The 57,671-nt window shown below is 44.1% G+C and carries 50 protein-coding genes (1 of these 50 cut by a window edge); 20 read left to right on the top strand and 30 right to left on the bottom strand.

Going from position 1 to position 57,671, the window contains the following annotated elements; all coding sequences use genetic code 11:
* Window positions 1-6 precede the first annotated feature (6 nt).
* Window positions 7-252 (bottom strand): hypothetical protein, encoded by a 246-nt coding sequence (locus tag IQ457_RS01940; RefSeq protein WP_191691046.1) that lies wholly within the window; start codon window positions 250-252, stop codon window positions 7-9.
* Between the two features lies 1 nt (window position 253).
* Window positions 254-1,210, bottom strand: coding sequence for a 4-hydroxy-3-methylbut-2-enyl diphosphate reductase (gene ispH, locus IQ457_RS01935; protein ID WP_068403830.1), 957 nt, complete (start codon window positions 1,208-1,210; stop codon window positions 254-256).
* Between the two features lie 454 nt (window positions 1,211-1,664).
* On the opposite strand from ispH, the gene IQ457_RS01930 reads away from it, so the two are divergent.
* The 3 genes from IQ457_RS01930 (at window position 1,665) to rpoZ (ending at window position 3,574) form a co-directional block, all read left to right on the top strand.
* Window positions 1,665-2,416, top strand: a protein-coding gene (locus IQ457_RS01930) for an IS5 family transposase (RefSeq protein ID WP_200661853.1) whose coding sequence is annotated in 2 segments (ribosomal slippage) — window positions 1,665-1,878 and window positions 1,878-2,416 — 753 coding nt in all. Because the reading frame shifts where the segments join, the coding sequence is not laid out codon by codon here.
* 68 nt (window positions 2,417-2,484) lie between these two features.
* On the top strand, window positions 2,485-3,111 hold the full coding sequence (gene gmk, locus IQ457_RS01925; protein ID WP_068403828.1) for a guanylate kinase: 627 nt from the start codon (window positions 2,485-2,487) through the stop codon (window positions 3,109-3,111).
* 202 nt (window positions 3,112-3,313) lie between these two features.
* Window positions 3,314-3,574, top strand: coding sequence for a DNA-directed RNA polymerase subunit omega (rpoZ, locus tag IQ457_RS01920; protein WP_068403827.1), 261 nt, complete (start codon window positions 3,314-3,316; stop codon window positions 3,572-3,574).
* A 51-nt stretch (window positions 3,575-3,625) separates the two neighbouring features.
* Here the strand turns inward: rpoZ and IQ457_RS01915 are convergent, their stop codons facing one another.
* Window positions 3,626-3,793, bottom strand: coding sequence for a hypothetical protein (locus IQ457_RS01915; RefSeq protein ID WP_200661852.1), 168 nt, complete (start codon window positions 3,791-3,793; stop codon window positions 3,626-3,628).
* Between the two features lie 230 nt (window positions 3,794-4,023).
* Here IQ457_RS01915 and IQ457_RS01910 point away from each other — a divergent pair, with 230 nt between their 5' ends.
* The 4 genes from IQ457_RS01910 to IQ457_RS01895 all read left to right on the top strand — a co-directional run bounded on the left by IQ457_RS01910 (window position 4,024) and on the right by IQ457_RS01895 (window position 10,601).
* On the top strand, window positions 4,024-6,213 hold the full coding sequence (locus tag IQ457_RS01910; protein ID WP_200661851.1) for a RelA/SpoT family protein: 2,190 nt from the start codon (window positions 4,024-4,026) through the stop codon (window positions 6,211-6,213).
* Between the two features lie 119 nt (window positions 6,214-6,332).
* Window positions 6,333-6,713, top strand: a complete 381-nt coding sequence (locus IQ457_RS01905) for a RidA family protein (RefSeq protein WP_200661850.1) — start codon at window positions 6,333-6,335, stop codon at window positions 6,711-6,713.
* 140 nt (window positions 6,714-6,853) lie between these two features.
* Window positions 6,854-9,160 (top strand): primosomal protein N', encoded by a 2,307-nt coding sequence (locus IQ457_RS01900; protein ID WP_200661849.1) that lies wholly within the window; start codon window positions 6,854-6,856, stop codon window positions 9,158-9,160.
* A gap of 235 nt (window positions 9,161-9,395) precedes the next feature.
* Window positions 9,396-10,601, top strand: a complete 1,206-nt coding sequence (locus IQ457_RS01895) for a cation diffusion facilitator family transporter (RefSeq protein ID WP_200661848.1) — start codon at window positions 9,396-9,398, stop codon at window positions 10,599-10,601.
* Between the two features lie 64 nt (window positions 10,602-10,665).
* Here IQ457_RS01895 and IQ457_RS01890 read toward each other — a convergent pair whose 3' ends face one another.
* A complete protein-coding gene (locus tag IQ457_RS01890; RefSeq protein ID WP_200661847.1) occupies window positions 10,666-10,980 on the bottom strand; it encodes a hypothetical protein in 315 nt (104 codons plus the stop codon).
* A gap of 179 nt (window positions 10,981-11,159) precedes the next feature.
* Here IQ457_RS01890 and IQ457_RS01885 point away from each other — a divergent pair, with 179 nt between their 5' ends.
* Window positions 11,160-11,864, top strand: a complete 705-nt coding sequence (locus IQ457_RS01885) for a hypothetical protein (protein ID WP_191691030.1) — start codon at window positions 11,160-11,162, stop codon at window positions 11,862-11,864.
* A 75-nt stretch (window positions 11,865-11,939) separates the two neighbouring features.
* Complete coding sequence (locus IQ457_RS01880) at window positions 11,940-13,826, top strand: monovalent cation:proton antiporter-2 (CPA2) family protein (protein ID WP_200661846.1); 1,887 nt, start codon at window positions 11,940-11,942, stop codon at window positions 13,824-13,826.
* Window positions 13,827-13,850: 24 nt separating this feature from the next.
* On the opposite strand, the gene IQ457_RS01875 is transcribed toward IQ457_RS01880, so the two are convergent.
* The gene (locus IQ457_RS01875; protein ID WP_200661845.1) at window positions 13,851-14,780 is read right to left on the bottom strand and encodes a DUF2628 domain-containing protein; all 930 of its coding nucleotides are present in this window, start codon (window positions 14,778-14,780) and stop codon (window positions 13,851-13,853) included.
* A 389-nt stretch (window positions 14,781-15,169) separates the two neighbouring features.
* Here IQ457_RS01875 and trmB point away from each other — a divergent pair, with 389 nt between their 5' ends.
* From trmB to IQ457_RS01860, 3 genes are all read left to right on the top strand, one after another.
* On the top strand, window positions 15,170-15,985 hold the full coding sequence (gene trmB, locus IQ457_RS01870; RefSeq protein ID WP_200661896.1) for a tRNA (guanosine(46)-N7)-methyltransferase TrmB: 816 nt from the start codon (window positions 15,170-15,172) through the stop codon (window positions 15,983-15,985).
* Window positions 15,986-17,076: 1,091 nt separating this feature from the next.
* The gene (recA, locus tag IQ457_RS01865) at window positions 17,077-18,135 is read left to right on the top strand and encodes a recombinase RecA (protein WP_200661844.1); all 1,059 of its coding nucleotides are present in this window, start codon (window positions 17,077-17,079) and stop codon (window positions 18,133-18,135) included.
* Between the two features lie 40 nt (window positions 18,136-18,175).
* A complete protein-coding gene (locus IQ457_RS01860) occupies window positions 18,176-19,246 on the top strand; it encodes a regulatory protein RecX (RefSeq protein ID WP_200661843.1) in 1,071 nt (356 codons plus the stop codon).
* A 49-nt stretch (window positions 19,247-19,295) separates the two neighbouring features.
* Here IQ457_RS01860 and IQ457_RS01855 read toward each other — a convergent pair whose 3' ends face one another.
* The 7 genes from IQ457_RS01855 to IQ457_RS01825 all read right to left on the bottom strand — a co-directional run bounded on the left by IQ457_RS01855 (window position 19,296) and on the right by IQ457_RS01825 (window position 27,158).
* On the bottom strand, window positions 19,296-20,753 hold the full coding sequence (locus tag IQ457_RS01855; RefSeq protein ID WP_200661842.1) for an anion permease: 1,458 nt from the start codon (window positions 20,751-20,753) through the stop codon (window positions 19,296-19,298).
* A gap of 326 nt (window positions 20,754-21,079) precedes the next feature.
* On the bottom strand, window positions 21,080-21,808 hold the full coding sequence (locus tag IQ457_RS01850) for a YidB family protein (protein WP_102077480.1): 729 nt from the start codon (window positions 21,806-21,808) through the stop codon (window positions 21,080-21,082).
* A gap of 294 nt (window positions 21,809-22,102) precedes the next feature.
* Window positions 22,103-22,561, bottom strand: coding sequence for a hypothetical protein (locus IQ457_RS01845; RefSeq protein WP_200661841.1), 459 nt, complete (start codon window positions 22,559-22,561; stop codon window positions 22,103-22,105).
* An 82-nt stretch (window positions 22,562-22,643) separates the two neighbouring features.
* The gene (locus IQ457_RS01840) at window positions 22,644-22,919 is read right to left on the bottom strand and encodes an FAD assembly factor SdhE (RefSeq protein WP_200661840.1); all 276 of its coding nucleotides are present in this window, start codon (window positions 22,917-22,919) and stop codon (window positions 22,644-22,646) included.
* A 171-nt stretch (window positions 22,920-23,090) separates the two neighbouring features.
* Window positions 23,091-23,987: a dihydropteroate synthase gene (gene folP / locus IQ457_RS01835; protein ID WP_200661839.1), complete on the bottom strand. Its 897-nt coding sequence runs from the start codon at window positions 23,985-23,987 to the stop codon at window positions 23,091-23,093.
* 192 nt (window positions 23,988-24,179) lie between these two features.
* Complete coding sequence (gene ftsH, locus IQ457_RS01830; RefSeq protein ID WP_068403805.1) at window positions 24,180-26,075, bottom strand: ATP-dependent zinc metalloprotease FtsH; 1,896 nt, start codon at window positions 26,073-26,075, stop codon at window positions 24,180-24,182.
* A 450-nt stretch (window positions 26,076-26,525) separates the two neighbouring features.
* Window positions 26,526-27,158: an RlmE family RNA methyltransferase gene (locus IQ457_RS01825; RefSeq protein ID WP_144296661.1), complete on the bottom strand. Its 633-nt coding sequence runs from the start codon at window positions 27,156-27,158 to the stop codon at window positions 26,526-26,528.
* A 422-nt stretch (window positions 27,159-27,580) separates the two neighbouring features.
* Between IQ457_RS01825 and IQ457_RS01820 the strand changes: the two genes are divergently transcribed.
* Together IQ457_RS01820 and IQ457_RS01815 are read left to right on the top strand one after the other, a co-directional pair.
* The gene (locus IQ457_RS01820) at window positions 27,581-27,892 is read left to right on the top strand and encodes a YhbY family RNA-binding protein (protein ID WP_200661838.1); all 312 of its coding nucleotides are present in this window, start codon (window positions 27,581-27,583) and stop codon (window positions 27,890-27,892) included.
* Window positions 27,893-28,050: 158 nt separating this feature from the next.
* Window positions 28,051-28,878, top strand: a complete 828-nt coding sequence (locus IQ457_RS01815) for a hypothetical protein (protein WP_200661837.1) — start codon at window positions 28,051-28,053, stop codon at window positions 28,876-28,878.
* 140 nt (window positions 28,879-29,018) lie between these two features.
* Here IQ457_RS01815 and IQ457_RS01810 read toward each other — a convergent pair whose 3' ends face one another.
* Window positions 29,019-29,744: a CHAP domain-containing protein gene (locus IQ457_RS01810; RefSeq protein WP_200661836.1), complete on the bottom strand. Its 726-nt coding sequence runs from the start codon at window positions 29,742-29,744 to the stop codon at window positions 29,019-29,021.
* A 164-nt stretch (window positions 29,745-29,908) separates the two neighbouring features.
* On the opposite strand from IQ457_RS01810, the gene IQ457_RS01805 reads away from it, so the two are divergent.
* Window positions 29,909-30,424: a hypothetical protein gene (locus tag IQ457_RS01805; protein WP_200661835.1), complete on the top strand. Its 516-nt coding sequence runs from the start codon at window positions 29,909-29,911 to the stop codon at window positions 30,422-30,424.
* A gap of 299 nt (window positions 30,425-30,723) precedes the next feature.
* Here IQ457_RS01805 and lpxC read toward each other — a convergent pair whose 3' ends face one another.
* The 12 genes from lpxC to IQ457_RS01745 all read right to left on the bottom strand — a co-directional run bounded on the left by lpxC (window position 30,724) and on the right by IQ457_RS01745 (window position 46,425).
* Window positions 30,724-31,641 carry a UDP-3-O-acyl-N-acetylglucosamine deacetylase gene (lpxC, locus tag IQ457_RS01800; protein WP_068403793.1) on the bottom strand — a complete coding sequence of 306 codons (918 nt, stop codon included), beginning with the start codon at window positions 31,639-31,641 and terminating at the stop codon, window positions 30,724-30,726.
* 294 nt (window positions 31,642-31,935) lie between these two features.
* Entirely contained in the window at window positions 31,936-33,132 is a 1,197-nt protein-coding gene (ftsZ, locus tag IQ457_RS01795; RefSeq protein ID WP_068403791.1) for a cell division protein FtsZ, read from the bottom strand.
* Between the two features lie 241 nt (window positions 33,133-33,373).
* Window positions 33,374-34,666, bottom strand: a complete 1,293-nt coding sequence (gene ftsA, locus IQ457_RS01790; protein WP_197488851.1) for a cell division protein FtsA — start codon at window positions 34,664-34,666, stop codon at window positions 33,374-33,376.
* A 195-nt stretch (window positions 34,667-34,861) separates the two neighbouring features.
* Window positions 34,862-35,659 (bottom strand): cell division protein FtsQ/DivIB, encoded by a 798-nt coding sequence (locus tag IQ457_RS01785; RefSeq protein ID WP_200661834.1) that lies wholly within the window; start codon window positions 35,657-35,659, stop codon window positions 34,862-34,864.
* A gap of 455 nt (window positions 35,660-36,114) precedes the next feature.
* Complete coding sequence (locus IQ457_RS01780) at window positions 36,115-37,242, bottom strand: D-alanine--D-alanine ligase (protein ID WP_242465316.1); 1,128 nt, start codon at window positions 37,240-37,242, stop codon at window positions 36,115-36,117.
* A gap of 11 nt (window positions 37,243-37,253) precedes the next feature.
* Window positions 37,254-38,711, bottom strand: a complete 1,458-nt coding sequence (gene murC, locus IQ457_RS01775; protein ID WP_200661833.1) for a UDP-N-acetylmuramate--L-alanine ligase — start codon at window positions 38,709-38,711, stop codon at window positions 37,254-37,256.
* A gap of 77 nt (window positions 38,712-38,788) precedes the next feature.
* Window positions 38,789-39,874, bottom strand: coding sequence for an undecaprenyldiphospho-muramoylpentapeptide beta-N-acetylglucosaminyltransferase (gene murG, locus IQ457_RS01770; protein WP_200661832.1), 1,086 nt, complete (start codon window positions 39,872-39,874; stop codon window positions 38,789-38,791).
* A 400-nt stretch (window positions 39,875-40,274) separates the two neighbouring features.
* The gene (gshB, locus tag IQ457_RS01765; protein WP_200661831.1) at window positions 40,275-41,246 is read right to left on the bottom strand and encodes a glutathione synthase; all 972 of its coding nucleotides are present in this window, start codon (window positions 41,244-41,246) and stop codon (window positions 40,275-40,277) included.
* Between the two features lie 134 nt (window positions 41,247-41,380).
* Window positions 41,381-42,088 carry an orotate phosphoribosyltransferase gene (gene pyrE / locus IQ457_RS01760; protein ID WP_200661830.1) on the bottom strand — a complete coding sequence of 236 codons (708 nt, stop codon included), beginning with the start codon at window positions 42,086-42,088 and terminating at the stop codon, window positions 41,381-41,383.
* A gap of 76 nt (window positions 42,089-42,164) precedes the next feature.
* Window positions 42,165-43,154: a hypothetical protein gene (locus IQ457_RS01755; protein ID WP_200661829.1), complete on the bottom strand. Its 990-nt coding sequence runs from the start codon at window positions 43,152-43,154 to the stop codon at window positions 42,165-42,167.
* Window positions 43,155-43,215: 61 nt separating this feature from the next.
* On the bottom strand, window positions 43,216-44,073 hold the full coding sequence (locus tag IQ457_RS01750) for an SDR family oxidoreductase (RefSeq protein ID WP_200661828.1): 858 nt from the start codon (window positions 44,071-44,073) through the stop codon (window positions 43,216-43,218).
* A gap of 81 nt (window positions 44,074-44,154) precedes the next feature.
* On the bottom strand, window positions 44,155-46,425 hold the full coding sequence (locus tag IQ457_RS01745; protein ID WP_207161660.1) for an Lnb N-terminal periplasmic domain-containing protein: 2,271 nt from the start codon (window positions 46,423-46,425) through the stop codon (window positions 44,155-44,157).
* A 208-nt stretch (window positions 46,426-46,633) separates the two neighbouring features.
* Between IQ457_RS01745 and ampD the strand changes: the two genes are divergently transcribed.
* The 3 genes from ampD to IQ457_RS01730 all read left to right on the top strand — a co-directional run bounded on the left by ampD (window position 46,634) and on the right by IQ457_RS01730 (window position 49,731).
* Window positions 46,634-47,248 (top strand): 1,6-anhydro-N-acetylmuramyl-L-alanine amidase AmpD, encoded by a 615-nt coding sequence (gene ampD, locus IQ457_RS01740; protein WP_191690996.1) that lies wholly within the window; start codon window positions 46,634-46,636, stop codon window positions 47,246-47,248.
* A gap of 141 nt (window positions 47,249-47,389) precedes the next feature.
* A complete protein-coding gene (gene murJ, locus IQ457_RS01735) occupies window positions 47,390-48,940 on the top strand; it encodes a murein biosynthesis integral membrane protein MurJ (protein ID WP_068403772.1) in 1,551 nt (516 codons plus the stop codon).
* A gap of 143 nt (window positions 48,941-49,083) precedes the next feature.
* Entirely contained in the window at window positions 49,084-49,731 is a 648-nt protein-coding gene (locus IQ457_RS01730) for a hypothetical protein (protein WP_200661827.1), read from the top strand.
* A gap of 84 nt (window positions 49,732-49,815) precedes the next feature.
* Here IQ457_RS01730 and IQ457_RS01725 read toward each other — a convergent pair whose 3' ends face one another.
* Entirely contained in the window at window positions 49,816-50,448 is a 633-nt protein-coding gene (locus IQ457_RS01725; RefSeq protein ID WP_200661826.1) for a GNAT family N-acetyltransferase, read from the bottom strand.
* 226 nt (window positions 50,449-50,674) lie between these two features.
* Between IQ457_RS01725 and ribF the strand changes: the two genes are divergently transcribed.
* Window positions 50,675-51,715, top strand: a complete 1,041-nt coding sequence (gene ribF, locus IQ457_RS01720; protein WP_200661825.1) for a riboflavin biosynthesis protein RibF — start codon at window positions 50,675-50,677, stop codon at window positions 51,713-51,715.
* Between the two features lie 106 nt (window positions 51,716-51,821).
* Here ribF and IQ457_RS01715 read toward each other — a convergent pair whose 3' ends face one another.
* The 4 genes from IQ457_RS01715 to IQ457_RS01700 all read right to left on the bottom strand — a co-directional run bounded on the left by IQ457_RS01715 (window position 51,822) and on the right by IQ457_RS01700 (window position 57,052).
* Window positions 51,822-52,061 carry a DUF2789 domain-containing protein gene (locus IQ457_RS01715; RefSeq protein WP_200661824.1) on the bottom strand — a complete coding sequence of 80 codons (240 nt, stop codon included), beginning with the start codon at window positions 52,059-52,061 and terminating at the stop codon, window positions 51,822-51,824.
* Between the two features lie 224 nt (window positions 52,062-52,285).
* Window positions 52,286-53,275: a malate dehydrogenase gene (locus IQ457_RS01710; RefSeq protein WP_200661823.1), complete on the bottom strand. Its 990-nt coding sequence runs from the start codon at window positions 53,273-53,275 to the stop codon at window positions 52,286-52,288.
* Between the two features lie 458 nt (window positions 53,276-53,733).
* Entirely contained in the window at window positions 53,734-54,432 is a 699-nt protein-coding gene (locus tag IQ457_RS01705) for a hypothetical protein (RefSeq protein WP_225211620.1), read from the bottom strand.
* A gap of 388 nt (window positions 54,433-54,820) precedes the next feature.
* A complete protein-coding gene (locus IQ457_RS01700; RefSeq protein WP_200661822.1) occupies window positions 54,821-57,052 on the bottom strand; it encodes a lytic transglycosylase domain-containing protein in 2,232 nt (743 codons plus the stop codon).
* A 418-nt stretch (window positions 57,053-57,470) separates the two neighbouring features.
* On the opposite strand from IQ457_RS01700, the gene miaB reads away from it, so the two are divergent.
* Window positions 57,471-57,671 carry the 5' end (the start) of a tRNA (N6-isopentenyl adenosine(37)-C2)-methylthiotransferase MiaB gene (gene miaB / locus IQ457_RS01695; protein ID WP_102077493.1) on the top strand. 1,308 nt of this gene lie beyond the right edge of the window, so 201 of the gene's 1,509 nt are visible here — the first part of the coding sequence; its start codon is at window positions 57,471-57,473; its stop codon lies off the right edge, out of view.

Genomic DNA, 57,671 nt, shown 5'->3' with positions numbered 1-57,671 from the left:
CAGCATTTACTTGGTAAGCTGTTGTTTCCTCATCATGAGCATGGTGCGACTTTTGGCCATTATAAATAGAAAAAACGCCATGACAGCGATAAGCGCGCCATATAAGACACTATAATCTTTCATAAATTGCGCAGTGTTCAGCACTAGCATGACAATCAGCACAACGATGGTAAACAGATTAATTTTTAACTGCTTATTAATCTCAGCAAGCGTCGCTTCTGCTAACACAAAGCCTTTTTTCTGCTTATTCATGCTATTTACCTACTTGCGTAACCGGAATGCGCAGCGCTTTTGGCAAGCTAAAGGTCACGTTTTCTTCGATACCTGACAGCTCACTTGGTAAATCTCCGCCCCAATCTTGCAATTGTTGTAGCACTTCTTGGATTAATATCTCAGGTGCAGACGCGCCAGCAGTAACGCCAACACTTTGAATGCCATCAAACCAGTTTCTATCCATCTCAGTAGCATTATCAATCAGATAGGCACGGCAATCCATACGCTCGGCGAGTTCACGCAAGCGATTAGAGTTTGACGAGTTTGGCGAACCAACCACCAATACCACTTCACAACGACCGGCTAAATCTTTGACCGCATCTTGGCGGTTTTGGGTGGCGTAGCAAATATCGTCTTTGCGCGGGCCTTGAATGCTGGGGAATTTTTCACGCAGCGCATCAATAACGCGCGCGGTATCATCCATCGAAAGAGTCGTTTGGGTTACAAAAGCCAAATGCTCAGCGTTTTGCACATTTAAAGCCTCAACATCGCTTTCATTTTCGACCAAATGAATTTGCCCGCCGTGGCGACGATTGAAACGCCCCATAGTGCCTTCAACTTCAGGATGACCTGCGTGACCAATCAATACCGCATCCATCCCGTCTTGGGCAAATCGAGCCACCTCGATATGTACCTTAGTGACCAGCGGACAAGTGGCGTCAAATACGGTCAAATCACGGCGCTCTGCTTCATCTTCGACCGCCTTTGAGACACCATGCGCCGAGAAAATCACAATCGAGCCATCTGGTACTTCGTGCAGCTCTTCGACAAAAACCGCGCCGCGATTGGCCAAATCTGAGACCACAAATTTGTTATGCACGACTTCATGACGCACATAAATGGGTGGCTCAAAACGTGTCAATGCTTCGTTCACTATCGCAATCGCGCGATCCACACCAGCACAAAATCCACGTGGATTGGCAAGATAAATTTGCATAAAAGGGCCTATCATTAGATAATTTATGGTTACAGCTCAACGTCAAACTGCTTAACCTCAAAACTTGGGATAACATCCATGCTCTACTTTAGCATAATTTGCTTTTATTGCCTTTGAAAATAACCCTGTTTCAAATGAACTGAGCATTAACGTTCATTGACACAGCGCCTTTTAATGCAAAAACAGACAATAAATAAGATTAAGTGCTAAAAAGCTTGCGCGAATTAAATAAAAGCGCGCCAAGCAGTTTATAATGACGTATCAATGAGAAATCAATACAACTCTATAGCGCCATACTTGATGGCGTTTTTTGTTTTTACCAGCTCAACACTTATTTGCGCCGTTTTTAGCTTTTTATTAGCGCACACTTTACTAGGGCATGTCTTCAATTGGATAAGCGATAAATAATAGTTACAATACCGCATCTATTGAGACGATGCGAGAAATACAAGTTATGGCAAGAACAGCACTAACAGATACGCTTTGGGATCAATTGCAATCAACAATGACACAGCATGGCTGCTATCACACTCAAAACAGTCGAGAGGTCATGGAAGCCATACTGTGGAAGCTGCGTACAGGTGCGCCTTGGCGTGACATACCTAAAGAATTGTGTTCTTGGAAAACAGCCTATAGTCGTTTCAACCGCTGGTCGAAAACGGGTTTATGGGAGAATTTTTTTTTAGCCTACGAAAAGAAGTTGATACGGAATGGGTATTCACAGACGGAAGCTATGTTCGCTGTCACCAGCATGCAAGTGGAGCTCGGCGTGGTGAAGATCGAGCAATTGGACAAAGCCGTGGCGGCGCAACTACAAAGATACACCTATCCTGTGATGCCGATGGATATCCGCTCCATTTTAAAATCACTGGGGGTGACGTCCACGACAGTCAAGTTGCAGGTGAATTGATTGACATGATTGGACAGGCAGATTACTTTATCGCTGATAAGGGCTATGACTCAGAGGCTATCAGAGATAAAGCTCGAAGCCATAATATGATACCTGTCATCCCTAAAAGGAAGAATGCCAAACAGCCTAATCCAGAATTTGATAGCTACTTGTACAAGCTGCGTCATCTTGTTGAAAATATGTTTGCAAGGCTTAAACACTTTCGTAGTATCGCTACTCGCTATGAGAAGTTAGCTCGTAATTTTAAGTCAATGCTCTATCTGGCGTGTACTATCGTTCATTGTAAGATGAATTGAAGACACGCCCTAGTACCTATTCCATTGTGGCACCTTACATTAGCAAACTATCCATTAGGAAAAACCGTATGACAGGTTCATTATTTATTATTACCGCCGCCTCAGGGACGGGCAAAACATCACTGGTCAAACAGCTACTGGCCACCACCAACGACTTGACCGTTAGCGTGTCGCACACCACGCGCGCGCCGCGTCCCGGTGAGATTGATGGTCAGCATTACCATTTTACCGACGTTGATAAATTTGTCACGGCTATCGGCGAAGGCAAGTTTTTAGAGCATGCCGAAGTGTTTGGCAATTATTATGGCACCTCAGAGCAAAGCGTGCGCGCGCAGCTGGAGGCAGGCGTCGATGTTATCCTTGAGATTGATTGGCAAGGCGCGCTACAAGTCAAAAAGATATTTACCGATGCGACGATGATTTTTATTTTGCCGCCAAGTTTAGCGACCTTACGTCAGCGCTTATCGACGCGTGCGCAGGATACCATGGAAGTCATCGAGCAGCGCTTGGCGGGCGCGGTCACGGAGATGGCGCAATATGTACATTTTGATTTTGTGGTGATTAATGACAATTTTGAAGTGGCGTTAACCGAGCTAAAAGCCATTATCGTCGCCGATAGACAAACCCTTAAACGCCAGCAGCAGCGCTATCATCGCACTATTGCCAATTTGCTAAATAGCCAAGTCGACGAATAAGCAAAGAAAACCTAGGGGAAAGAAAGCTTAAAAGTGAAAAATCTCGATTTTCGTATAACTAACAGCAGATATAAAAAGCAACTACGCGCCTAAGCAAAAAATGCTATAATGTCCAGCTATCCCCCTTTTATATTTTTGATATTATTTTTATTGAGTAACGGACAAGCGCCGTGACTGATAAAAACAACCGAGGTAGCTATTTATGGCACGAGTGACGATTGAAGATTGTTTGGATAATGTTGATAATCGCTTTGAGCTGATTTTGGTCGCCAGTAAGCGCGCCCGTCAATTGGCCAAAGGTATCGCTGAGCCGATGGTTGACGTCGATAACGACAAGCCTACGGTCTTGGCATTACGTGAAATTGCTGCTGGCAAAATCACCCGTGATATTTTAAATCAGCCAGAGCATAACTTTGCGACAAGCTCATTAGATTTGGCTTTGTCGGGCGATCATAGCTTTTAATACAGAGCTGTTTTTAGTAAAACCTAACTTTTAGCAATAAGCACGACCACTTTATTCTGTGCTGACATCGCGAAAAGATAAGAACCACAGCAGCGGCTGTGGTTTTTTGGTTATGAAACGACTGATAATACCAAACGCTTGCCAATTATTGCGACCACTTATAGCGAAAATCATACCACTTAGGTAGAATTTTTTATTTTCTGCCTGACTTACGCGCATAAGAGTTGACATTGAGAACGATTTACGATTAATTAGAGGGTGGTCTGCCCTCTTTTCGCTTTGTGCGTTTTAAGTTAGTATGCTTTGACCTAATAGCTTACTCTTTTGCATAACCGCCGCTTATTCATCCAGCTATCATTTACCCAACAGTCCTGAACCCATTAAAAGTCCGTAGCCGACGAACCGTCCTGAACTGATAAATAGGTATTGGAAAATAGGATTACCACCTTATGACTCAAACCTTGCCCAAACTCAGTCATCCTTTAGTGGATGATGCTCAATACAACCTGCTGCGCTCGGTAGGTTATCTCACTGCGGCTGAACGTAGTGATATTATTGATGCCTGTGAGTTCGGTGATATAGCGCATATCAAAGATAAGCGTAAATCAGGGGAGCCTTATATCACGCATCCGATTGCCGTCGCTGAAATATTGGCAGGCTTTCGCTTGGATCGCGATACCATTATTGCGGCCATCCTTCATGATACGGTAGAAGATACCGAGGTTACCGCTGAGGATATTGAGCAGCGTTACGGTAAAATAGTATCCAGACTGGTCGATGGCGTGACCAAATTAAAATCATCAACCCATAACAAGCAAGAAAACAAAGCCGCCACCTTTCATAAAATCTTGACCGCCACCCTTGCCGATCCGCGCGTCTTGATTATTAAACTGGCTGACCGCTTGCACAATATGTCGACGCTCGATGCGGTACGTCCCGAAAAACAGCGCACCACCGCGCAAGAAACCTTGGATTTTTATGTACCCTTTGCGCGCTTGATGGGTCTCAATGACATTGCCGATTATATCGAAGTGCTGTGTTATCGTAATCTTGATTCTGATATGTATAACAAGCTGTCTGATAAGCTGCTGCAACATGGACTTGGGCGTAATTTTCAAAGAGAAGCCATTCATCGCTACTTGAGCATTGTGCTAAACAATCTTGATCTGAATGGCATGGTCAAAGTTTTAGACAATCGCGTGGTTATCTTCCGGCAGTTTTTTCGTAATCGCGGTGAAATCAATGCGCTACTGCGCCATTATGCGTTTGAGATTGTGCTTGATAACATCGAAGCTTGTGACAAGCTCGCTTATTATCTGATTAAAAAATATCAGATTGATGACAGTCATATCGCCGATAACATTCGGCGTCCGCTGCCTGGTGGCAATCAGTCGTTGACCCTGATTTATGAGCGCGATAATGATTTTGTTAAAGTCACCATCTTAACCAAGCAAATGCAAAACGCGGCAAGGCTTGGCGTTATTGGTGCCGAACACGCCTCCGATGTTAGCCAGTCGGTTATTCAAGCATCACTGCGTAATATGAAAGACTTGGTTGACGAAGACACGTTAGATGCTGACAGTCCTGATTTTTCCGCAGCCGTTTCTACTATTAATGAGCTGATGGATTATTTACACTCGAGTAAAATCATCTGCTACAGCCCGCAAGGCCGCGCTTATGAGCTGCCACAAGGTGCCACAGCGCTAGACTTTGCTTACGCCGTCGGTCCTATGGTGGGCAATGTCGCGGTCGGTGCCAATGTCGATAATAAACATGCAAAACTCGGTACGGTACTTAAAAACGGGCAGTTGGTCGAGATTGAAGTCAGCAGTCATTCTGAGCCAAAAGCAGAATGGCTCGGCTTTGTGGTGACCAATAAAGCCCGCGTTGAGATTTTACGTTGGTTTAAAGACTTATCGCCCGCCGATAAACAGCATCATGGCAGACAAGCTCTAGACCGAGCCCTAAGAACCTATCAGAAAAGCCTCGATGATTTAACCGAAAGTGATTGGAAAAACTTAACTGAATGGCGCGGTCTGACAGAAAAAAACGCCCTGTTTGAGCAAATTAGCTCGGGCACGCTGCTGCCGCAACTGGTGGTGACGCGTTTGTTTAGCGATGAAGTCAGTGATATGCAATCGCAAGAAAGCGTTGATGATATGACCCAACCGCAGCAGTTGATTGTCAACGCTTCAGGCGTTGAGCTTGATTTTGCCAATTGTTGTCATCCGATTTATGGTGACCCTATCGTTGGCCATTTATCACGTCATGGTCTGGTTGTGCATCGCCATAAGTGTTTTTCGTTAGACGATATCCGTAAAGACAACCCTTATCAAGTTATCCAACTGCGCTGGCGCAATGATAAAGCCATTAAGCAAGGCGACTCATCCGGGGAACATAACAGCAAAATTCGCTTCCCTGCTTATCTCAAACTCTCAATCGCCCTAAGCGACGAGCAAATCAGTGAAGTGATTTATCATCTGCGCCAGTTAAATATCGGGGTCGAAAAGGTCGACGTGCGTAGCAGCGACACTATTATTCATATCGTCGTTCGTAGCCGTAACCATTTGGCACAAGGCATTCGCGAGTTGCGGTCGCTACTTGGCTTCCCCAATATTATTAGGCTTTATCAATTATAAAAGCCGTTAAAATACATGTTAAAATTCATCCCTTTTAAAACCATTCAATGTTGAACATTTATTATCGCCTGAAATTTTTGGCCAACTTTTTAACCAAAAAAACATCATAAGGAAATCATATGACCCGTCAAACCATTCAAACCGATAAAGCCCCAGCCGCCGTTGGTACCTATTCACAAGCGGTAAAAGTAGGCAATACTGTTTATATCTCCGGTCAACTGGGCTTTGACCCTGATACCATGGAGCTAAAAGAAGGCTTTGAAGCACAAGCCAAGCAAGTATTTGCAAACATCAAAGCCATCTGTGAGGCGGCCGGTGGCACCTTAAATGATGTGGTCAAATTCAATGTCTCTTTGACCGATTTAAATGACTTTGCGGCGCTAAACGACGTATTTGTCGCTAACTTAAGCGAGCCATATCCTGCCCGTGCAGCGGTGCAAGTCGCCGCGCTACCTAAAGGCGGCGTGGTTGAAATTGAATCTATCATGTATATTGAATAAGACGATTATTGAGCGTTACTGGTTTATAGTAAATAATAATAAGCTTAGCTTCATGCTAAGCTTATTTGTCTGTGCCTTTTTATATTGCTGTTGATGTTTTTACTCTCTATTCATTCGATAAAAGACTGCGAAGCCCAGCTATGTTGCTACAAGTTGCCCTACCCGTGCCCCTTTATCGGGTATTTGACTATCGCTTGCCAGCAGATACGCCGACGTTGCCAAACGGCGCTGCCATGGCTGCCATGCCGCTACCACCGATTGGTAGCCGTGTTGAGGTACCTTTTGGTCGTCAAACCTTAATCGGTATTGTCATTGCTCATATTGAGGAAGCGGCTAGCGACGTTCCCATCAACAAGCTCAAACCTATTAATAAATGCTTAGATGCTGAGCCCATTTTAGATGCTAGCATGCTAAAGCTCGCGCATTGGCTGGCGCGTTATTATCACTATCCACTCGGTGACGTGTTAGCGGTGATGTTGCCAACTCTCGTACGCCAAGGTAAGCCGTTAGATTTATTGACTACCCATTGGCGGATTTTACCGCACGTCACTGATACTGACTTTCATAGCAATGCCAAAAAACAAAAGCAGCAGTTTGAGATGCTTAAGTTACACGGCGAGCACGGCGCTAGTGAAGACGTACTATTATTAGAAGGTATGCAGCGGCCTTTCTTAAAGGCGCTAGAAGCCAAAGGGCTTATCGAGCGCTATATCGAAGCGAAATCTGCGCCTGCGCCCGTTACTTTAGCAAAAATGCCGCTTGAGCTAAATGAAGAGCAACAGCTTGCAGTCGATGGCATTATTGCTGCGCATGAAAATAAGCAATATACGGGGTTTTTATTAAATGGCATTACCGGTAGTGGTAAGACTGAAGTCTACTTGCAGGCGATGCAAGCGGTGTTGGAAGCGGGCAAACAAGTATTGATACTGGTACCAGAGATTGGACTGACGCCGCAAACACGCGCGCGCTTTGCCAGTCGCTTTGCCGCTCATATAGTCTTATTACATTCGGGTATGAACAATACTCACCGCCTGCAAGGTTGGCAAGACTGCCGCACTGGTCACGCGCAAATTATCATCGGTACACGCTCAGCGGTGCTGTATCCGTTTGCGAATTTGGGCTTAATTGTCGTCGATGAAGCGCATGATGGTTCTTATAAACAGCAAGATACGTTGCGCTATCATGCTGCTGACGTCGCGCTGTATCGCGGCCTGCAAGCCAATATTCCCGTCGTACTTGGTACTGCGACTCCTTCGCTTGAGCATCTAAAACTGGTCGATGATGGCAAGCTTATCGAATACCAACTGCAAACTCGCCCTGGTAACGCCAAACCTGCAACCATGCAGCTGATTGATGCACGCCAGCAAAGCACCCATCAACAGACGACAGACGAAGGCGCACGTTATGATACCGGACTAACCGATGCGCTGATTGGGGCGATACGGCAAACGCTAGAAGCGGGCGACCAAGTATTGATATTTTTAAATCGCCGCGGCTATGCGCCCGTTTTGCTATGCGAAGCGTGCGGTTGGCAAGCCGATTGCCCGCGCTGTGATGCGCATTTGACCGTGCATTATAATAGCCAATCGCAATCCAATTCCTATTCAAACAGCCCTTATTTAAAATGCCATCACTGTGATTGGCAAGCCTATATCCCAACGGTTTGCCCTGATTGTGGCAGTCAAAATTTGGACGCCAAAGGTATCGGAACGACGAGGCTAAGCGAAAATTTGCATGCAATTTTTGCCAATCCACAAACCAGCAAAGAGTTGTACCCCATTATCCAAATCGATCGCGATACTACTAGAGGTAAAGATAGCTGGGAGAATATTTATCAGCGTATCAATGAAGGCAAACCTGCCATCTTAGTCGGCACGCAAATGGTCGCCAAAGGTCATCATTTTCCCAACGTCACGCTTGTCTGCTTGCCTAATGCCGATCGCGGTTTTTTGTCCGCCGACTTTCGCTCGCCAGAGCATACCGCCCAGCTCATGATTCAAGTGGCAGGCCGTGCTGGTCGCGGGGACAAATCGGGGCGCGTGCTTATTCAAACGCTGCAACCCGATAATGCGCTGTTATTAAAATTGGTAAAAGACGGTTATTTGTCTTTTGCACGCGAGCTACTACAAGAACGTAAAATGATGGGCTTGCCGCCGCATAGTTATGCTGCCCTAATACGCTGCGAAGGTAAAACGTTAGCTGCCACCACGCAAGCGCTAAAAGATGCCGTTGGTATTCTTCCAAATGCTCATAATCTTGCTGTTCTCGGCCCTATCGATGCGCCGATGAGTAAAAAGAACAGTCGCTACCACGCGCAATTACTGCTATTAGGCAAAGACCGACAGCAATTACATAGGGTACTCAATCACTGGTGGCAACCTGTACTTGCTTTGCCAAGCGCCAAATATCTAAAACTGACCTTAGATATCGACCCTGTCGGCTGGTAAACGTTCAATCTTAAAACACACCTCGCCAGTTTTAATTATCTCTCTATATATTGCTGTCAATAAAGAACGCTAGCCAAAATTCGCCTTATATCGTTTACTGCCTAGATACAGCAAGCCTTTAGTAAATGTGCTAAATTCTCTATAACTGTCTGGTTATGGACAGCAATCCTAACTTTATAAGCAATCAAAGCTTTATAAACCCTCTATTTCACCTTTTATTATCCCGAGTATTGTTATGAATCAAGAGCGCCCGAAATCTAAGCAACATGACCATTCTTATCAGAATGCGGCGATTGATACCCATAAACATGCTCAAAATCATGCAGATAATAGTAATATTCAAGACAGGTATACCAAGGATAATCAACACCATCATGACCACGATGAGCATCTAGAAGAGACGGTTGCACCGCGCGACACCAAGGGTTATCAGCGCACTTTGCTGTTTAGCTTTATCATCATTACAGGCTATATGTTTGTCGAAGCCATTGGCGGCTGGCTCACGGGTAGTTTGGCGCTGCTGTCTGATGCTGGTCATATGCTCAGTGACGCGGTAGCGCTTGGCGCGACGTTAATGGCCTTTAAAATTGGTGAAAAAGCTGCCACCCATCAAAAAACCTTTGGCTATAAACGCTTTGAGATTTTGGTGGCGACGGTCAATGGTGCAACGCTGGTTATTATTGCCATCATGATTTTTTATGAGGCGATTAAACGCTTTAACTCGCCGCCTGAGATTGCGACCCAAGGGATGCTTATTGTTGCGACCATTGGTATGCTGGTCAATATTGTGGTCGCTTGGCTGATGCATCGCGGCAGTCGCGGCACTGATACGCATGAGCATGCACATAGTCATAGCCATGGCGACAATCATGTACAGCAAGATGGACAAGCTGAAGCTAAAGCACCAGTTAATTTAAATATGCAAAGTGCTTATTTGCACGTATTAAGTGACTTAATGGGTTCGGTTGCCGCTATCGTTGCCGCGCTTTTGATGATGAGCTTTGGCTGGGTTTGGGCAGATGCGGCAGCGTCAGTCATTGTGGCCATATTGATTTTATTTAGTGGTTATCGCGTGGTACGTGATTCGGTACATATCTTGATGGAAGGCACGCCAGAAGGAATCTCACTGGTAGAGGTCGAAGATAAACTACTTACCCATCCACAAGTCCAAAAAGTCCATGACCTACATGTTTGGAGTATCACCAGCGGTCTCAACGCCCTATCGTGTCACGTGGTCGTCGATGGTGAAATGAGTATTTATGAATCGAGTATCTTGATTGCCAGTTTAGAACAGAGTCTTCTTGAGCTTGATATTCACCATGCGACCATTCAGGTTGAAAGCTTAGCGCATCCGCAAACCAAAACCCATAGCGACGCCTTAGTCTGCGATATCTCCCAGCAGGCGACTAATAGCAATAGTCATATTGGTCACAACCATTAAGCATAAGACATTAAATATTAAATCATATAATTATCAATTAAAACGTCGCCCATCTGGGTTCTAGCTATAAGCGACGTTTTGTCAAATAGCGCTTTATTAAGTAATGGCAATAACGCAGCACAAAACAAATGAACCAAACTGCTGTTATGAGCCAAATACTCAGCCCCAGCCCCAACAGCGTCATGCGAATCCAAAAATCTAGCGCGCTGTCCATAAACTGTGGCAGATAAACCGGTCCCATATTTGACGCCAGTAGCAACCAAAATCCAAATACTAGCGCCAATCCTGCACCGGTAATTTTTAAAACCACTCTACTAATATTTTTTAATAAGCTCCGCCGATTATGATGATTTAGGAAGTATTTAGAGCCATTATCCATAAAAACAGCGCCTAAGAAAGAGAGTTAATTTTAAATAAGCTTATATCAGGCGGCTTTTTTCATTGTAATAGGATGTTAAAAATCATGGGAAATTTAACCGCGTCGCCATATTTTTTATCTAAATTCTGTATACTTAAAGCTGAAACGCCCAATTTGCCACTACTGGATTATTTTCTGCCATGTCGAGACGCTCAGCTCCTTTCGTTGCTCCAAGCTACATTGTTGACCCTATCTCAAGCGAGGGTAAAAAGCATGCCAAAGCATTGCTATCGACGCTGCAAGAAGATATTGCCAGCTTTCGAGATGAGCAGTTTCCGCCTGATATTTTGCGGCAAATTCGTGATATGCCGATTTATGAAGGCAATTTAGCCGAAGTCCAAGCTTATCAGCAGCGTTGGCATAGTCTGCTTGAGCGCGCGATGGCATTTTATCCGGCGGCCAATCTACCACCCGACTATTTGCCTTTGCCCGCCAGCCTTGAGATACCGCAGTTTATTTATCATGTGCAAAGGTTACATCTGACCAAGACCCGCGCCAAAGAATCCAAAAGTTTTGGCTCGGTCGGGGCGCTGACCGATAAATGTGGCGATTATAGTGCCGATGAAATCGCCCGTATGAGTGCCGTATTTGACAATGATGATGAGGCACGTTTGGTGGCGCATCGTGAATTTATTGATTTGCGCGCATATGTATTTTGCCGCAATACCAAGGGCGAGATGCTAGAGCCTGAGCGCGTACGCTTTTACCGCACGGGGCTTATCGTTCATGCCCTACCTGATTTTAAAATCGTCGACAGTCGTCAGACCCCGCGGAAACGCCGTAACGATGCTTATAGCAATCCGCTGGCAGACAATGGCGTATGGAAGATTTATCGTAAAAAATAAACGATGTTCAAAAATTTTGATTACTGATCTACACTGTTTTACTGCTTATTTTACCATTACCGCTAAGGATTCCAGATGCTCGCTGCCGCCGCCGGCTCACCAAACTTGATGTTACAAGCTACGATTTTCTTAGGGGCAGCGCTGCTGTTTGTACCACTCGGCAAGCGTTTCGGTATTGCGACGGTGTTAGGGTATCTGATTACTGGCTTGATATTAGGCCCCAGTGGTTTAGACGTTGCAGGCGACGCCGAGAGCTTATTGCACTTTTCTGAGTTCGGCGTGGTCATGCTGTTGTTTATCATTGGTCTTGAGTTGCAGCCTTCACGATTATGGGCGCTACGGCGTTCGATATTTGTCCTCGGGGGCTTACAAGTCGGTCTGACAGGCATGCTATTGATGTGGCTGTTACACCAGTTTTTTACCTTGCCGCTTGATACCGCTTTTATCGTTGGCTTTGGTTTAGCCTTGTCGTCGACTGCCTTTGTGCTACAAATCTTGACGGAAAAACAGCAGCTTTCTAGTACCCATGGCCGTGAAGCCTTTACCATTTTATTATTCCAAGATATCGCTGTTATCCCTTTGTTAGCCGTCATTCCATTTTTATCAGGGGTGCGCGAACAAAGCTACGATTTGATTTATTTTGTTAAAGTATTTGCCGTTTTTGCCGGACTTATCTTTGCTAGCCGTTATATCATTCGACCTTTCTTTAAATTTGTGGCATCTAGCGGTGCTTCAGAACTTTTAACCGCCGTCGCTTTATTTATCGTCATGGGCGTGTCTATTTTAATGGGGCAAATTGGCCTATCGATGGCATTGGGTGCGTTCTTGACTGGCGTATTGCTGGCGGATTCTGAGTATCGTCATGAGCTAGAAGCCAGTATCGAGCCGTTTAAAGGCTTGCTGTTAGGGCTGTTTTTTATGTCGGTCGGCATGCTCACCGATGTCAAACTCATCTTAGCAAAGCCTATTTTTATTATTGGCTGCGCTATGGCGTTGATGGTGATTAAATTTGCGGTGATTACCGCCATTGCAAAAGTATCGGGTAATCGCTGGCCGACCAGTATTCGTTTGGGAGTTACCCTCGCTCAAGGTGGTGAGTTTGCCTTTGTATTATTCAGTGTGGCAAGCGCGCAAAATGTATTGCGTCCTGAGCTTGGCAACACCCTAAACCTTATTGTTACCATCTCCATGGCGCTCACGCCACTGGCATTTTTACTCTTAGAAAAAATCGGTGAACCGCTCTTTGCCAAAAGAAAACCCAGCCGCGAGTACGATACCATTCCCGACGATGAGCATCAGGTGATTATTGCTGGTTTTGGTCGTGTCGGTCAGATTATCGGTCGCGTACTGCGCATGCACAACATCGAATTTACAGCGATTGAGCGCTCGGCAAATCGCGTTGATTTTGTGCGTAAATTTGGTAACCAAGTCTATTATGGCGATCCAAAAAACCCCGAGATTCTACGCGCCGCCGGTATCAAAAAAGCACGCGTTTTTATCCTTGCCATCGACGATGTAGAGCGCTCTATTACCACCGCTCAATATTTGCGTAAAAACTATCCTGATATGATTGTCTTAGCACGCGCCCGTGACCGCCAGCATTATTACCGTTTGCGTGAAGTCGGCGTCCGTCATATTTGGCGTGAGACCTATTTATCGTCTTTAGATATGTCGCGTGAATCATTACAGCTACTTGGTATCTCAGCAGAAAAAGCGCGCGAGACTGTCCAAACTTTCCGTAATTATGACGATGACTTGATCGAGCGCCAGCAAGCGATTTATGACGACGAAGCCAGTATGATTGAATCGGCACAATCAGCCATAGCGGAGCTTGAGAGCTTATTTGATGAAGATATCGATAAAGCCCGTAAAATGGATTTGACGGACTTTTATGACGCGCTAAAAAGCCAATCCATACCCGCCGATGAAAAAGACAATCTGACCGCTGACTCTAAAAACTAACGGCTATTATATTTTTATCGTTTATTAATCCTCGCTACAGTCTTTAGGCGCCTGCCTTTTATTTAGCGAGGTTGTACAGCGCCAATTATCGCTATCGCGCAGATGATAAAAAACCAGCGTCTGCTCATTTAAATAACGTAATGGAAATTTGACGTTTTGAATGGTAGCGATAACTGCACAATCGGTGTTTGTCACGCCAGCAGCTTTAGTATCAACCGCGATATTGACTTGCTGCGTGCCCATATCTAAAGGCAGCTTAAGCGGACACTGTCCTGTTTGCCGATAGCTAAGCGCCACACGATTTTGTGCTGTTTTAGCGGTATCATAGGTATCAAATAACACTTCATTTTCTTTAGGCTTAGCGACAATGGGTAAAAACTGTACCTTTATTACCATTAACGCAAAAGCAAAAAATCCAAAGCCTAAGCCCAAGCCAAATAGACTGACCCCGCCTTCCTTTTTTAAATGCGCTTTTTGCGCCGCTTCATCGCGCGGATAATCATTGATAGCATCCGCAATCTCGCGCCGTGCCATGCGGTAATAATAAGCATCCGTCCAACGTGCCACCATAAACGACCAAAACAGCCAAATCAGCGCCGCGATAGCGACCCGTATGCTCATCTGATACGCATCGGCAATAAAAGGCATCGCCACAAACTCAAACGCTACCAATATCAGCGCCACATTCAGTTGAATAAATGACCAACCTGCGACACTATATACAATCGCATCCATATAGCGCTTGCGATACAGCAGCCAAGGAAAGGTGACAAAGAACGCCGCCCAGTGCCATTTAGGCGACAGGTAGCCTTGTTCATCAAACTCCTTAAAGCGTTTAAGATAATACGACTGGCTACGCTGACTGATAAACCATTTATCCAGTTGTTCGCGTTTAGCAGCGCTCAGCTGTTCTTGATAAAACGGTGGCGGCGAATCCGTCTCGATAAATAACATGGTGATAGGCCTTACTGATTATTAAGCATAAATATTAACGCGCGGATTTGTATATCGTTTTTTTATCCAACGATTCTGATTAAGTGGTTATTTTCAAACCCTTATTTTTAAAACATGCTGGCTATATGATAACGCCAAAAGCCCTGCGTAGAAAACCCATATATATGAAACCTATATATACAAACAGCCTATAAAGTTATAAGCGTTATGGCGGGTGCGCTAAAACTGTATTGTGCGTTCACAGTGGTGACGATTTCACTTATAATGAGGCAACTTTATCTACTTAATTAAGCTTTGTTAATCCTATGAGTCAACATCCTAAGCACAATGACATCAATAGTAGTGGTAACGATACGACTGATGCGCAAAACCCTAATCCCGCTGATACCATGAACACCGAAATACAAACCGCTTCTAACATCAATACTGATAGCGTTAATACTGATAACGTGGATGTGGATACTGATGCCAGCAGTCAGACTGAAGAGCCAACGGACAAGCACATTCGTATCGTTAATACCTTTATGAAGCGCCGTACGCACATGAATAAAAATGCCGAGCTGGCATTGACTGCGCCAGAGTTTGCGCATTACTTAGTCAATAACAGTTTCGGTGATGGCAATCTTGAGGGCATTAACGATTTACGCGCGTTATTTGCAGATAGCCCGAATGGCAGTGATGCGCCGCTGACTTTAGAGATTGGTTTTGGTCTAGGCGATTCGTTTATCGAGATGGCCGCCGCAGAGCCGACGCGCAATTTTGTTGGTGTTGAAGTCCATGAGCCAGGTATCGGTAAATGCGCCTATATGGCAGGGACGCAAGGGTTAACCAACGTTAAAATCATCAACGGTGATGCCATCCAATTGCTCAAGCAGCTACCAGAAAATCATATCGACCGCATTCAGCTTTACTTCCCTGATCCGTGGCAAAAAAAGCGCCACTACAAACGCCGTTTTGTCAGTCCTGAGCGTATGGCGATTGTTACGCGCAGCTTAAAACAAGGCGGCTGGTTCCATACGGCGACCGACTGGGAACATTATGCCTTTTGGATGGTTGAGGTTTTAGATGCTTTTGCTGGACTGACCAATCAAGCAGGCGCTGGTAATTTCACCGACCGTCCTGACTTTCGTCCAATGACTAAGTTTGAGCGCCGCGGTTTAGAGCGCGGACACGGCGTTTGGGATTTGATCTATATCAAGGATTAGGCCTGGTAGCGTAACCCTAGCATTCCTGCACGATAGCGGCTAAGATACTAATAACGTACTTAGCCGTTTTTTATGCCAATTCATTTTTCCGCTTTTAGCTGAATTTTGCTACTTTTAGCATAGCCCTTGACATATAAGGCTTTGCATGTCGTTTTCAAGATGTTTAGCCATTCAAGGCTGTTATTGAACGCCCTGTAGGCGCAGGCATTATGTGAAACATAGGCGTAACAGAACAATTTTTTTATTAGATTTAAAGTTGCAAAAATAGAAATCATCAATATTTCGCCTGTCCCTCAGATTTTATGTCTGCGCAAACATCGGTAACATAAGGGTTTGCGGAGTTCTCCCCATAAGCTGTGGATAACCCTGTGTATAAGTCGCTACTTGACAAGCATTTCCTTAGATAGCTTAAAGGGTTAGGTAAAATCGTTCATTTTTTGTACAATTTTAAAAACATTATAAATCAATAACTTACAACATATTTTAAAGATAAATAATATATTTTTAATTTTTTTCAAATTAATTTAAAGCCTATCAATGTTTCACAACCTACAAATAAAAATACTTTTTTTATTGTGGACAACTCATAAAACTATTGACAAACAGCCCTGTTATTAAGTTCGAAATATAGGACAAAGCATAACTACTTCGTCATAATATCAGTAGAATAATAGGCGACATTAACTGTCGTTTAGCCGCTTACTACGCTAAATATTGGGCTTGGTATTTGTTATAATAGTCTTATCTAAACAATAGCGATATAACACAGGATAGCGCGACCAGTATCGCAAAGATAAACCTACAGCCATCGTTATAGCAAATGAGCATTAGCGTCTATGAACTTTTTTTTGCTTTTATCATGATTCGTTTTTACTGTATAGTAAGGTGATATAGCCGATATCACTGTCTTAAACCCACTATAACCCTCTACCTCAAACTTGCCAAATGTGTCGTTTACTGATGATGAAAGTCGTGAGTGATTTCACTAAGCAAGTCGTTATTTAACAAACGCTTTAAACCTATCGTTTTAAAAGCCACGTTTTACATAACTAAACCATTTTATATTTATTATTTTTCACAAGGAGTCCTACATGGACGAAAATAAAGCCAAAGCCCTCAAAGCGGCATTAGGTCAAATTGAAAAGCAATTTGGTAAAAACACTATTATGCATCTTGGTGACGAGTCAGCCACGCTTGACGCCGATGTGGTTTCTACCGGCTCATTGGGTTTAGATATCGCGCTTGGTATCGGTGGTTTGCCAAAAGGTCGTATCATTGAGATTTACGGTCCTGAAAGCTCTGGTAAAACTACCATGACCTTGCAAGCGATTGCCGAATGCCAAAAACAAGGCGGCGTTTGTGCCTTTATCGATGCTGAGCATGCCCTTGACCCAGTTTACGCCCGTAAACTTGGGGTAAATACGGACGATTTACTCGTGTCACAGCCAGACAATGGTGAGCAAGCACTTGAGATTACAGATATGTTGGTGCGCTCAGGGGCAGTTGATATGATTGTCATCGACTCAGTCGCAGCGCTGACCCCGCGAGCAGAAATCGAAGGAGAAATGGGCGACTCGCACATGGGCTTGCAGGCACGTTTGATGAGCCAAGCACTGCGTAAAATCACTGGTAATGCCAAACGCTCGAACTGTATGGTGGTCTTTATTAACCAAATCCGTATGAAAATCGGCGTTATGTTTGGTAGTCCTGAAACCACAACCGGTGGTAATGCACTAAAATTCTATGCGTCCGTACGTATGGATATCCGCCGTATCGGGGCGGTGAAAAATGGCGATGATATTATCGGTAACCAAACCCGTGTCAAAGTCATCAAAAACAAAATGGCGCCGCCATTCCGCCAAGCTGAATTTGAAATCACTTATGGTGAAGGTACCAACCATCTAGCAGAAGTGATTGATTTGGGCGTTGAGATTGGCGCAGTTGGCAAAGCAGGCTCTTGGTACAGCTATGGCGATGAAAAAATTGGCCAAGGTAAAGCCAATTCGGTACTGTTTTTAAAAGAAAACCCTGCAATTGCTGAAGAGATCGAAGCTAAAATTCGGGCTGAAAAACTCGGAGTAGTCGACCCTAATAAAGCGCCAGACGAGGAAGATTCTGAACAAGACTTTACTCCTGAGCCTGTGCAATAATAGATTTTTTGTAGAATATGATTGTCTATCATGATTGAGTATGAAAATTAAAACCTTAGCTGAAATACTCGCTGAGTCGGAAGCCGATTCAGCGAGTGCTACTCCTGCCAAATCCAAAAAGTCTACCAACTCCTCTGAGTCTTTCAAACACACTCAGAGCTCCTATCCAGACAAGCCTAGAAAAACGGCTAAACGTACGACTTATACAAAAAAAGAAGCAACACCTTTACAGGACGATGCTATAACGGATATAGACTCGCTTGTCTCTTCTTCCTCTTATAATAAAAAATCTTATAAAAACAAAAAGCGCAAAAAAAGCTTTCATCCAGCGGCAAATTTCATTCCTGAGCCTAATAACGTACCTTCCTATCAGCCACCAGAAGCGCAAAGCATTAAACAGCTACTTGCCGAGGTTAAGCATGATGTTCATGATAGCGAAGATAATGAGCATACAGATAGCAATATTGCTAACGGTCATAGTGAATTAAACCATCAAGCTAATAATCAAACAGACAACCTACCTGCAGCGCTTAAAGCCTATTTGCGTACGCCTGAGCAACGGCAAGCGGATATCGACGCCATTAAAGCCGAAAGCCGTTTGCGCTGGTTGGCATTCTATTATTTGTCACGCCGTGAATACGGCAAAGCCGAGCTGAAACAAAAGCTGCTAGACAAAGAGCAAGACCCCGATAAAATCGATGCTCTACTTGATGAGTTTGCAGAAAAAGGCTATCAAAGCGATTATCGTACCACGCTGATGCTGATACGAGAAAATATCCGTAAAGGACGCGGACGCGCTCGTATTAAGCAAGAGTTCTATCATAAAAAGATAGCCATGCCTGGCAATATTGATGAGCTGATCGACATGGCCAATGCCGAATCGGAAGAATTTAGTGAATTTATCGATGAGGATACCGATAACTTGGTCGAAGGCGTCGATTGGCTAAAACTTGCGGTCACCGCCCGTACCAAAAAATATGGCGATGACATCCCAACTGAGCAAAAAGACAAGGCTCGCCAGCTACGATTTTTGCAATATCGTGGCTTCAATACCGATATCTGCTTTGAGGCGTTAAATTATACGTTAGATACCTTAGATGAGCGCTTTTAACCAATTTGAGCAAACTCATCGATGACTCATAATATTGTCAGTCTATTTATCAATAATAACCAAGCAGTTTCCACCAAATCAAACCAGCGCCTATCCATACCACAAGATTGACCACACTCATGATGGCGCCGATAATCCACCACTCTCCTAGGGTCACATAGCCCGAGTTAAAAATAACCGGCGCCGTACCTGTTGCATAATGGGTCAACGTCATCATGATATTGCCTGCTGCTGCTAAAATAAGCGCATATAACATTGGCGGCGCGCCTAGGCTTAACCCTACGGCATAAAAAGCAGCAAACAAGGCGGTAATATGGGCGGTGGTACTGGCAAAAAAGTAATGAATATACAAATAAACCAATGTTAAAATCACCACAGCGCCGATCCAGCCTACGCCTATTACGCCAATCATTGATTCGATGTTGCTTGAGAACCAGCTAACCAAGCCTAATTTATTGAGGTAAGACGCCATCATAATCAGGGCCCCAAACCATACGATGGTATCCCATGCTGATTTTTCTTTAAGCACGTCATCCCAAGTTAATACGCCTGTCAGTATAAGCGCCGTCAAACCGATAAAAGCAGTGGTTGTCGCATCGACACTTAATTGTTCACCAAAGATTAGAGCTGGAATATTGGCCCACAATATCAGCATTAAAGCGAAGACGCCCAACATGATTTTTTCCTGCGTGCTCACCTGCCCCATCTCGCTTAGATTGTCTTTAGCAAACTGTTTGGCATCTGGGGTGACTTTGACATCGGGCGGATAAATCAGATAAATAACCAATGGCATCAATAGTAAACAGAGCATCCCCGGTATAAACATGGCCACTGCCCACGTCGTCCATGACAGCTGAATCTCACTCCCTGTGGCTTTATTGACCAAATCTACCACCAGTGGGTTTGGCGCGGTGGCGGTAATAAACATACCAGAAGTAATCGGATTAGCGTGATAATTCACCATCGCTAGATAACGGCCAATTTTATTTTGCGTGCCCTCTTCTGGCGTTGAATGAAAGCTTTGCGCAATTGACCGCATAATGGGGTGAATAATACCGCCACCACGAGCGGTATTAGAAGGGGTAATCGGCGCTATCATCAGCTCCGCTGCGCTTAACGAATAAGCAACGCCAATGGTCTTTTTTCCAAATATCGAGATGAAGTAATAAGCAATACGCCGCCCCAAACCCGTTTTTATAAGTCCTCGCGATATCATTACCGCAATACCGATGAGCCAAATCAGCGGGCTTGAATAGCTCGATAAGGCATCAGCGATGGCGTCTTTTGGACTGTCATTAGTCACCCCAGTCAGCGCCACCAACATAACGGCGATAATGGCAATCGCCCCGATGGGCAAGACTTTACCGATGATGGCCACAATGGTGGCGATGAATAAGGCCAGCATATGCCATGCTTCTGGTGTTACCCCATTTGGTATAGGAATCACAAACCAGATAATCAAACCAACTAAGATGGCAATTGCTGCTTGGATAGGCTTAAATGGCATGAGTAATATCCTTGTAAAATACTTATACCTTTATATCGCATGACTTTATATAAAGCTTTTTAAAGAAACTGGGTAATAACATGCAAAGCTATGAAGTAGCCTTAAATAAATTATACCGTTATCATAAATTTTTTGAATCTTCTTAGCGACTTTAGTCACGGTTCTTAACATATCTATCTTTTTAGCACTCGACTCACATAGAAAACTCTGCGCCCTTATCGCGTTAGAATGTAAGTATTTTTGCTAAGCTAAAACAAAAAAAAGAGCGCATGTATATGCACTCTTTTCTTAATGACGGAAAGGAAGATTTATAAAGGACAATTATTTTACTTTAATGTGCCTAATCGATTTGATAACTGATTGATAATTTGGTCAATCTCTTCATTGGCTTCAGGTTCATTTTCCAAATTGCCATTTGGCGTTAATTGGTTCATAACCTCAGGCAGTAGCTCAGCCAAACCTTGGCGAACTTCCATCTCATTTGCGCCGGTATGCGCCGCTACCTGCTGAATCTCACTTTCATCAAATAGACGGGTAATCTCATTAGGATCAAGATTATCATTGACCTCTTGGTTACTCATCCAAGAACGCGCTTGATTCTCGTAACCCATGCCAGTGATTTTTGATAAAGCGCCACTCAAACCACCATTGCGTTTGATCCAACTGAGTACCATCGGCATCAATGCAGCGATCAGCATACCTTTACCACCAAATCCCGCGCGCGAGGTTCGACCGCCACCCATTTGACCACTTAAGACGCTACCTAAAATATCGCCAAGTCCACCCGCGCCTGCACTCATACCGCCGCGCTGGTTTGCGCCCGTAAGCCCGCCGATGATGTCATCTAAACCAAAACCATTATCACTGCGGCGCTCATACTGCTGTGGATTGTAGCCACTTGGCTGGGTGCCACCACCTAATACACTGCCCAATATATCGCCTAAACCACCGGTGCGGCGTGGATTAATACGTTGGTTGACCGGGTTGCGTTGTCTATCCTCTGGGTCCATCGCACTGCGCGCCACTTGACTGACTAAATTTCCTAATAAGCTCATGATATCGTCCTTTTATTATAAAAATGTATCGTCAAATATCTAATTTACTTTACTCATTTATATAATTTCTCGCCACATACTAGAGCAAATCCTTAAATAATAAGACAAATAAGAGTTTGACGATTATCTCCACTATAGCAAAACCGTTACCTAGCCTAGATAGACGTTTTGTTATGGCATGTAGCGGCATGTTAGTGATTGAAAGGAAGAAATGAGAGGTAGGAAAAGATATATAAAGAAATGCAGCATATAGATGATGCTACTTATATTATTTTCTTAACGCATAGTCTTTATTTACGTCGTTTTGGCAGAAACGCTATTGGCTAAAATAGACAATTTGTGCCATTGCTCGGCGCCGACTTGATCCCGAAATATCGCGACTGCTAAAGGGCGCTGATAAGGCTCTTTGACAATAAATTTAAAGCATATCACCCAAGAATAGCTGCTGATTGCGATCAACTCAGCTTGCCACAAGTTATCGCCGCGACTGCTTCGCATCAGTAGTTGCCAATGTTGATACATGCTCTTATTTAAGGGCGGCTGGCTTAGATGCAGTAAAATCGGTCGCGATAGCGCTAAATAGCTTAGGGTAGCGGCACTTGCAATCAATATGAGTACATACTGCCACAACGCCAATGACGCAAGCGCTGCCAATGTCAGCAGCGCAGTTGCTAACACCAGATAAAATATCAAACGTATACGGCTCATAGGTTTGATAGGCGCGTCAATACGTAAGGAGCTTAGCAATGTCATCGTTAGCATCCAAGCAGGATTTTATGTATTCAGAACTTCTATCTAAAAGGTTGGTACTTTGAAAAAACCTCAATGGTTACGTTTAACTTTTACTATGACGCCATGTTTTAATTTTGTTAACCAAATCCCATATCGCTGTATTTTCTGGACGGCTTTGGTTGGTAAAATAATCCAATAAATCTGGATCTTCATGGGTCAGCATTTCTGCGAAAGTCGCCTGTTCACTCGAGTCAGCGGTTAAATATAACTCTTTAATATAAGGGTCAATATAAAAGTCTAATTCTTTTAATCCGCGGCGGGCTTGATAAATAATGCGGCGTTGCTCAAGAGTGGGTTCTGGTTGATTGCTAATCGTCATAAATATATTCCCATAGGTTTAAATGGCATTTAACTAAATATACGTTAAATAAATAGTAAGGTTAATAAATAATAAGAGTCAGCCGTACTTATAAAGGCATCATTTATAAAGATAACGTCTATAAAAGGCAATCTAGCAACAGCCAGCTTATAAAAAGCTATTAATAACCTATCAGCTTTGATTATAAGCCGATAATTGCTGCCATAGCGTCACCGCTTGCTGCATCATAGCGACATTATGGGTGCGGATAATACTAGCGCCCTGTTGTAGTGCAAAAATCCCCGCCGCCGTTCCTACCGCGTCACGCTCTAACGCTTGAGTATTGGCAAGCGCTTCGACTCCGCTTTTCCTCAATACTTCAGCTAAAAAACGCTTACGCGAGATACCAAACATCAATGGCAAACCAAGCGTTTGTAACTTATCAAGCTGGGTCAATAGTGCACGATGATGCTCGTAATCTTTTGCAAAGCCAAAACCTGGATCGATAATGATTTTTTCGCGCTTAACACCTAGACTTGTCACTTCAACGATACGCGCTGTTAGCTCGGTACTGACTTCTTTAGTCACATCATCATACTGAGCAAGATTATTCATCGTCGTCGGTTCACCGCGCATATGCATCACCATGACAGGAACATCAAGCTTAGCTGCCATCTTTGCTGCGCCTTCACGCTTCAGCGCGCGGACGTCATTCCAAATATCAGCGCCTGCTTCAAACGCTGCCTGCATAACGATAGGATTACTGGTGTCTATAGACAACCAAACTCCATCACCAAGTTGCTGCCGGATTGCTTTGACGACCGGTATAACTCGCTGCAATTCTTCATTAGTTGCGACAATAGCAGCATTGGGCCGCGTAGACTCACCGCCGATATCGATAATGGTTGCACCCGCGCCTATCATGTCTTTAGCGTGAGTGATGGCGCTATCAATCGCAGTAAACTGCCCACCGTCAGAAAAGGAATCAGGTGTGACGTTTAAGATCCCCATAACATGCGGCTGTGATAAATCTAAAGTTTTATCGCGGCTCGTTACTTTATAGCTAGGTAAAGGCTGGAATAATGACATAACTTATCCATGATAAATTGTATTTTACAGAATTGTTTTAGCGGTATTTATACTGTTTAAGATTATAAACGTCCATGATAGCAGCAAATCTTATTCTGTCCTAAAGCCTTCGTCAAATGACACCCACAAAAAAGCCCTTTATCAAAAAGGGCTTTTTTATCGACTATCTATGAGATTGTAATAAACGAGAAACTACATCGCTGGTAATGGCGGCGGTGTAGAATTCGTCGGTTTAATATCAGTTTTCGATAAGTCTACTTCATTAGGCTGATAGACTCTTGGCGGACGAGGCTCTTCACCTGCCAAAATATCCTGCAACTGATCGCGGTCGATGGTTTCCCATTTCATCAGCGCATCTACCATCGCATGCATCTTGTCTTGATTGCCTTCAATCAATTCGCGGGCGATATCGTATTGCTCTTCCAGCATACGGCGTACTTCTTCGTCAACTTTTTGCTGCGTGGCTTCCGAAATCGTCCGACCACCGCCACCAAAGTAGCCCTGTGAGCTATCATCGTCTTCGTAAACCATGATGCCTAACGCATCTGACATACCATATTTGGTTACCATCGCGCGTGCCATCTTGGTCGCACGTTCAAAGTCGTTTGAAGCGCCCGTTGACATTTGATTGATAAAGACTTCTTCAGCAATACGGCCACCAAACAATATCGCAATATCGTTAAGCATTTTCGATTTATACATGCTGGTCTGATCATGTTCAGGTAGCTGCCAAGTCACACCAAGGGCAAAACCACGCGGCATAATCGTCACTTTATGGACAGGATCAGTACCGGGTAATAGCTCAGCAACTAGCGCATGACCTGCTTCATGATAGGCAGTAGCACGGCGCTCTTCTTCACGGATAACCATGGATTTACGCTCAGGACCCATATATAGCTTGTCTTTTGCGTCTTCAAAATCATTCATATCAACGCTACGTTTGTTACGACGCGCGGCAAACAATGCGGCTTCGTTAACAAGGTTGGCAAGCTGCGCACCACTAAATCCTGGCGTACCACGAGCCAATGCATGCGCATCAACACCGATAGTATTCGGTAATTTGCGTAAATGTACTTTAAGGATTTGCTCGCGACCTTTGATATCGGGCAGACCTACTTGCACCTGACGGTCAAAACGACCTGGGCGCAATAGTGCTTTATCAAGAACGTCTGCACGGTTAGTTGCCGCAATGACGATAACGCCTTCGTTACCTTCAAAACCATCCATTTCAACCAATAATTGGTTCAATGTCTGCTCACGCTCATCATTACCGCCGCCCATACCAGAGCCACGATGACGACCGACTGCATCAATCTCATCAATAAAGATAATACAAGGCGCACTCTTCTTCGCTTGTTCAAACATATCACGTACACGTGAGGCACCAACACCGACGAACATTTCAACGAAGTCAGAACCTGAAATCGAGAAGAAAGGTACTTTGGCTTCACCAGCAATGGCTCTTGCCAATAGTGTTTTACCCGTACCTGGAGGACCAACCATCAAGATACCACGTGGAATCGTCGCGCCAAGCTTAGTAAATTTGTCAGGGTCGCGTAAAAACTCAACAACCTCGACGACTTCTTCTTTGGCTTCTTCACAGCCAGCAACGTCATCAAAGTTGACCTTGATTTGGTCTTCAGTCAGCATTTTAGCTTTTGATTTACCAAAGCTCATTGGACCGCCGCCTTTGCCACCAGCGCCGCCCTGCATATTGCGCATAAAGAATAAAAACAGACCAATAATCAATAAAATTGGGAAACTGGCTATTAGCAGTTGCATTAAAACACTTTGACGCTTAGGCGCGGTGCCTTGCACTTCAACTTGGTTTTCGCGCAATAGTGGCATTAGCTGATCATCAGTCACAGCTGGACGAATGGTCTCAAATGATGAACCATTTTTCTTCTCGCCGGTGATTTGCTCGCCATCGATTTCAACACTGGCTACTTGGTTTTCTGACACGGCGGTCACGAACTCCGAGTAGTTAAGATTATCCGGCTCAGATGATTTGTCAAAGCCGCTAAACACCAGCACTAAAACACCGATCACCACCAGCCACAATAAGGTATTTTTTACCATGTCGCTCACTAGTTATTCCCATCCCTTACTTATTGGTGTGTTTACTAAACACGTGACGTCTATATATAAACGTATGGCTCACTATTCAATGCCTAGCTGCAAATTATTATTTTTACTTAGGTTTAATGACTCTAAAAACCCGAGCAAAATAATAAATAAGCGAACTAAAATGAATGACTGAGCGGTTAAAGCGTTTACTCTCAGACGACTTTGCTTAAAACATAGGCTTGATACGTAGATGTAAAAATATAGATTTAAAACAAAGTTAATATATCATGATATGTGGTGCTAACCTGTATAATTCAAGCAGCAATCACATTTATTCAGTTAACGGATTGTAGCGTTTTTACGCTTATTAATCATAGCCTTTATGGTGACCTTTTATCACACTTTATAGGATGGATGATTCGCGCAACTGCTTGACGTTAAAACCTTTTTATTAAATAGTTAAACGACCTACTACTTAATGGCAATCCAAAACATCTCTTTTGAGCGTGGTCGTGAAGCACCCGGTTTGATACTACGAATTTTACTAAAATCTGCCTGCATCTGCTTGCGTAATTCTTGTGTACCCTCGCCTTGAAACACTTTCATAATAAGCGCGCCACCTTCGGGTAAGGTTGCCAGCGCGAAATCGACCGCCAGCTCGCATAAATACATCATGCGCGGCTGATCAATGGCGCTGTTACCAGCGGTATTGGGTGCCATATCTGATAGCACCACATCGACCTGCCGGTTGCCGACTTCTGCCATGATACGCTCGAACACATCTGCCTCACGAAAATCACCCTGAATAAAGGTCACGTCGGGCAAGGTATCCATCGGCAGTATATCCGAGGCAATCAGGACGCCTTTTTCACCGACCAATTTGCCAGCGACTTGCGACCAACTGCCGGGCGCACTGCCCAAGTCAACGACGGTCATGCCTTTTTTAATCAGGTTGGTTTTCTCATTTATCTCCAGCAATTTATAAGCAGCGCGGGCACGGTAGCCATCTTTTTGGGCTTTTTTTACATAAGGATCGTCAATATGCTCTTGCATCCAAGCACTGCTGCTTTTTGACAATTTTTTATTTTCAATACGCGTGACCAAAATGACTGCTCCTATTGTCTGGTAATATACCTGCTTGCAAATACATCGTTTGTAAAACACGACTGGCGGTTTATAAAGGGATTGTTTATGAGCGTTTAATAACGGCCTACTTTTAAAATAGTCGCTTCTCAATTGAGCGTCTATAAAAACGTTCTTACCAGCATATGATTACGCTAGTGCTGAACAACGAAATCTTGTATCTGTTTCATTACCCTTTAACCGCGAAATTCTCTTGGCAAAAACACTGCTTTATAAACCTGTAGCGTTTATAATGTACTTATACTTTCAGTTTAACATTTTCATCACATAAAATCGTGCAAAATCCTGCTGATCTCATACAAGGTGATCATAGATTGTCTATAATGGTCATTATCTGCTCGCAATAGCACCTGCTTTTATTTTTACCAACATCTAGGAATAGTATGCAACTCGATAACGCTACCGTTAAACGCCTAAAGGGCATTGGTCATGACCTAAAACCGATTGTTATGATTGGCAATAAAGGTATTACCCCAAGCATCGCTGAAGAAATTGATCGCGCTTTGACCGATCACGAACTTATCAAAGTAAAACTGCCTGCTGGCAGCAAAGAAGAGCGCGATGTCATCGGTGCTCAGCTTGCAGCGGCAGCTAATGCGACTTTGGTACACTCAATTGGCCGTATGGCGCTATTACTGCGTCAAAACCCAAACGCCAACCCAAAGCTATCAAACCTTGCGCGTCACGCCCAATAAATAAGCTACCTATTTAATTTTAGATTATGTTTTATCTTATTGAATAAAAGCCGCGCTGCATTTGCTCGCGGCTTTTCTGCTATTCATAGTCAGTTTAAATAAAATACTACAAGTATGATAATGCGCTACTGATATTAAACTCTGGATATTATCGACCTATGAGCCAAATTTTTAATTTATGTTTAGCGACTGATACGTTAGCCGCTGCTGCCGAGCAGCTAGGTGTCACCATAGCAGAATTACAACATATTCGAGTAGAAGTGGTCGCAAGTTTGGTCAATAGAGCTAAAACTGCCCAACCTACAAATACAAAGTGGCAATTACAGCTTGATTACTGCATCACGTTACCGCTTGATTCGTTAGCAGCGCAATTGTACTGGCCAACATGGCAAGCTGAACAAGTAGGTTTTGCAGATTATTTATGGGAACAGACTTGTCTTGAGTGCTTTTTAGCGGGCGAGTTGATAAACAGCACCGTTACGATAGATGAAGATAATATTCAAACAAACCCTTATATGGAAATAAACGCTAGTCCTGACGGCCGTTATGCGCTTTATCAATTTGCCGTCTATCGTAAGCCTGCGACATTACCGCCGACGCCGCTTTTACAAGGAAATGGGCAAACACGGGCTTCTATTGATTGGACAGCTACTCCCTTCTCAGTGAGTAACGCCGCTGACAACGCAGCGCTGCAAGCGGATTCGATGCCAACCCCCTCTTTTAATGATCCATTAGCAGCTGGCGCTAAAACTTATCATTTCGAGCGTAGCTTTTATTTATCATTAAACCAATTATCCCAAGTACAGACTACCAACGATGAGATTGGCATTGAATACATCCATCCTTGTGTAATTTTGAGCTTTGATACTAAACTTGGTAAGACGGCATTATATTTCGCGCCCAATCACGCCGCCCCGCCAGATTTTCACGACATGCAGTATTGGCCAGTATTTGATAAACAGGCCGCAATGGTGCAATCCTCTTAAAACCCTAATGCTCTCCACTCTTTTCTCTAAAGCTTTTTAATTTCATACATAAAAAAACCAGTAATGCCATCAAGAGCATTACTGGGTTCGGAGAAAACACTGAATTCTAAAATCTATAATCGTTAATTCACACTTGCTGATTAGTCAACCATAGCAAGATAGATACCGCGGTTCGATGCATCGTCAACGTATTTAGAATCGCGCCAAGTGGTATAACTGTATACACCGCTATATGGGCTGATGCTACTCTGGCGGAAGTCAGATATCCAATCATTGCCATCAAAGATTTGAATATGACCATGCGGATGCTTTGAGCTGCGATCATAAACCACAACATCGCCTACTTGTGGCTGAGTATTATTACTAATCTTAGCAAAGCCAGCTTGGGCTAGCGTACCACGAGAGGCATACTGATAGGCTGACGGATTTGGCGTAAACTCGTAACCTGCTGATTGTAATGCTTTACGGACGTAACGGGCACAGTAACCTGTGCTGCTTGAGCGCGCAACGCGTGACGCATTGGCGGCGGCGATAGCAGGAGCAGAATAACGATCAGGTACTGATTTTGCTTGCTGCTGACGCTGCTCATAAGATAAGCGGCTGGTTAGCGAAGCAAGCTGGTATTCTTTCTGTTTTGCATGCGCACTAAGATTGTCAATCGCTTGACTGATTTCGTCATTGCTAGAAACATACGCACCGCTATTGGTGCTATAGATATTGCGACTTGAACCGTAGTTCGCAGAAGTAGAGATATTTGTAATGGTATGACTCAAGGTATTATTTGGTTGAAAGGTTGTTTCGACAGCACCACTCGTCTGTGCTATACCCATTCCCAATACTGACAAAATTAATAAAGCTTGTTTCATAAATTTACTACCTATTGTAAATACAGGATTGCTCGCCGTCCGTGACAAAGCATGAATTAATTTAGGGAAGATGACCATGAAATAAACATGATAAAATCCGTAGTACAAAAGCTCGCTGTTTATGATGAATATCGCTGCTGTCACCTAGAAGATGAGTGTTTACGATGTCAAAGAAACAACCTAACCGACTTGCTAAACTGATTGATCATCAAGCTTTTGCCGGTAGCGCACTACCTCAAACTCTTGCTGACAATATGCGTTTATATCTACAAGCAACGACCGAGGTAAAAGAGCTTTTGGTAGATTGTCTACCTGAGGAAATCCTCAATAACTGCTGGGTCGTGGGCTTAACCGCTGAGCAACTTATACTCAGTGTGGGCTCGATGACCGCTGCCAATCATATTCGCTATTTACAGAACGCCTATTTGCAGGTATTAACAGAGCGGTCGATTACATTTAAACAACTCAAGCAAATTCGCGTCGTCGTAGCCAATATTCCCGCTCATAATAATTATTCTAAATCATCGCAAGCGTTATCAGCGTCCTTACCAAAGCCTCGTAAAGCCCATGAAAATCAGGCCCTTAGCCAAAACACAAAGCGGACTATATCACAGGCTGCAGAGCATGTCACCACCGATAAAAATCTTAAAAATGCACTTTTGCGCTTAATTAATTCCTAAAAAATTATGGTTTACTATGTAAAGTTATGTAAAACAAACCCATATTCGACTCGGCTAAAGCTGTATTTTTGTAATCTTGTAAACAAAAAAAAATCATCTGTCAGTGTGATTCATAATATGAACCGTACTGACAGATGATTTTTTTATCTCCTACAGCTTTTATTCTATCGAAGTTGTAGCGAATTTTTTCAAAAATAGATGAGGGAATATCTATTTAAATGAATATTATTTAGTACTGCTTATAACCAAGTTATGTAATATTGCGTAAATGTTTCGATACTTCGTGTATATTCGTGTATTTATCCTTCGACTGTTATACGATTCAAAGGTAAATATTCGATAGGACAACTTACATTGTCATCAAAAGTTACAATTTCAAAGTTACTAGGATCGGATAATATCTCGCGTACCAACATGTTGTTTAATGCATGACCAGATTTATAAGCATTAAAACGACCTAAAATAGGATAGCCAATGAGGTATAAGTCGCCTAAAGCATCAAGAATTTTATGACGCACGAATTCATCATTAAAACGCAGCCCTTCTTCATTAAGAATATTGGCATCATCAATAACAATCGCATTGTCCATACTGCCACCTAGCGCCAGGTTATTTTGGCGTAGAGCTTCGATATCTCGTAAAAAACCAAAAGTACGCGCTGAGCTTAATTGTTCAATAAAATTTTGCGTCGAGAACTGCAATTGTGCATGCTGAAAATCTTTATTAATAGCAGGATGGTCAAAATCAATCTCGAAATTTAACTCAAAGCCGTCATAAGGACGCAGCTCTGCCCATTTGTCATCAACTTTAACACGGACAGGACGCACAATTTTAATAAAGCGCTTTGCTGCTTCTTGTTCACAGAAACCTGCTTGCAGTAGCAAACCTACAAATGGCGCGGCGCTACCGTCCATAATCGGTATCTCCGACGCTGACACGCGGATTAATAGATTATCAACCCCAAGCCCTGCTATCGCACTGAGCAAATGCTCAACGGTACCCACACGCGTGCCACCAAATACTAGATTCGATGACATCATGGTATCTTGTACCAAAAAAGCACTGGCAGGAATCGGTTCGCTACCTGCTATATCAGAACGCTCAAAAATAATGCCAGTATTAATAGGCTGCGGATGAAACTCTAAGTCAACAGGTTGACCACTATGAAGACCAGTACCTGTAACGGCTATTGCTGTTTTTATGGTTCGTTGGTTCATGGCTGTCTTCTCACATATTTTGTTACAATTGCCATAGTGTAGCATTACCCGACCCTATTTCGCTAGCGCTAAAAAGCGTTAATTTGCTTATCTCTTTGATTGATAACACTTATCGTCATTATTTTAACGTTTATTTTTATAACGTAACAAATGCTCAATCTTAGCTAAATTATGACTCAAGCCTACTTATTAACCATTAACCTTATACTTTTTTACTTTTTTAAAAAACAAAAAAGCCAGTATCGAAATACTGGCTTTTTTATCCAAACTATCTAATGATTGCTTTGTTAAAGACTATTTATTCTGTTGACGCTTTAGATAATCTTGAATGCTATTGGTTTTAGTTTTAGGCTGTTCTTGCGTCACATTTGCGCGTACGGGGCTTTCTTGATACTGCGCTTGAGCTTGCTTTTGGCTGTTTAGCGCACTGGTATGCAAGTTCGGATCCACAGGCTGGGTACTATTAACAGAAGGTACTGGCTGCTCCACGACTTCAGGCTCTTGACCCGCATTTTCATCTAAGGTCAGACCTGTTGCGATAACCGTCACATGCAAATCATCACCCATTTTTTCATCAATAACAGAGCCGTAGAAAATATGGGCGTCGTCGATATCGGTGATTTCTTCAACGATGACACTGATTTTGCTCATCTCATCGAGTGATAAAGACTCAGATGAAATAACGTTAACGAGTAAGCCTTTGGCATTCTCTAAACGTAAATCATCAAGTAACGGCGATCTGATGGCTTTTTCGGTTGCTTGACGCGCACGATCATCGCCGCTAGCACGTCCAATACCCATCATAGCATGACCTTTAGCCGTCATCGCGGTGCGAATGTCGTTAAAGTCAATGTTAATCATACCTTCGCTAGCGATGGTTTCTGCAATACCTTGTACCGCATGCAATAAAACGTCATCGGCCTTTTTGAAAGCATCCTGCATAGAGATGTTGCCGTAGACGCTCATAAGCTTATCATTAGGAATCGTAATGATTGAGTCGACGAAATTGGTCAACTGTTCGATACCTGCTTTGGCAGCCTTAATACGCTTACCACCTTCAAACTTAAATGGCGTTGTTACAACTGCTACGGTCAACACTTCCATTTCTTTGGCAATACGCGCAACCACTGGCGCTGCACCCGTGCCTGTACCACCGCCCATACCTGCGGTAATGAACACCATATCTGAGTGCTCGAGTAACGCACGGATGGCTTCTTCATCTGCTTCTGCCGCTTCACGACCGACTTCTGGGTTTGCCCCTGCGCCAAGACCGCGGTTGGTTTTGGCACCAAGCTGCAATTTATGCGGCGCTGTAAGACGATCGAGCGCTTGTTTATCGGTATTGGCACAGACAAATGTTACACCTCTAATCCCTTGTTGTACCATATGCTCAACCGCATTACCGCCGCCGCCGCCCACACCGAATACAGTGAAGCTTGCCTGGCCGTTACTTTGAAGCTGATTATCATCTGGCATGGTGTATTTTGACATAAAAAGATTTCTCCAGTTGCAGATAGCGTGATGGTCGATACGTAGTAACACACTCATAGGGCGCGCTATCGACTTACTATATATAAACGTATTTAATTAAAACAGGGCAATGGCTTAAATAGTCTTGCGTTGCCAATGTATGCCGTTATGGTACAGGGTGCTGCTATTAATCTGTTGCTTATCAGGCGGCGTCTTACTCTTCCCTGCTTAACGCTTAGCAGAGGCAAATTTGCCAGCAGAATTATAATATCTTTTTGAGTACACTGGCAAAACGTTGGCCGGCACTTTGAAAAACACCCTTCACGCGACTTTTTTGAATCGCTTCTGGCTCACTTTTTTCACTACGACGAAATTGCTCGCTCTGACTATATAGTAAGGTACCAAATGCGGTTTGATAAGCACGATCATTGACCTGCATATTCAGCTGTTTAAACGATTCATCATTGTCAAAGTGATTATAAGCGCTAATCGCAGGATGGGTATTGGTCAATACTACTGGCATTTTTAGCAATTTTTTGGCAAAAGGTATCATGCCTTTAATAGAGCTGCCGCCGCCTGAGAGTACCAACCCTTTATCAATATAGCCTAACAAGTCGGCGTCGTGTAATTGGCGTACCACTTCGGTAAATATTTGCTCATAGCGCGCTTCGATAATGCGCGCTAGATTATAAGTACCAATATTAATCTCGTCACCTGAGCCTTGCGGCTTAAATAGAAAGAACGAGCTGGGATCGACGCTATTGACATCAACCGTACCGTGCGTTTTTTTAAGGCGCTCAGCTTCTATCATTGAGATACCGACATCGGCTGAAATGTCCATCGTCACTTCATGGCTGCCGGTAGCAATACAATGCGTGAAAATTAGCTTATTCTCTTTATAGACGCAAATACTGGTGGTACTGGCACCAATATCGACCAAACAAACCCCTTGCTGGCGCTCATCGGGCATCAAGCTATATTCTGCGCTGGTCACCGCATCAAAAACGATGTGGTCGATACCGACGTCACAGCTTTGCAAAAGTTTTTGAATATTTTGACGGCTAGAGACAGGCATCATCATCATATGATACATGACGGTGATATTGTGTGCGACCATGTCAATGGCATCGTCAACCATAAATTCTTGATTGTCGATATAAATACCTTGTTGGCAACAATGCATCAAATAATAATCAGGCGACAAATCTTGTGACTTAGCATTGGATAACGCTTGTACCATATCTTGAGCGCGGACAACTTCGTCTTCTACCCTAACATCTCCGGCACTGTTTTTACTTAACAGCTCAGGAGTCGCTAAGGTCAACCAAACGCTATGCACGCGGCAATTGGCAGTGTCTTCAGCTTCTTGAATCGCTTGTCTGATAGCGCCTTGTAAGCGTTCGCGGTGCTTTATCTGACCTTGATAAAAGTCGTTATTTTTAACTTGTCCTACACCCATAATACGTATGTCTTTTGCAGACACAACATTACCAATAACGACATAGACTGCCGTGGCACTTAAATGGACAACAACCAGATTTTCAGTATTTTTCATGGTACCAGACAAATTATCGCTAAACAGGAGAGCAAATGATGTCTCCATTAAATCATTGAAAAATGCGTTATGATCACGCGGTCATATTATCAGTAAACTCTCTTTATCAAGAAGCAAACGGGTATTGGAAATCGATTGCTTTCTTAATTTATGGTGCTTCATTTTTATTGCTTAGTATGATTTTACGATGCTATTTTATGGTAGTGTTTCACCATCTTTTGGGGGCGCCAAATTCCATGCGATAGTAAATCCATTTTTATAACGAAGATCGACAGACTGCATTTCATCGCGGCGATTACTTAATTGGTTACCAAGTAGTTGACTTAAATTCAACAGTTTTTGCGCAGTGTTTTCATTATCAACGATAACACGTAAGCCATTATCAAAGCGAATCAGCCACGTCATTCTTGGCGATAAAATGATATCCTCAACTTGCATATCGAGCGGTGCATACCAGTCGTTAACTTGTTGCATCTGTTGCATAATAACTGGCGCTTGCGCTATATCGCCTTGCAGCGTCGCAAATTGCTCTTGCGTCAGCTCTCTACTATCAGCCGGCACAAAAACCGCCCCTTTGGCATCGACTAAACGCTCGGTACCAAAATTTGCCACGGCCTGTTTTGGTAGCGCTTTCACGACAATACCTTGTTGCCAGTCACGGCTGATACTGACTTGGTCCACCCAAGCAAGACCGGTAGAGATATCTCTGAGCGCCTGCAAATCAGAGGTAAAAAAACTGCTTACGCTCTGTTGGTTCATTACTTGTTGTAACGCACGATATTGCGCTACGGTCAGCCCTCTATCGTCGACATGAATAGCGGCAGGCGGTGCATCACGCAATGCTTTACCGCCCATGACCAATATCAGCACCAGCAAACCTAACACCAACACTGTGAAAAAATATCTGAGCATGGAGGGTATTTGCAAATTAGATTTAGGGTGCGAGGTGTTATCACTCATCAAGTCAGCGATGTCATTGACAGTTTGAGTCATAATACACGTCGTCCCTATTTTTGCTTAAACTATTTGCATAACGCCAATAGTGCTTATTATTAATGGTAAATCCGCTAATCGGTACAGCAATCGATGAAACTGCCATATTATCAATTTATTTGTCTAAGACGAGCGATAAAGCTCAGTTAGGCGCATTAAAACGTAACATTTTTCTTATTTAATGAATAACTTAAAGAAATTTGCATAAATAACCATAAATATCACTAATATAGACCAATAATTACAATATTAACGTATTTTACGTTTAAACAATAGCTCAACCCTTACTACTAACAACGAATTTACACAAGTTTACATGAAGCTGTGTTATAGCAGGGCTAGCGATACATTTGTCTGCATTAAGTAGTGCTCTTCATGGTTAAATGTATGGTTAATTAAAGAACGTTAAACAGCCCATTTAAAGGATATTTAAGCAAATGTATATTTGGCCAAATCTATACTTCTAAAGTTTGCGCTAGAATATGCCAGCATAAAGCCTCAAAATCCATACCGCGAGCTTTGGCAGCCATTGGCACTAAACTATGACTGGTCATACCCGGTACGGTATTAATCTCGAGTAGCCAAAAGTTGCCTGCTTCGTCTTGCATCGCATCAATACGTCCCCAGCCTTTAGCATCGACAGCACGGAATGCCGCCAAGCTCAAATCTTGTAGGTGCTTTTCATCCGCAGTGCTTAGCCCACAAGGTATGTAGTAGCTGGTATCGTTACGGTTGTATTTGGCTTCAAAATCATAGAAGTTGGTGATATCAGCAGGCTCAAGGCGAATAACCGGATAAGCTTCGTCATCGATAATAACAATGGTAAATTCGCGCCCAGTAATCCAGCGCTCAGCCATCACCGCGTCACCGCACTGCACCGCCGTTGCATAAGCGGCAGGCAATTCATCAAGGTTATTGACCTTGGTCATACCAATGCTTGAGCCTTCATGGACTGGTTTGATAATCAGTGGTAGTCCAAGCATATTTACTACTTGCTGCCAGTCGGTATCCGCGGTTAACAATGAAAATGGCGCGGTTGATAAGCCGCAGCCTTGCCAAAGCTGCTTGGTGCGGACTTTATCCATTCCAAGCGCTGATGCCAAAATACCAGAACCGGTTTGCGGAATATTAAACCATTGCAGCACGCCTTGTAGCAGACCGTCTTCGCCGCCGCGACCATGCAAGACATTAAAAACGCGATCAAACTTACGCAGCTCGGTAATATCTTGATCTTTTGGGTCAAAATGCGTGGCATCAACACCTTTATTTTGTAGCGCTTTTAACACGGCTGCGCCACTGTCTAATGACACGCTGCGCTCGTTGCTACTGCCGCCACAAATGACGGCAACTTTACCAAACTGACTGGCGTCTTTGACTTTGCTGTTTGCGATGCTAGGAACGGCCTTATCGTTTTGCGCATGACTTGCAGCATTATCTTGCTGTGCTTGTGCCGCCGCTGCTAACGCCAGATCTGGATTGACAATCGTAGCTTTAGCGTCTGCATTGATACTTTTATCAATGTTGCTTTCATTTTTTTGCTGATTGTTTTCTTGTTTAATGTTTTCTTGGTTATTAATAGTCATGAGTCTTATTCCTAAAATTCTTTTGCGGCTTGTTTGATATATAGATTATTAGCGGCCAATTCGACTGCTATTTGTCCAACATTTCCTGCGCCTTGAGTAATTAGCATGTCATTGGCTTTGAGCAAACGCTGCATGACCGGGGCGATATTAGCTTTATCGATAATCGTTGGCTCAACGGCGCCGCGCAAACGGATACTGCGTGCTAAGGCTTTGGTATCAGCGCCCGCAATCGGAGTTTCACCAGCAGGATAAACGTCTAATAACAATAACTCATCGACGCTTGAAAGCACTTCGACAAAATCATCAAAGCAATCACGCGTACGGCTATAGCGGTGCGGTTGGAACATCATGACTAAACGGCGCTCAGGGAAACTTTGACGCGCCGCTTTAATGGTTGCATCGACTTCTCTTGGATGGTGACCATAATCATCAATCAGCAGGACGTTACCATCGTCTATTTCTACAGACGCTTGCTGCTCAAAGCGGCGACCGACACCGGCAAATTTTTGTAGGGCGCGCGTAATTGCTTCATCGTCGACGCCTTCATCGGTTGCCATGGTAATAGCAGCCAGTGCATTATAAACGTTATGTACACCGGGAATATTTAAAGTCAGACGTAATGGCTCGCGGTCACGGCGTAGCACGGTAAAGTGAGTTTTTGTACCTTCGCTAACCAAATCAACCGCCTGTACATCGTTAAACGGCTCAAGCCCAAAGGTTAATACCGGACGCCCGATGTCATCGATCATAGCGTACAATTCAGCGTCGTCACCGCAGACCACCGCTAAACCATAAAACGGCATATTTTGTAAAAACTGGATATAAGCGGCTTTTAATTTATCAAAACTGTTGCCATAGGTTTCCATATGGTCTTGATCAATATTAGTGACAATCGCCGCCATCGGATGCAAAGTTAAAAACGACGCATCAGATTCATCGGCTTCGGCAATTAAATAACGGCTGCTACCAAGCGCGGCATTTTTACCAGAAGCATTTAATTTACCGCCAATGACATAAGTCGGATCGAGCTTACCTTCCGCCATCATGGTGGTCAGCAGACTGGTAGTGGTGGTTTTACCATGCGCGCCCGCTACAGCGATACCATGACGATAGCGCATCAACTCGCCGAGCATATCTGCACGGCGTACCACAGGCAGACGCGCTTCAAGCGCTGCCTTTACTTCAGGGTTGCTACGGTCGATGGCAGACGAGACGACGATGACATCGGCATTGGCGATATTTTTGGAATCATGCCCAATCGCAATATCAATACCAATTTCTGCTAAGCGCTTCGTCACTAAGCTTTCAGTAATATCCGAACCACTGACTGTATAACCTTGATTGTTCATCACTTCAGCGATACCACACATCCCCGAGCCACCAATACCAACAAAATGCAAATGCTGGATACGGCGCATTTCTGGTATTTCAATCAAACGTTTGGTTAAAGATTTAGCAGAGGTCGGCATAGGGTTTTCTCTTTATTGAAGGCGAACAAATTTGGTTAATAATAAGTAATAAAAATAATAAACAAAACAATCAGCTCTTATAACGCCTGCCAGATAATATCGGCAACTCGCTGACAAGCTTGACGATTGGCAAGCGCATGGCCTTTTTCTGCCATCTCTAAACAAGTGCGTCTATCTAGCATATTGAGCTCATTACTCAGCTTGTTAGGAGTTAGCTCATTTTGTGGCAGCAAAATCCCTGCTTGGTGCTCGGTCAAGGTGCGCGCATTGGCGGTCTGATGGTCATCAACGGCGCTTGGTAGCGGGACAAATATTGCCGCTATCCCAACATTTTGAATTTCCGTCACTGTCAAAGCCCCAGCTCGACAAACCACGATATCAGCCCAATTATACGCCGCTGCCATATCATCGATGAATGGCTGCACAGTGAACTGATGAGCGCTTAATGCTTCACTATCATACGCCGCTTGCGTGGTAGCCTCATTATCGCGTCCACATTGATGACGTACCTCAAACGGGCGGTCAAGCAAAGCCAATGCTTTTGGCAGCGTCTCATTTAACACTTGCGCGCCAAGCGAGCCACCAACCACCAATAATTTTAGCGGCGAGCTATCATTGACATCGTAACGCACACTAGGCTCGGCAACCCCGCTAATAGCATTGCGCACAGGATTCCCCACCGTTTCTATCTTGCTATCACTTTCGCTACTAGCAAAGGTATTCTCAAACGCTTGCATGACCTTGGTCGCCATCTTGGCCAAATAACGATTGCTCATGCCTGCAATGGCATTTTGTTCATGGATAATTAGCGGCGTTTTGGTTAAGCGCGCCGCAATACCGCCGGGCGCGGTGACATAACCACCAAAGCCAACAACCACATCAATCTGATTGCCACGGATGACTTTGATCGCCGCCATCGTCGCTGACAACAAATTAACCGGTAGCTTAAGCAAACGCCCTACGCCTTTACCGCGCAGCCCTTGCATATCAATAGCATGAAAAGGATAGCCAGTCGGTGCAACCAAGCGATTTTCCATGCCATTTGGCGTACCCAGCCAGTGAATAACCGCGCCGCGCTTGGTCAATTCTTCGCTAACTGCTAGCGCTGGAAATACATGCCCGCCTGTCCCCGCAGCCATCATTAATATATGCGGTGTTTTCATGAACGTCTGCCTATCTTTTCTTTATGTATATGAAAGACTTATTATCTTTTGATTGCGCTATCTATCGAACCAAAATGAGCCTATAAAAGCCCGCATAGTATAGTGTAAATCGCTGCCGGATAGACAGCATTTTGTGCCGTATGAATAATAAAAATCCAAGCCGTGATTCATCGCGGCTTGGCTTTTATAAATTCACTTAACAGGTCAAAAAATCATTTTTCATGATTTTTTATCACTTTTTAAAAGTGCTATTAAGAGATACGGTCTATCGTTATAGCTTAGCACACTGTTTTTTAAGTATTGTGCACATAGCTTAGTGATAAATTACTCTATCCTTACGGCGTTGCCTAAACTTATCGTTTAAAGGCTTTATTTAGACCAATACTTTAGAATAAATAGCTTAAACAGCCAGTTTTTTCTCGATAGCGATAATAAAGTCAGTTGCAATGTCAGTACCGCATTGGTCATCAATCTCACGCACACAGGTTGGACTGGTAACGTTAATTTCAGTGATACGGCCACCGATTAAGTCTAAACCAACGAACATTAGCCCTTTTTCTTTGACAATCGGCGCCACTACCTCTGCCACTTGGCGCTCGATATCGGTGAGCGGCATCGCAACCCCACTACCACCGGCGGCAAGATTTCCGCGCGTTTCACCTTTTACCGGGATACGCGCCAAGCTATAATCGACCACTTCGCCATCGACGATTAACACACGCTTATCGCCTTGCTTAATCTCTGGCAAATAACGCTGCGCCATAATTGGCAGGGTCTCGAGCTCGGTTAAAATCTCCAGCGTCACGCCGATATTTGGACTATCAGCGGTTAAACGGAAAATACCCGTACCGCCCATACCATCTAAAGGCTTAACGATAACGTCTTGCTGCTCAGTAATAAATTTGCGAATATGCGCCTGTTTACTGGTAACAATCGTTGGACTCATATAATCGCTAAACCAAGTCGCAAACAGCTTTTCATTACAATCACGAATCGCTTGTGGGTCATTTACTACCAACACGCCTGCGGATTTAGCATGGTCAAGCATATAAGTGGCATAAATAAAACGCATATCAAACGGCGGATCTTTACGCATCAAAATCACATCATAGTCGCTGACCGGCACTGTCGCTTTTTCACCTAAGGCATAAAAGTCATTGGGGTCGCGTTTGACTGTCACCGGCTGGCTATCGACCATCAATTGCCCACGGTCTAACCATAAATCATGAATCTGACAGTAGCCCAGGCTATGCCCGCGGTCTTGCGCCGACCACATCATCGCCAGCGTGGTGTCTTTTTTATAATTGACCAGCTCAATTGGATCCATAATGACCAGTATTTTTAACGATTTTTTTTGTTGTTCTTGGCTCATGATAAGGCTCACTTTCGTTATAGTATTAATTATTTAAGCAATCATCTCAAAGACATTGAGGCCATAGCGTATGGCTCAAATGTCACTTAAACTTTATTTAGACATGACCTGAGTGCAGCCATATTTGCGATAAATTATACGCCGTACTGGGCGCGGTAATGCTGCATTCTTGCAAGCTGGGCGGCATCTTTATCGGTGCTACTTCCTGCTAAGTAGCTGATTAAATCATCGATATCGACCAAGGCACGTACTGGTACATCTAGGGTTTCAGCCAACTCTTGAATAGCAGAGCGCTCCGCCAAACCTTTTTCTTTACGATCAAGCGCAACGATAATACCAGCCACACTGGCGCCCGCTTGCTCTAAAATCTCAACCACTTCGCGCATTGCCGTACCAGCGGTAATCACATCATCAAGCACCCAGACGGCCTTGCCACTGACATCAGCGCCGACTAGATTACCACCTTCACCATGGGTTTTGGCTTCTTTACGGTTATAGCCCCATTTGGCATTGATACCATGGTGTAGCCATAACGCTTGTGCGGTTGCGGCGACAAAGGGAATGCCTTTATAAGCCGCTCCAAAAATGACCAGCTCTTGCTCGGCTGCCCCATTCATTTTTTCAGCTAAGGCATCGGCATAACCACGGGCTAATAACGATAACATCTCACCTGACGCCAGCAAACCTGCGTTAAAAAAGTACGGACTAATACGTCCAGACTTAAGCACAAACTCGCCAAATTTTAAGACCTGATTGTCTAAAGCCAATTGGATAAATTGATGCGATGAAAATGAGGCGTTTTGTGGATGTTGAGCGTTATTAAGCGTGGCGGCATTCAGCATAGGGTCTTCCTATCAGCAAAGAAAAATGAAAATTGAACAATCAAAAAGTTGTGCAAGGCATTATAGTCGCGTCGGCTTAACTTGACCAACCGTTGATATCATAATCTTGCATATTCGCATAACGTGTTAATAACCCGCAGCGCGATGAGATAGTAAAGTAGCATTGCCCATCGTGACTGACTTGTATGTCCCAGCCTAAATGATAGGCAGCAACGATAATATGCCCCGTAAATAAGCGCACTTGACGATAAGCATCGCGCTGTGCGGGCTCAAACACTATTTGACTGAGCAAATAACTACGCAGATGCTGACAAATTTGCGCCGCGCTGTAGCTGTGATTGATGGTTTTGCGCGTACTACATTGCTTTAAAGCATGGACGGCGACACTACAAGCCATAATATCGGTCGCCAAACTGCCCGCGCCGCTGTCAAATTGCTGCGGCTGCAATACCACTTGCCAATCGTCAGCATAGACGCTATTAAGCAGCTCATCAGGATTATAACGTCTGGTCAATGCTCGTAGGGATTCTGTCTTTAAAGGCTTATTAATATTATTATCAATATTTATGCTATCGACTCTTGCAAACCCATAACGTGTCAGCTTTGGGTATGCCTGTAGCGCGCGCTGAATATCTGCCATATCAAGCAACGTCATATCAGTCAATGGCGATAATAACGGCTGATCGCTATGATTGTGATAAAAACTCTCGGGCAGCTCAATCAGCTTTGCCGCACTGAGCAGTGATAAATGCTCGGCCAATGCTTCTGAAGCCACTAGCGCCCATTTCGATAAGCTGTCCGTCTTGGGCTGATAAAAACGGGTCGAACGGCCATATAAGCGGCGCAGCTGACCATTTAAGCGCCGCGCAGGCTCTGGAATATCAGTCAATGGCCGAGCAGGATCAATTGGCAAACGCTTAGGATCAAAATTAGGATGGACAATCGCCGGCTGCTGACTATTTGCTAAATGAGCGGACTGCTCAGCATGACCTTCTGCAAACTGCTCCTCTGCTGCCATAAAATCAGCACTGGATAAACCATCGTCAGAAGTAGAATGCTGAGTCATAGATGTTCCCTAGGCTTACCAATTTAAAAGATGTAAAAATAAAAACAATCGAACAGTCATTTTACTTTTGATGTTGTTTTTGCTCTTGATGCTGCAAAATATCTCGATAACCTGCTTGCCAATCAGGATAGTCCAGCCAAGCTAACGGAATGTTGCTATGCAAGCGCTTCCCCGTAACCGCTGTTTTATTGTCATCAATAGCAGGTGGCTCTGTATCTATTTGCTCACTTAACCAAGTGCTCAGCTCAAAAGTGGTGACTGGTGCATAATCAGTAGCGATATAAAGTGGTTTTGGCGCGTCTATGGTCATGACATTGGCAATAATAGTAACCAAATCACGATCCATAATGCGATTGCTCCAATGCGCTGCTGCCACTGGCTCTTTTTGTTCCTCGCGGGCTTTACGCAGCCGCATCAGGCGCTCGCGACCATAAATACCGCTTGGGCGAATGATAATCGCCCTATTACCAAAACCTTGTTGCAATACTTGTTCCGCTTGTAATATCACTTGCGAAGCTTCACGCTCTGGCGTTACAGGGGCTATGTTTTCATCAATCCATGCGCCATTATCCTGCCCATAGACACCCGTTGATGAGATAAAAACAACGCGCGTAAGGTTGGTTAGTTTATCCGCCAATGTTGCCAGATGCTGAGTGATGGCCAAATAACTGTCATGATAACCGCTGGTCGAATACTCATCAGGGGTGACGATAATTGCTATCGCAGTAAAGTCTTGCAGCTGCTCAGCGCTGAGCGTTAACGCATCGGCTTGCAAAAACTTAGCGTTAGCATCTAAAGCATAATGATGACGCTCACGACGTGCCAGCCCCGTGACGTTAAAACCGTCTTGAGCGAGCTTATTGGTGACTGGTAAGCCGATATCACCTTGACCAATAATCAGTAAATTTTGCGTACTCATCATTTATCCTTTGTTCGATAACTACTTGTGAGGACTGTCTATTAAAACCTTTATTAATAAAAGGGCTTTTCATAAAAGATACTAAAAATAGCGTCTATACGACAGCTGTATGTCTTCTTTGGCATCGATACGATCTTGCCATTCGTAGTTGGCATTGATACGTAACGCTTGTTTTTTATCAATATCGTACTGTAGCCCTAATGTCGATATCGGCTGCCAATAATGACCACGGGCATTAGACTCATCGCTGCTGCCATGATACCAATATGGCAGTTGCAATTCAGCCTGCGCACGTAACTGATTGTTAATCTGATAACGGCAACCAACATTGACGCCTGCGCCGACACGATAGCCTTTATTAATACCGCGGCCTGCTTGCGCCGTACCTGCTAAGAACGTATAGCATAGCTGCGGCGGCATCTCGCCTGTGCCCGCGCTAGGGGTGCCAAACGCCCACGACCAACCCGTTTCATAGCCTAAACTGCCGACTAAATGATCATTACCATCCTGCTGTGAGCCGTCATTTACGCGTGTCGCTTCGATACTTGCGCCCCAGGTTTTACCTTTTTTGGCAGAATTTACCGGATTAAATGAGCGCCCGCGCACCAAAGTCACATTTTGCAAGACCACACTACTTGGCTGATGGGCCTTATCATTATCGGTGTCATACAGACGCAAGGTTGCAGCCGCGCCTTCTAAATCAAAGAACTGCGGGAAACCTGACGGACGGTCAAGGGTATCGTGATAACCTGCGCGCACACCTAAATCCATATAATTATTATCACCACGCTGCCCTAGCCCAATAAAACCTAGCTGCAGCGGATGTCTGTCTATCGGATTGTTATCCGCTACTGCAATACGGCGTGGTAATAACGTTTGTCCGTCGTCTGAAATGCTAGAAATCGGATTTAACTGAGCAGACTTAATCTCATTGAGCGTCTGCTTAGCACTATTATGATAGCCCAATTGCGCACGCTGCTCTTTAACCTTGTTTAACTGCGCTTGACGTAAGGTGCTATCGGCAGGCGTATAATTGGTGCTGGCAAGTAGATTTTCGCTATCGAGCAATTGCACCACATCTGACGGAATCACGGCATAAGGCAGGCGGCTTAATAAATGCTGCTGCGGGCGTACCACGTCAATCAAGCGTAAAATCTCAGACGCACAGTTATCGGTAGTAAAGTAATACGGTAACTTCAAATCCTTGGTCTCCCAGACATGTAGCATAATCTGCTGCACTTCCACTGGGGTCAAAGCCAATTGATAGGTCCACGCATCGCGCTCATCTTCTTGCAGATATTTCGCCAGCTTCTCCGGATATGGGTCAATTTCAATCAGATTATCGTAGCCACCGCTCATCGACTTGATGGCATAGACCAAAAAGTTATCGCTTGAGTCGCCACCTACCGTATAATTTAGCGCCACTGCATGATGAATCTGACTTGGATCGGCAACACTAGCTTTAGAGTCAATACGTAATAGCGTATGAGCAAAGGCTGAAATAGGATTGTCTAAATACTCTTGTGCAAACATAATAGACAGCTGCTCGGGCGCCAGCATTTGCATCCAGTCATTCAGCTCTGGACAGTCGGTTTGCAAGCTGCTTTTGTTGATATTGAGTGTATCAGTCAGCCATTGGACGCGCGCGGGAAAACGGCATAGTACTGAGCTTTGTACTGAATTTTGAGCGGTAGGATTAGAAAGCTTGCTATTAGCAGTCCTATTATCCGAAGTCGCAGCCATTTCGTCAGCAAGGGCAACCAGCAAGGCATCAAGCTCGGCCGCTGAATCATGCTGTCCATTTTTGCTTAAGTAAAATGCAGCATCATCAACGATACTGCTGTCTTTTTTCTTGCCGATTAAATTCTTTTGATCATCAAAGAAATATAACAATCGTCGCCATGTCGTATGCTGAGCGAGATTTTTTGCTTTTGCTTGCGTGCGCCATGAGGCTAGTAGCTGCTGTGTATCGGCGTCATTAATATTTTTAGTATTGGATGCAGAAGAAGCTAATTCTATATTTGGGGCGTTACTTGCCTTGATGGTATTATTTGATTCGGCATTTACTTTCACAACAACATTTGTGCCAGCAACAACAGGCTTAGCGCTGGTTGTTAATATTGGCTCAGCATTTTGTGATTTAGTGACCAAGTTGCCATCAATAGCTTCATTGGCATCCAGCGTCAACTCCCCTGTCATCACAAGCGCTGCAGGCGTTGGCAAAAACGCCTGTGCTTGCGCGGACAGTAGCAGTCCAGCTATGGTAAGCGGCAAACGTGCTCGTCTGCCAATGTTTGTTAGCGTGTTCGTTGGCGTACAATCTAGCGCCAAAAGGTTTGAATATATGGACATGAGTAACATCTCGCACTGTGGGGGTCAGACGCGTAACGCGTTAGAATTCTATCGAATTATTAGAGTGATATGATGTATCACTGTCTTAAAACATTTTAAACAACTTTTTTTAAAGGTTATTTTTAGTTAAATGCGCCATTTATTGATAATAAAATATAACTAATAGTATTTACTGCGCACTTATTATCACATTATAAAAGAGAGTATTATGTCCATAGCATCGCCAATGACTATTCATACCGGTCGATTATCCGCTGCGACTTGGCTTGCCTCGCCCAACTTTAATAAACGTCCTGAAAATATCGCGATTGATGCTATCGTTATTCACAATATTAGCTTGCCGCCCAATGAGTTTGGCGCTTGCGATACTGACGGTCTACACTACGTCAAAGCCTTGTTTACCAATCAATTAGACTGGGAGGCGCATCCATATTTTCAAACCATTAAAGGTGCAGAAGTCTCAGCACATTTATTTATAGAGCGAGATGGCGCGATTACCCAGTTTGTCGATTTTAACGAACGCGCGTGGCATGCTGGGCGCTCCAGCTACTTGGGTCGCCCTGAATGTAATGATTATAGCATTGGCATTGAGCTTGAAGGTTCAGATTTTGTGTCCTTTAGCGCGGCTCAATACGAAACACTTGCCAAAGTTATCGTCGCTATCTATGACGCTTATCCAAAAACTCGTAGGCATCTTACTGGTCATAGTGATATCGCGCCCGGTCGCAAAACTGACCCCGGTGATTATTTTGAATGGACAAAGTTGCGAGAGATGGTTACCCGCCATATTGCAAGTCAGTCATCACTTTACAACCAAGATTGAGTAAACACTCTTATTAAAATTTCTGTAAATGACAGGTTTTATTCTTTATTGGATCCATTTATCAGGACAGTGAAAGTGCTATAATCCGTCAGTTTTTTAACAACACAACCTTCAGTAAATAAATTAGCAAAATAGGTTCTCATGGCAAAAAGTCGATTGTTTCGTTCAACCATGGTGGTCAGTAGCATGACCATGCTGTCGCGTATTTTAGGTTTGGTGCGTGATGTCGTCTTGTTAGGCGTCTTTGGCGCCGGCGGTCTGATGGACGCCTTTTTGGTCGCCTTTAAGATTCCCAACTTTTTACGCCGCCTATTTGCCGAAGGCGCCTTTAGCCAAGCGTTTGTTCCTGTGCTGTCTGAATATAAAGAAAAATACAGCCTAGAGCAGGTTCAGATTTTAGTCAGTCGCACGTCAGGCGCACTGCTGCTGGTTTTATCCATGCTAACGGTCGTGGTGATTTTAATCGCCCCTTGGGTGGTGACCTTATTTGCCCCAGGCTTTGCTGATCAACCCGATAAATTTGCTATCACTGCTGAACTGCTACGCTTAACTTTCCCTTATTTATTGTTTATTTCTATGACCGCTTTTGCCAGCGGTATTTTACAAAGTTACGGACGTTTTGCCGCGCCCGCCTTTGCGCCTGTTTTGCTAAATCTATGTATGATTGGTGGTGCTCTAGTGTTTGCGCCGATGTTTGATGTGCCTATCATGGCGCTGGGTTATTCTGTCGCTATTGCAGGTTTACTGCAGTTATTAATACAGCTGCCACAGCTCTCGCAACAAAAACTACTGGTCGCCCCAAAAATAGACTTTCAACACGAAGGCGTGCGCCGTATTTTGAAATTGATGCTGCCGGCTATTTTTGGCGTTTCTGTCACCCAGATTAATTTGCTGCTCAACACTGTATTTGCTTCGTTAATGATTGGCGGTTCGGTTTCTTGGTTGTATGCTGCTGAGCGTATGAGCGAGTTGCCACTTGGCTTAATTGGGGTGGCTATCGGTACGGTTATTTTGCCAAGCCTATCGAAAAGTGAAGCGCAAAAAGACGACGTCAGCTTCAAAAAGACCATCGACTGGGCAGCGCGCTTAATTATTTTGGTCGGCGTACCGGCATCGGCAGCACTGTTTATACTCTCTGACGTACTCATGCAAGCGCTGTTTTTACGTGGCGAATTTACCCTACGCGATGCACAAATGAGCTCACTGGCGCTAAAAAGCATGGCAGGCGGCATCTTAGGTTTTATGTTAATTAAAATCTTCGCGCCCGCCTTTTTTGCCCGTCAAGACACCAGAACGCCAGTCAGAATCGGTATTATCTCCGTCTTTGCCAATATGATTTTTAGTGTGATTTTTATCGGTATCTTTTATTTCTTAGATATGCCGCTACATGGTGGTTTGGCATTGGCAACGACGGGTGCGGCATTTGTGAACGCAGGCTTGTTATATTACTTCTTGCATAAGCGCGAGATTTTCCGCTTTGGCAGTCATTGGAAAAAGCTGTTTGGCCAGTTTGGGCTTTCTACCGCCTCTATGGTTGCGGTGCTTTATGTCATGCTGCCCTATTTCCCAACCAATGATGCGCAGTGGAAACGTATCGTTGCGCTGCTGATTATGTGCGTCGTTGGTGCGGTGGTTTATGGCGTCGTGCTACTAGCAACAGGTTTCCGTCCGCGCCAGCTAAAGCATGGTTAAGCACTTATTATTAAGCACTCGTTGTTAAGCACTGAACAACGCTTTAACTTACCAAACCAAAACAAGCTAGGTATGAGAATTGACAGTGAATGCGGCTGATAGTTGCCATAATTACTACTAAATACATAATTTTGGGGACTAACATGACGATTAAATCACCAACTTCACAGACAGCTTTATCAACAACCTTGTCACGCTTACCAAGTTTACTGACTGTTGGCATCCTGTCTACTGGACTACTTTTAAGTGGTTGTAGCAATAATGATAAGGGTGACACTGAGACTGCTGTCAATAATAATGAAGACACTACAGCAATCACTGAAACATCTGATGACACTGTGACTGATGAAGCAAAATCAGTGGGTACGGATAATATGAGTGAAGATGCGCAAGTAACAGATAGCACTCAAGATAAAACCATCATCACGAGCGATAATATCAATCCAGTAACTGCTGATAGTAAGCAAAAAAGCTTGGTGACCAACCCAACTCAAAATGGCACGCCAGAAGATACGGTTAAAAAAGCATTAGACAGTTTGTATTATGGCGACGCCAAACAAGCTGCAACGTATTATAAAGTCGACATGGCAAACTTTGAGGAAGAGCTTGCCAAAACGCAATCCGCGTTTCAGCAAACGGTTGATGGGGTGACTTTTACTGATACTAAATACAACGATGATAAAACCCGTGCCACCATCATGGGTGAGATTATGCTAAGAGGGCAAAGTGAGCCTGCACCATTGACTTATGAGCTACAAAAGATAGATGGCAAATGGAAGATCTTAGGATAAGGTATCTGACTGCTCTTCGTTAAATAGCCTTTATCTGGCATTATTACTGGTCACTGCTATCTTCATTAGTCATCGCTATCTTCATTAATCATTACTATCGACAATGACCGATTTACCAAGCATCACGACATCGGCGATAAACCCCTGCATATCGCAAACCTTTGGCATATAGCCCCATTGCTCAAAGCCAAGTTTACGGAACAATCCTAAGCTTGGCTGATTATGGGCAAAGATAAGCGCAACCACGTTATGGATACCTAAGCTCGGCGCTTGCGTCAGCATCCAGCGGGTCAAAAAGCTGCCCAATCCTTGACCATGATACTCTTGATGTAAGTAGATACTAATCTCCGTGCTGATATGATAAGCGGGCCGTGTATATAAATCGCTAAAGCTGCCCCAAGCGACGATTGGCGATACCGTTTCTTCGACACTCATATCTGCATCTTCAACCATAGCTCTCACAATATAAATAGGTCGCGTGGCACTATTTATATGCTCATCAAACCAATCTTGCCGCTCTGCGCAAGTCACGGGTGTGAGATTAGCGGTTGCTTGCTTGGCGGCGATACTTTGGTTATAAATGGCTAAAATTGTGGGTAAGTCGTCTTGACTGGCACGCTGCACTATAAAGCGCTCGTTAAGGTTATAGACGGCTGATGTAGGCTGTATAGAGTCATAGCCATTATCATAATCAGTCGTAGAGACAGCAGCAGGCATAGCGTTTCCATCATGAATATTCATAGATAATAATAAAAATAGGGATAAGTGATTAATAGACGTTTAGCTGTTAGCATGGTTGTTTGATTAACAATAGACTATAGGATGTTAGTAAGGCTATTTTACTTTATAATGGCTGCTTTTAGACACATCTGTTTTAAAAGTTTGTTTTAGTCGCGGTGTGTTTTCCTTTTTTTATTGGTCTTATCTATCATAGCTGACATTTATGAACACCTATTTTCTTGAGCAACTGATGGCGTCTCCAAGCGCTTTACCGGCCGGTAGCAGCCCAGTAGCATTGCCACCCTGCGTACTGACTATCGGTAACTTTGATGGCGTCCATTTAGGTCATCAAGCGATGCTGTCGCAAGTTCGTGAGCTTGCCAAAGCGCAAAACCTTGGCTCAGCTGTCATGATATTTGAGCCACAGCCGCGTGAGTTCTTTGCGCCAGCGACCGCGCCTGCTCGCCTCACCAACCTTGCCGAAAAGCAAGCTTTGCTGGCAGAATACGGCATCGAGACGCTAATTGTTGCCAGCTTCGATAGCGATTTTCGCTCACTATCAGCGCAGGCATTCGCCGATATTTTGGCACTGCGCTTAAACGTCCAAGCCTTGGTATTGGGTGATGACTTTAAATTTGGTCATGACCGTACTGGTGACAGTCAGTTTTTACGCGATTATGGCTTAGATGTGACCAATCTGCACACCGTTATCGATGATAAAGGTAAAGGTGCGCGCATTAGCTCGACGCGTATACGAGATTTATTGATGGCAGGCGATATTAACGCAGCCAATGCCCTCTTGGGACGCGACTATGCGATGACAGGCGTCGTCATTGGTGGTGATAAAATTGGTCGTACCATGGACTTCCCAACGGCCAATGTCGATTTAAAACGCATCAAACCTGCGTTACATGGTATTTTTGCTGTCGATGTTGTCAGCCTTGACGACAATGGCAATGTCATAGCAGATGGTCTAACCGCACTTACCGATAGTGAAAATCCAGGGGTGAAAGGTCTCCGTCCGCATAGCTTATTTGGTACTGCCAACCTTGGTATCAGACCGTCGGTAGATAAAGAACATGATTGGCGCTTAGAAGCACATTTTCCTAAGCTGCAAGCAGACTTATACGGCTTAACCTTGCAGGTACGCTTTTTGTATTATTTGCATGGTGAGCGCCATTATGAAAGTTTAGAGGCGTTAAAAGCAGGCATTCATAATGACGTGATTGATTTACTTGAATGGCGTGCTCAGCAGCCTGATTGAATAGATAGCTATCATTATCAGACCGATAATAAAAAAACCCACAGCGTTCATAACGTTTGTGGGTTTTATTTACGGTACTACTTTTTATGTCTATACTTTATTGTTTTTAGGCGTCAGGGTGCAGACGTACATTTAATTCGTCAATAGTCTCTACCCAAGCGGCATCCTTAAACCATTCTTCTTTTAAAAAAGCGCGTTGATTGTCGTTCCAAATATGCGCATCGGTGAGCTCTTCTTCTTTGGCCAATTTATTCTTTTCAATAAATGCATCTATTGCTTCGTCCGAGCTATCCAGCCCCAATTGCGCAAAAAGTTCATTCATACTATATTCCGGTTCACCCAACATACCTTTTCTCCTTAAATGATACAGATTTAATTGTGTTTATTGTTTGGATTTACCACTTTATTGTAGCAAGCTTTATTTGAATAGCTGTAAATCAACGTTTAGCTAACGTTATCAATTGTATTGTCTATTATTTAAGCCACAAAAAAGCCCTCTAATAAGAGGGCTTTTTAGCTTAACGATTATTTAGCTTCATGCTTATATATTAGCTTTAGCAAATTGATTGCTTAAGGAAGCAGGTGTGCTACGGCATCACGCTCTTCGCTAAGCTCTTGCTCGGTTGCTGCCATTTTCTCTTTTGAGAAATCAGATGAGACATCAACGCCGTCTACGATAGACCAGTCGCCATTCTTGCAAGTCACTGGGAATGAGTAGATTAAGCCTTCAGCAATACCGTATTCACCGTTTGAGTAAACGCCCATAGAAACCCAATCGTTCTCATCGCTACCTAGAGCCCACGTACGCATATGAGCGATGGCAGCGTTGGCAGCAGAAGCGGCAGATGACGCACCGCGAGCTTTGATGATAGCAGCGCCACGTTGTTGTACTTCTGGGATATAGGTGTTTTCGTACCAATCACGGTCAACCAAATCTAACGCTGTTTTACCATTAACAGTCGCAGCCGTTAGGTCTGGGTACTGAGTTGATGAATGGTTGCCCCAGATAATCATTTTTTTCACGTCATTAACAGTGCTGTCTGTTTTACCAGCCAACTGGGCGATGGCACGGTTGTGGTCTAGGCGCGTCATAGCAGTGAAGTTGCGTGGATCTAGGTCTGGTGCATTGCGCTGAGCAATAAGAGCGTTGGTGTTGGCAGGGTTGCCGACCACCAATACTTTTACGTCACGGCTAGCAACATCGTTCAATGCTTTACCTTGCGCTGAGAAAATCGCAGCATTGGCTTCTAGCAAATCTTTACGTTCCATGCCTGGGCCACGAGGACGCGCGCCAACCAATAGTGCATAGTCGACGTCTTTAAAGGCAACAGTCGCATCATCAGTTTGTACGATGTCTGCCAATAATGGGAATGCACAGTCTTCTAATTCCATGACCACACCCTTTAGGGCGTCAAGAGCTGGCGTGATTTCAAGCAATTGCAAGATAACTGGCTGATCTTTACCTAGCATTTCACCAGATGCAATACGAAATAACATAGCATAGCTGATATTACCAGCGGCACCAGTGACGGCAACACGTAAAGGCTGTTTCATTGACATTGAATACTCCCTAATTATAGATTAGATAATTTACGATTCTAATGGATGGTTGTAATAGATGGTTTTGATTGATGAATATCGTTTGAGATAGCGACCTGCTCGCTGAATATAGCAGTCATAAACCGTTCACTAGTGTAGCACCTCAGCCTATTAACCGTCTAGAGAAAGCGCGAACGCGTTTGCGGACAATACAAATTATATTGTTACATTTTATACAGATAGATAATGAAATTTTTGGCACAACATTAGAGGAGTAAGGCGTTAGAGGAACTTCAAGAAAGGTGCAAAAGAAGTATTAAAAGACGGCGAAAAAGTGTTTTAGATAGAATAATGGCTAATATTTTAGGAGAGTTATAAGAAAAATTGCCTATATTTTTGCCATTTGTACTTCACTGTTTTATTCATTAAAGGTAGAAAGAGGCGTTATTAATGCACAATAACTCAATGTCAAAATAGAATTATTTGCCGCCTGAAATAATAAACTTACTACCGCAGTTGTCGACGACATTGCTACAAGTGCCGAATGAGCTGCCTTCATAACATACGTGCACATCAGTCAATACCATTTGCCGGCGCGTGCCTACCTGACAAATCAAATCCACGCTATTCGCTGACATACCATTATTCAAGCGGGTCATCTGACCGACAAAACGCGATTTTAATACCGTATAGCTGTTGCCTGTATTTAACTCATTCGGTAGCTTTAAATCGCCGGCATAATTGGTAATTTGGCGAAAATAACTACTGGCGCTGAGAGGGCTACAAGCGCCATAGCGTTGCCAGGCTTGGGTACGCACCGTGGTATCAGGCATGATACGGTTGACAACTTTTAATTGTAAGGGCGTCAAGCGTGGCTCACTGCCGCGGCCGCAGCGCTCGCCATAGCCCATATCGAGACCTGAAACGGTAAGCGAATAGCCTTCCAAACACTGACGCATACGCGCGCGCGTTGGCTGTAAGCTACATAACGCTGGCGTCATCTCAATCATCAACACTCGCTGACCCGGTTTACTGGCATTCGCCGCTTGGGCTGGCAGCGTTATTGCACCCTGCAACAATAGCAAAGCGCTTATACCAAGTGCAGCATTACCTTTATTGTCATACTTTGTACGTAACCAATATTTATGAAAATGCTCTGATAGCGCTGTCTTTGACATCGAGCCCACCTTTGTCTGAAGAGTTAATTGACGCTTAGCTTGCGACGATATGGGCAACTTGAAATATTTTTTAATCATAAGAAGTTAAAGCATCTAGCAATGACGAATAGGAGCTTTTAGGATTCATTAATTTCCACAATCCAAACTAAGACACTGATCACATTAGGTCGCTCGAAAGTATTTAGCCTTCTGGGAGTGAGTCCGCAGGCTGGGAGTGAGCCAACAGAAAATTCAGACGGAAACTCAAACAATGGTAGCAAATTGCTTTTTTTAATCTATAGCAGAAACGTAAACATGGATTTGTGAAGCGATTACTGCTGTTAAACTAGCGCCATAAAAAAGCCATTAACAGCGAGCAATTAATGGCTTTTTAAGAAAACAAAGAGAATTAGAAGGCGGCGGGAATGGTTCCCATGCGCTGACTGATAGGCTGACCGCGACCTAGCAAACTGCTATAGATGGTGGCGTTTTCCATTACATGCTTGACGTAATTGCGCGTTTCAGGAAAGGCAATCGACTCGACATATTGGTCGGCCGCAAGTGAGCCATAAACTGGCTGCCAACGTTTGGCATTGTTGGGTCCGGCATTGTAACCCGCTGTGGCCAAAACTGGCTGGCTGTTCAATTTACCAAAGATATCGCCCATATACCAGGTGCCATAACGGATATTGGTATCGCCGCTATTGGCGCGACTAGCGCTATAAGTTTCGCCTAAATTACGTGCGATATATTTAGCGGTATCAGGCATGACCTGCATCAGTCCGCTCGCGCCAACGTTTGAGCGCGCCGACGAGACAAAACGACTCTCTTGACGCATGATGCCATACGCCCATGCCGGATCGATACCAGCCGATTGACTATGGCGCACGACCGCCGATTGGTGCGGCATCGGATGTGATAGAGCCAAGTTATTTACCGTATCAGTATTATCAATGGCATAAATTGCTCGATCGAGCCAACCGATATCATAGGCTTGACGCGCGGCCGCAATAATCAAATTATTATCGCGATTGTCACGCGCTTTTTTCACCGCCCAGTTCCACTCGCGATTGGCATAAGCGCGGCTGGCATCGGCGTTATATAGAGCAAACGCCCGTGCAAAGTGCGGGTTTTGCATGACGCGGGCGCGCTCAGTGCTACTAACGTTAGGCAAATTACTGCCACCTAAGCGGCTGGCATCAAAACGTTGACCGACTTTATCCTTGGCCATCAAACCATAGTATTCATTGCTTTTTGCAAGATTTTGATACATTTTTTTGGCAGTGTTGCGTTTGTTGGCATCACTTGATTGCTCATAAGCACGCGCCAACCAATATTGCCATTGATTGGTTTTTTGCGTTTCAGCGTCCATTTTCGAGATGGCTTCGACCACATCATCCCAACGACTAAAACGAATCGCCGCCATGGCATAATATTCGGCTTCTTCAAAGCTAAAATCATTATCTAAGCTATTACGGAACCAATCGACCGCTTCCACATTAAAACCATCGTCAGTATTGTGGTTCATACGCTGAACGCCAAGAATGCGATAAGCATAGCGACGGGTGTCATCGTTTAATAACTTCGCTGCGCGCTGATTGTCTTGTTTCACATCAAAATCTAATTGTAGCGCTGCCTCACGGTAGGACTTTTCTGCCAAGCGCCCCATGGCATACAAATACAGATATTGATTCATCTGGCTGTTTGGCTCGCGAGCAAAACGGCTAAAAAATGCTGAGGGATTGAGCTGAATTTCACTTAACGACGAGTAAGGAATCGGTGTACCCAACTTTGATGACAAAGCCATAATATCGCCAGTCTTACCTTTACGCAGCATACGTTTGAGACGCGATACCCTATCTTGATTGCTAATCAGCGCATTATTATTCATCTCTAACGCCAATTGATCACACAGCGCTGGCTGTTTTTTGGTGGTCAGCCAGACATCGGACTTGGCCGCCATCGCGCGCATGCTATCGCCGCCGTTATTAAACCCAAGGGCAACGGCGCACTTTTCACTGTCATCGGCATTGGTAATGAGATTTGCCACTTGGCGTACGGCGGCATAATCATTGGAACCCGCTTTGGTTTCTGCAAAATCGGCAACCAGCTTTTCTGCCATTACCGTCTCTGGATACTGGCGGACAAACTGTGTAACCGCCGCTGGGCTTTGTGAGTTTAGGTCCAAATTCATACGCCAATAAGGCGGATACATGGCAAACAAACCGCCATTCATCTCCTGCTCATAATTATAAAGGGCGTTGACATCACCGCGATCTGCGGCGATAGCTGCTGCTGTAAATGAGCTTGCGCCACTATCCGCTTGGTAACCGCTGTTTGCTTGATAATTGCTGTTTGGCTGCGAGCTTGGCGCTTTATAGTTATCAGGTTGATAGCTTTGCGGTTGATAGTTGTCCGGTTGGTAGCTACCTTGTGGCTGATAACTATTGACATTACTACTGGTATTATTGCCCCAAGTAAGCTCAGCATAAGCTCCTTGTGACAATGCCAGCGCGCCCATCGCCGTTGCCACACTCAGCATACTGGTTTTTAGCATCGTTGTTTTATGATTTTTAGGCATATGATTTTGATAATTGGCATCTTTATCCTTGATACTCGGGGCAACTTGCGGCTTTGACATACGGACTCTCTTTATAATAAGTCTAAATAATTTGGCTAAATAAACAGCTTAAATCTAGGCTTGAAATGGTATTTTTCACCCTGCTTAAAACGCCCATTTAAACAATAGTGCGGATATGGTTGTCTGCATCATACTATACTCGTTGCACATTCAACCATCAGCTTTACTTTTCGTTAATAAATTGGATAGCCATGCGTAACACGAAGGTGTTACGGCGCTTTTACTAGGCTTAATTGTGCTAAAAGCCTTTATCTGAGTGATGGTAATAGATAAGCAATTGATACTATTATAAATAATCAAATGGCGTCAACAGTTTAAGCCCATGCTAACTTTTCACATTGATGCCAGATTATGATAAAATACGCCACCGGTTAATCGCCTACCTCGCTATATTTTTAGTCAATCATGGACTTCGCTTATGAGTGTTACTGTATTTAATCCCCGCATCGATGACGCTGCTGTTGAGAACAGGGTTACTGCGCCTGCCGTTACGGCACTCGAAGCGTCAAACTCTGTTCAAGCGTTTACTGCTCAAACTCCAGTCAATGGCAGTGGTACGCCGAAAAAAGTCTTTGTCACCACTCAAGGCTGTCAGATGAACGTCTATGACTCTGGCAAA

The organism is Psychrobacter sp. M9-54-1 (assembly GCF_016613355.1).
Lineage (GTDB): Bacteria > Pseudomonadota > Gammaproteobacteria > Pseudomonadales > Moraxellaceae > Psychrobacter > Psychrobacter faecalis.
The sequence above is the reverse complement of the archived record's forward strand: the minus strand, read 5'-3'. Positions and strand labels throughout refer to the sequence as shown.

Excerpts from the sequence above, each read along its gene's own strand:
- murJ (WP_068403772.1), top strand. The coding sequence starts at position 47,390 with ATGGCAAAAAGTCGATTGTTTCGTTCAACCATGGTGGTCAGTAGCATG.
- IQ457_RS01745 (WP_207161660.1), bottom strand. The coding sequence starts at position 46,425 with ATGTCCATATATTCAAACCTTTTGGCGCTAGATTGTACGCCAACGAAC.
- pyrE (WP_200661830.1), bottom strand. The coding sequence starts at position 42,088 with ATGCTGAATGCCGCCACGCTTAATAACGCTCAACATCCACAAAACGCC.
- IQ457_RS01750 (WP_200661828.1), bottom strand. The coding sequence starts at position 44,073 with ATGAGTACGCAAAATTTACTGATTATTGGTCAAGGTGATATCGGCTTA.
- IQ457_RS01855 (WP_200661842.1), bottom strand. The coding sequence starts at position 20,753 with ATGCCATTTAAGCCTATCCAAGCAGCAATTGCCATCTTAGTTGGTTTG.
- IQ457_RS01860 (WP_200661843.1), top strand. The coding sequence starts at position 18,176 with ATGAAAATTAAAACCTTAGCTGAAATACTCGCTGAGTCGGAAGCCGAT.
- IQ457_RS01785 (WP_200661834.1), bottom strand. The coding sequence starts at position 35,659 with ATGACTCAAACTGTCAATGACATCGCTGACTTGATGAGTGATAACACC.
- IQ457_RS01715 (WP_200661824.1), bottom strand. The coding sequence starts at position 52,061 with ATGTTGGGTGAACCGGAATATAGTATGAATGAACTTTTTGCGCAATTG.
- IQ457_RS01905 (WP_200661850.1), top strand. The coding sequence starts at position 6,333 with ATGACCCGTCAAACCATTCAAACCGATAAAGCCCCAGCCGCCGTTGGT.
- IQ457_RS01700 (WP_200661822.1), bottom strand. The coding sequence starts at position 57,052 with ATGTCAAAGCCGCAAGTTGCCCCGAGTATCAAGGATAAAGATGCCAAT.
- IQ457_RS01815 (WP_200661837.1), top strand. The coding sequence starts at position 28,051 with ATGAGCCAAATTTTTAATTTATGTTTAGCGACTGATACGTTAGCCGCT.
- IQ457_RS01880 (WP_200661846.1), top strand. The coding sequence starts at position 11,940 with ATGCTCGCTGCCGCCGCCGGCTCACCAAACTTGATGTTACAAGCTACG.
- ampD (WP_191690996.1), top strand. The coding sequence starts at position 46,634 with ATGTCCATAGCATCGCCAATGACTATTCATACCGGTCGATTATCCGCT.
- IQ457_RS01885 (WP_191691030.1), top strand. The coding sequence starts at position 11,160 with ATGTCGAGACGCTCAGCTCCTTTCGTTGCTCCAAGCTACATTGTTGAC.
- IQ457_RS01850 (WP_102077480.1), bottom strand. The coding sequence starts at position 21,808 with ATGAGCTTATTAGGAAATTTAGTCAGTCAAGTGGCGCGCAGTGCGATG.
- IQ457_RS01725 (WP_200661826.1), bottom strand. The coding sequence starts at position 50,448 with ATGCCTGCTGCTGTCTCTACGACTGATTATGATAATGGCTATGACTCT.
- IQ457_RS01710 (WP_200661823.1), bottom strand. The coding sequence starts at position 53,275 with ATGTCAATGAAACAGCCTTTACGTGTTGCCGTCACTGGTGCCGCTGGT.
- gshB (WP_200661831.1), bottom strand. The coding sequence starts at position 41,246 with ATGAGCCAAGAACAACAAAAAAAATCGTTAAAAATACTGGTCATTATG.
- IQ457_RS01705 (WP_225211620.1), bottom strand. The coding sequence starts at position 54,432 with ATGTCAAAGACAGCGCTATCAGAGCATTTTCATAAATATTGGTTACGT.
- IQ457_RS01845 (WP_200661841.1), bottom strand. The coding sequence starts at position 22,561 with ATGACATTGCTAAGCTCCTTACGTATTGACGCGCCTATCAAACCTATG.
- IQ457_RS01940 (WP_191691046.1), bottom strand. The coding sequence starts at position 252 with ATGAATAAGCAGAAAAAAGGCTTTGTGTTAGCAGAAGCGACGCTTGCT.
- ribF (WP_200661825.1), top strand. The coding sequence starts at position 50,675 with ATGAACACCTATTTTCTTGAGCAACTGATGGCGTCTCCAAGCGCTTTA.
- IQ457_RS01755 (WP_200661829.1), bottom strand. The coding sequence starts at position 43,154 with ATGACTCAGCATTCTACTTCTGACGATGGTTTATCCAGTGCTGATTTT.
- folP (WP_200661839.1), bottom strand. The coding sequence starts at position 23,987 with ATGTCATTATTCCAGCCTTTACCTAGCTATAAAGTAACGAGCCGCGAT.
- IQ457_RS01895 (WP_200661848.1), top strand. The coding sequence starts at position 9,396 with ATGAATCAAGAGCGCCCGAAATCTAAGCAACATGACCATTCTTATCAG.
- IQ457_RS01730 (WP_200661827.1), top strand. The coding sequence starts at position 49,084 with ATGACGATTAAATCACCAACTTCACAGACAGCTTTATCAACAACCTTG.
- IQ457_RS01840 (WP_200661840.1), bottom strand. The coding sequence starts at position 22,919 with ATGACGATTAGCAATCAACCAGAACCCACTCTTGAGCAACGCCGCATT.
- IQ457_RS01875 (WP_200661845.1), bottom strand. The coding sequence starts at position 14,780 with ATGTTATTTATCGAGACGGATTCGCCGCCACCGTTTTATCAAGAACAG.
- gmk (WP_068403828.1), top strand. The coding sequence starts at position 2,485 with ATGACAGGTTCATTATTTATTATTACCGCCGCCTCAGGGACGGGCAAA.
- IQ457_RS01805 (WP_200661835.1), top strand. The coding sequence starts at position 29,909 with ATGTCAAAGAAACAACCTAACCGACTTGCTAAACTGATTGATCATCAA.
- trmB (WP_200661896.1), top strand. The coding sequence starts at position 15,170 with ATGAACACCGAAATACAAACCGCTTCTAACATCAATACTGATAGCGTT.
- rpoZ (WP_068403827.1), top strand. The coding sequence starts at position 3,314 with ATGGCACGAGTGACGATTGAAGATTGTTTGGATAATGTTGATAATCGC.
- IQ457_RS01910 (WP_200661851.1), top strand. The coding sequence starts at position 4,024 with ATGACTCAAACCTTGCCCAAACTCAGTCATCCTTTAGTGGATGATGCT.
- murC (WP_200661833.1), bottom strand. The coding sequence starts at position 38,711 with ATGCCGACCTCTGCTAAATCTTTAACCAAACGTTTGATTGAAATACCA.
- recA (WP_200661844.1), top strand. The coding sequence starts at position 17,077 with ATGGACGAAAATAAAGCCAAAGCCCTCAAAGCGGCATTAGGTCAAATT.
- IQ457_RS01915 (WP_200661852.1), bottom strand. The coding sequence starts at position 3,793 with ATGCGCGTAAGTCAGGCAGAAAATAAAAAATTCTACCTAAGTGGTATG.
- ispH (WP_068403830.1), bottom strand. The coding sequence starts at position 1,210 with ATGCAAATTTATCTTGCCAATCCACGTGGATTTTGTGCTGGTGTGGAT.
- IQ457_RS01890 (WP_200661847.1), bottom strand. The coding sequence starts at position 10,980 with ATGGATAATGGCTCTAAATACTTCCTAAATCATCATAATCGGCGGAGC.
- ftsZ (WP_068403791.1), bottom strand. The coding sequence starts at position 33,132 with ATGTCAAAATACACCATGCCAGATGATAATCAGCTTCAAAGTAACGGC.
- IQ457_RS01810 (WP_200661836.1), bottom strand. The coding sequence starts at position 29,744 with ATGAAACAAGCTTTATTAATTTTGTCAGTATTGGGAATGGGTATAGCA.
- murG (WP_200661832.1), bottom strand. The coding sequence starts at position 39,874 with ATGAAAACACCGCATATATTAATGATGGCTGCGGGGACAGGCGGGCAT.
- IQ457_RS01900 (WP_200661849.1), top strand. The coding sequence starts at position 6,854 with ATGTTGCTACAAGTTGCCCTACCCGTGCCCCTTTATCGGGTATTTGAC.
- ftsA (WP_197488851.1), bottom strand. The coding sequence starts at position 34,666 with ATGAAAAATACTGAAAATCTGGTTGTTGTCCATTTAAGTGCCACGGCA.
- IQ457_RS01780 (WP_242465316.1), bottom strand. The coding sequence starts at position 37,242 with ATGACTATTAATAACCAAGAAAACATTAAACAAGAAAACAATCAGCAA.
- IQ457_RS01820 (WP_200661838.1), top strand. The coding sequence starts at position 27,581 with ATGCAACTCGATAACGCTACCGTTAAACGCCTAAAGGGCATTGGTCAT.
- lpxC (WP_068403793.1), bottom strand. The coding sequence starts at position 31,641 with ATGAACCAACGAACCATAAAAACAGCAATAGCCGTTACAGGTACTGGT.